The organism is Pseudomonas sp. TWP3-2, assembly GCF_049897765.1.
GTDB lineage: Bacteria > Pseudomonadota > Gammaproteobacteria > Pseudomonadales > Pseudomonadaceae > Aquipseudomonas.
Window position 1 is genome coordinate 1 of the sequence record NZ_JAFCWW010000005.1, and the last position, 54,933, is coordinate 54,933.

A 54,933-nucleotide genomic window follows, 5' to 3' on the forward strand; every position below is an offset into this window, starting at 1 on the left:
GACCATAGAGCATTGGAACCACCTGATCCCATCCCGAACTCAGCAGTGAAACGATGCATCGCCGATGGTAGTGTGGGGTTTCCCCATGTGAGAGTAGGTCATCGTCAAGATTAAATTCCGAAACCCCAATTGCGAAAGCAGTTGGGGTTTTGTTTTGCGCGCGGGAAAGTTTTTGCTGGTAATAGCGAACAAAATTGCACAGTTATTTTCGAAGCAGAACACTAGAATAGACCCCATCTTTTTCGGAGCCTGAGCCCTTATGTCAGATTCGGTTGACGCCCCTGGGCTGTCAGATTTACCGCTGGATGACTTGGTGGCCTGCCATGAGTGCGACTTGCTGATGCGCAAGCCCGAGCTTGCTCGCGGCGAGAAAGCCCTCTGCCCTCGCTGCGGCTATGAGCTATACGCCCATCGCCACAACGTGGTGCAACGCAGTCTGGCACTGGTCATCGCGGCACTGCTGCTGTACGTGCCGGCGAACTTTTTACCCATCATGCAACTCAATCTACTCGGACAATCGTCGCAAGACACCGTGTGGAGCGGCGTAGTCGGGCTGTTCAATACCGGCATGCAAGGTGTGTCAGTAATCGTGTTCTTGTGCAGCATGGCGATCCCGCTGCTCAAGCTTTTATGCCAATTGATGGTCCTGCTGACGATTCGTTTCAACGTCGGCCGCAGTTACGGTTTGCTGCTCTACCGCATTTATCACCACATGAAAGACTGGGGAATGCTTGAGGTTTACCTAATGGGCGTGCTGGTAGCGATCGTCAAACTGGCAGATATGGCAGCCATCACTGTCGGCCTCGGCCTGGCATGTTTTATCGGCTTGTTGTTGGTTCAGGTCTGGCTCGAAGTGGTGATGTCACCGCATCAGATCTGGCAGGCGTTATCAGGAGAGGATGCCCATGCGGGCGATTGATGCAGGCATTCTGATTTGTACCGAATGCCACGAATTGAACAAACAGGACGCCGGCACCGAAGAGCAGACCTGCACCCGCTGTGGTGCCTTGGTTCACGCCCGTCGCCCGAACAGTCTCGTTCGCACCTGGGCGCTGCTGATCACCGCCGCGATTCTGTACATCCCGGCCAACGTGCTGCCGATCATGACGGTCAGCTCGTTGGGGCAAGGTGATCCAAGCACCATCATGTCTGGCGTGATCCAGTTGGTGCAGCACGGCATGATCCCGATCGCCGCCGTGGTATTCATCGCCAGTATTGTGGTGCCGACCTTCAAACTGGTGGGGATTGCGCTGCTGCTGTTTTCGGTGCAGCGCCGTCAGCCATTGTCAGCACGCCAGCGCATCTGGATGTACCGTTTCATCGAGTTCATCGGCCGCTGGTCGATGCTCGATATTTTTGTGATCGCCATTCTGGTGGCGGTCGTCAACTTCGGCCGGCTTGCCAGCGTCGAAGCCAATCTTGGCGCCATCGCCTTCGCCAGTGTGGTGATTCTGACGATGCTCGCCGCAGTAACTTTTGATCCCCGGCTGATTTGGGATAACACGGAGTCGGATGCCGACCATGACTGATTTGCCTGTAGCGAAAACCCGACCGGCCTCGAACTGGTCGGCCATTTGGGTCCTGCCCCTGATTGCGCTGATCATCGGCGGCTGGCTCGGCTGGCGTGCCTATAACGAAACCGGCATCGAGATTCAGGTGCGGTTCGAAAGCGGTGAAGGCATCCAGGCCAACAAGACCGAAGTGGTCTACAAAGGCATGTCGGTCGGCAAGGTCAAAACGCTCAAGCTCGATGACGAAGGCAACTCCAAAGGAGTGATCGCCACGGTCGAGATGAACAAGGACGTCGAGCAATACCTGAAGACCAGCACGCGTTTCTGGCTGGTCAAACCGAGCGTGACTCTCGCGGGTATCACCGGTCTGGAAACCCTTGTCTCCGGTAACTATGTGGCGATCAGCCCCGGCGAAGGCGAGCCGAGCCGCAAGTTCAAGGCGCTGGCCGAAGAGCCACCGCTGTCTGATTCCAAGCCCGGCCTGCACCTGACCATCAAGGCTGATCGCCTGGGTTCGCTGAACCGTGGCAGCCCGGTGTTCTACAAGCAGATCAAAGTCGGCCAGGTGAAAAGCTATCTGCTGTCGGAAGACCAGAGCACTGTCGAACTCAAAGTCTTCATCGAGCCGACCTACGCCAAACTGGTGCGCAAACACACGCGTTTCTGGAACGCCAGCGGCATCAGCATCGACGCCAACCTGTCCGGCGTCAAAGTCCGTAGCGAATCGCTGGCCAGCATCGTCGCCGGCGGTATTGCTTTCGCCACGCCGGAGAATCGCAAGGACAGTCCGCCGACCGATCCGAGCCTGCCGTTCCGTCTCTACGAAGACTTCGACGCTGCCGCCGCCGGTATCCGCATCAAGGTCAAACTCAGCGACTTCGAAGGTCTGCAAGCTGGCCGCACACCGGTCATGTACAAAGGCATCCAGGTCGGCAATCTGAAAGCGCTGAAGGTCGATCCGGATCTGAACAGCGCAACTGCCGAGTTGACCCTTGATCCATTGGCTGAAGATTATCTGGTCGACGGCACGCAATTCTGGGTGGTCAAACCGTCGATTTCCCTGGCCGGTATCACCGGTCTCGAAGCTCTGGTGAAAGGCAACTACATCGCCGTGCGCCCGGGCGACAAAGGTGCTGCCCCGAAGCGTGAGTTCGAAGCCCGGCCGAAAGCGCCGCCGCTGGATCTGCGCTCGCCCGGTCTGCACCTGGTGCTGTTCACGGAAAATCTCGGCTCGCTGGAGGTTGGCAGCCCGATCCTCTACAAGCAGGTCAAGGTCGGTTCGGTGCAGAGCTACCAGTTCTCGCGGACCAAAAAGCAGCTGGTCATCGGCGTGCACATCGAGAAAGAATACGAAGGTCTGGTCAACGCCTCGACGCGGTTCTGGAATGCCAGCGGCATTACGCTGACCGGCGGCTTGACCGGCGGCATCCAGGTGAAAAGCGAATCCCTGCAAAGCCTGATGGCTGGTGGTATCGCCTTTGAGACGCCGGAAGCCAAGGCGCCATTGCAGAAGCGTATTCCTCGCTTCCGCCTGTTCGCCAATCATGACGAAGCCAATCAAAAGGGTGCCGTGGTCACGATCAAGGTCGATCGTGCTGACGGTCTGCGCAGTGGCACGCCGGTGCGCTTCAAAGGGCTCGACGTAGGCAAGATCGAAAGCGTAGATCTGACCGACGATCTGCAATCAGTGATCCTCACTGCACGCATCACCGAAGTGCCGGAGCGCATTGCCCGGGTCGGCAGTCAATTCTGGGTGGTCAAACCGGAGCTGGGTCTGATCAAGACTTCGAATCTGGAAACCCTGGTCACGGGGCAATATCTGGAAGTGCAGCCAGCCGCGAAGAACCTCGGGCCGCAGAAGAACTTCGTCGCACTGGCCAGTCCGCCGGAAGTCATCAAACAGGAAGCCGGTTTGAGTCTGGTATTGAGCGCCGCGCGTCGAGGTTCGCTGAAGCCGGGCGTGCCGGTTACTTACCGCGAAATCACTGTGGGCAAAGTCACTGGTTATGAACTCGGGCAAACTGCCGACCGCGTATTGGTGCACATTTTGATCGAGCCGAAATACGCGCCACTGGTGCGCGGCGGTACGCGGTTCTGGAACACCAGCGGTGTCGGTTTCGATATCGGCCTGTTCCAGGGCTTGACGGTCCGTACGGAGTCTCTGGAAACCGCGATTCAGGGCGGCATCGCCTTCGCCACGCCGGACGGCGAGCGCATGGGTAACCCGGCTCGCGCGGAGCAGACCTTCCCGTTGTTCGACAAGTTTGAAGATGAATGGCTGACCTGGGCGCCGAAGATCTCCCTCGGTAAGTAACCTCAAGGTTATTCGGCGTCTGGAAGGACGCCATCGCTGGCAAGCCAGCTCCCACAGTGATTGGCGGTGTACACAAACCCTGTGCTCGACACGAAACCTGTGGGAGCTGGCTTGCCAGCGATGAGGGCCTCAAACTCAGCACAAATCCCAAGCCATAAAAAAGGGCCGCGATCCCATCAGATCGCGGCCCTTTTTTTGCGCGTGTCAGTTAAACCGCATCCAGCTCCGGTTCATCCGCTGCAACATTCACAGTAGCCTTCACCGCATCATGCCGACGGATGTACTTCCAGTCCGACTCATCAATGTAGATCCCGGCCGGACCGCTGCCACCTTCAAGGTCAATCGCAACACTGGCGCAGACCTGCGGCTTCACGCTCGCCAGAATCGGCACGAAGCCCAGTTGCAGGCTGGTTTCCAGCAAGGCTGCCTGGTTTTTCTCGTCGATGTCCGCCGCCTCGTCGAGGTAGTACGGCAGGCGCACGCGGCCGGCGAGGTCGCGATCCATCAAGTGCAGCAACAAATACATGTTGGTCAGCGCCTTGATCGTCATGGTGGTGCCGTTGGACGCCGCGCCATCGATGTCGGTGTGGATAACCGGCTGGCCATTGACCTTGGTGATCTCGAACGCAAGCTCGAACAAGTCTTTGAGACCGAGCTGGTTGTGGTTAGCCGCAACCAGTCGTGCCAGATACTCCTTGGCCTCTTCGTTCTTGTTGTCCTGCTCCGCGCTCTGGCTCAGGTCGAACACCGACAGGGTCTCGCCTTCTTCGTACTGACCGGCACTGTGGATGATCTGGTCAATGTGCTTGAGCGCTTCCTTGTTCGGCGCCAGCACAATGCGGAAGCTTTGCAGGTTCGAGACCTGACGCTTGTTGATCTCGCGGTTGAACAGCGCCAGTTGATGCTCGAGGCTGTCGTAGTCGCTGCGGATGTTGCGCAGCGTGCGCGCGATATCGGTGACCGCTGCACGCCGCGCCTTGCCCAAGGTCAGGGCTTCGTCGGTGCGGTGCGCGTAAGCGTTGATCAGCAGCGACAGACGGCGCTCCATGTCATCTTCGCTGTCGAACTTGGCCACGCCTTTAAGGCGTACCTGCGCATACAGCGCTTCAATCTGGCCATCGGCGCGCAGCAGGCCTTGCCAGCTGTCCTGGTAGTCGTTGAGCAGCGGCAGCAGGTTGTCCATTGAGTCGTCAACCGGATCCATGAACGGCGTACCGAACGGCAGATCCGCCGGCAACAACTGACGACGACGCAGTGCATCGTCGAGGGTCCGTTGCTTGGCTTCCATGTCGGCGATCTGCCGGCCGACCAGTTGCAGCTTGGCCGACAGTTGCTGGACGCGCTCGGTGAACGCATCGCTGGAGCGCTTGAGTTCGTCCTGCGCGGCTTCCATCTGCGCCAGTTGCTCGAGTTTGTCGCCTTCTTCGGCGCTCAGCGTCTGCGCACGACGGAAGTCTTCCAGGGCTTTCTGCGCATCCAGCACCTGCTGATACAGCGCTTCGGTCTGGGTCTTGCTCGCGGCGCGGTCGGCAGCCACGGCTTGCTGGGTTTTCAGTTGCTTGAGCTCTTTGTCCAGACGCTCTTTCTGATCGCGCAACGCCGCACGGTCGGCCAGCGCTTGCAGAGCTGGCGGCTCGATATTCGACAGGTCGATCGACAGCCCCGGCACTTCGAAGCGCTCGCCTTTGAACGCGTCGAGAATCAGCTCCATGGATTTCACCCACTCGCCGTTCTCGTCGAGGGTGATGCCGTGTTCGCCCAGCGGCAGGCTGAACAGCGCGCTGTTGAACAGGCGCATCAGGCGCTCGACGTCCTGCTGCGAAAACTCTTCGCGCAGATGCGCGTAGCTGTTGTTGTCGGCGTGATCGAGTTGCTGCTTCACCGACTTCAGGCGTTTTTCCAGATCGCGCAGGCGCTCTTCCAGATCCTCGGCGCTGAACTGGCGGGACTGCGCGAGCGCACCGGCCAGTTCATCGTGAGCATCCTTGGCCGCCAACAGTTGCTGCTCCAGCACTTTGACGTCATCGACCAGCGCGAAGCGATTCTTCAGCACCGACAGTTCGCCGAGCCAGCGCTGGATGCCGGAGATTTCCCGCTCCAGACGCATCAGTTCCTGGGTACCGCCACGCTGATCGTTTTGCAGACTGTCCTGCTCGCCACGGTAGTGCTCGGCCTGAATCGTCAGCTCTTCCTTGCGCGCACCGGCGTAATCCGACCAGGTACCGAGCAGCGAGTCGAGCAGCGGTGACAGGCGATGCAGTTTGCCGCGCAGCAGGTCGCGCTGTTTTACGCCATTGGCCAAGGCTTCGACCAACGGGCCGGCAGCGACCAGCGAGTTGTAGTCCTGCTCCATACGTCGTACGTCGCGGAAGGCTTCTTCACACGCGGCGATGTAATCAACGCTACCGGAACGCAGGCTGTGCTCGAAGGCATCAAGGAACAATTGCTTGAGCTTGGCCGCAGTGATTTCGCGCATGTGCAGCAGGTTGATGAACAGTGCGCGGAAGGTCTTCAGGCTCTGCTCGCTGGTGGAGCGCAGCGGGATCAGGGTCAGGTCGAGCGGAATCGAAGTGTGGCCGCCAACCAGCAAACGGCGCAGTTCGTCAGGTTTGAGTTCATAGGCCTTCAGGCCTTCGCGCTCAAGGTTGTTGAACAGCTCTTTTTGGCGCAGGCAGGTGTCGTCTTTCTGATAGTGCGCCAGATCGAGCTTGCCGGCGTAAGCGAAGAACTGGTGGCCGAAACCGCCGCCCGGGCCACGACCGACTACACCGATCACGTGCGGGCCGTGCGGCAGATTCACTTCAACCAGGATGTAACTGGTATCCGAGGCAAAGTAGAAGCGCCGCGATTGTTCGAGGCTGTACTTGCCGAAACTCATGTCCGACATGCGCGCCAGAATCGGGAATTGCAAGGCGTTGATCGAGGCGGATTTACCGAGGTTGTTCGCGCCGTAAACCGACAGCGGTTCTTCCAGCGGGAACAGACCGAGGCTGTAACCGGCGGTGTTCAAAAGGGCGAAGCGGCGGATGCCGTAGCGTTCCTGGCTCATGCGTCGGTCTCCTGTTCTTCGGCAATGGCGCGGGCCAGTGCGTCTTCTTCGCTCTCTTCGGAAAATTCGCTCAAGTCGAGCGGATCGTCAGTTTCCAGCAATCGAGCATCAGCTTCATCGTCGATCAGCACCGGAACCGGCAGCGGCAGAACGCTGTGCACGCTGGCCGCCAGATCGCGGTCTTGTTGCACCGACAGACACACGTCGAGGAAACGGTGCATCGGCGGCAGGAAACGGTACACGCCGTTCTCTTCACCAGCGAAACCGAGCTGGGTCATGCGGCGCATGATTTTTTCTTCCAACTCTTCAACGGTCTGCACTTCGGCCTGAATGAACAGGTCGCGGTACTTTTCCAGCAGCGACGGCAGTTCCTCGCGGCCGAGGCTGCCGCCATCGAGCACGGCAATCGGGTCGCGGCCCTGATCGGCCAGATGCTCGACCACGATAAAGGTGAACAGCGCCAGACGCTGCGCAGTCTTGTTCACCGCAGCAGCGGCCAGATCCGGCACGAAGTAGTAGAAACCACGGGTGTCACAGACCAGTTCAAACCCCAGCGCCTTGAACAGCGTGCGGTACTGATCCTGGAAGTTCGACAGTTGCGCGTACAGCTCCGGGTCGCGGCGGCTGACGTGGTAGCCCTTGAACAGCTCGCGAAAAATCGGCGCGAGTTGGGACAGTTCGGATAGATCAAGATGCATTGGGGATGCTCGCAGAATCCTCGGCGGCGGTGTCGCGGGCCGAGAGCAGGGCGAAGGAGCGCAGGCTGACCTGGTGCTCATGAGTGTGGTAATCGCGGCGTTCCAGACGCTCGCGCTTGAAGCGTTTTTCCCGCGACAGGCGCGAGAACCAATAAAGCAATTCGTCGGTGGCGCCGTCCGGTTCCTGTTCCAGCAGCCAGACCATCAAATCCGGCATCGGCAAGGCGTCTTCGCAGCGCTCGAGCATCTCGCGCACGGTGCGCGGCGCGCGTGGCGCTTCACCTTTGTGAGTCTTGTGCGCCTTGGGGAAACGCGCCGGTTTCGGCTCGAAACGCGCAAGGGCGTAGACGTAGGCTTCGACCTGACTGGCGCTGCCGAGGAAGGTGCTTTGCGGTCGGGTGAACAGCGGCATCGCAGCTTGCGGCACGGCGTCGATGCCTTTACGGCGGATCGCCGCGAGTGCCAGTGCGGCGCCACGGGTCACGGCGTTGTGCCGGCGCGCTTCTTCACGCAACGGCAGCAGCAATTCGCGGGCGTGACGCAGGGTCAACTGGGCGCTGGTCTGCATTTCGAGGATGCGCGCGTGGGTGCGCAGCAGCATGTCGTCATCCACCAGATGGCCGAGGCGTTGCTGTTCGCTGAGCATTTTCAGCAGCACGTTTTCGACCTTGCGCACGCCTTGCTCGAAGGCGCCGTCGGCATTCACCAGATCGATCATCGGTTCGACGTATTCGTCCCAGGTCGCCAGCACTTCAGCGTAGCGCTGACGCAGCGGGATCTGCCGGTCGCTGGTCTTGGCCCGTTCAGCCACGGCCACCAGCGCCTGCTCGTCGTTGTCGAGTTTCTTCAATACGTCGCGCACGCGCATGTCGAGCAAGCGCAACTGGCGCGCCAGATCGTTGCCATCGCGGATGTCGAACGCGTCCTGAATGTAACCGGCCAGACGTTCGAGATGGCGCAGGTAGGCTTCAATCTCCAGGCACAGACCGAGACGGTGCTCGCGGCGCAGGTAGGCGAGAAAGTCGTGAATCTGCGCGTTCAGCTCGAAACGGTTCGGGCTTTTCGCCACGGGTACCAGAATGTCGAGACGAATCCACACGTCGAGCAGGCTGGTGATGTCCTGCGGCGTGCTGTCGAGTTGTTGGGCGGCCAGTTGCGTGCGCAGTTCGTTGAGGCTCAGTGTGCCTTGGTCGAAGTGCTCGCACAGTGGCTCCAGAAGTGCCCAGTGTTCAGCGAGGGCGCGCAAGACGCGCTTGGGTTCGATCATCGGAATGGCCGGCTGGTTGGCGATTAAAAGCCGCGATTGTACTGCATCACGAAGGATGCGATTCACTCTCGGGACGGGCTGTCGCTTTTCTTTGCGTCAAAGGTATCGATCAACCGCAAGCGATCTTCAGCGAAGGGCGGTAGAATCGGCGCACTTCAGTTATCCACAAGTGGCCGACCCTTGCTTATCGAGTCCCGCCGCCGCGCCTATTTGAACGCCATGCAGGTGGTCAACTGGCTGCCGCGCACCGAATTGCCCTTCGCCGCACCGTCGCGGCCCGAGCTGCTGGAAATCCTCGAACCTGAGGTTGTGGCGCCGCCGATTCCGGCTGCGCAGGCCGAAGCTCCGGTGCAGCCGGTCGCGCGCCCGGCGGAGCGGGCGAAGATCGAAGTGCCGCGTCCGACGCCGTCCACCGCTCGTCCGACGAAAGCGGTCGAGTCTGTGGACGACGCGCCCGTAGTCGCCAAACCGGCGCCGGTGCCGCCGCCACGTTTTGCCCTGCAGTTGCTGCGCGCCGGTAAATGTCTGCTGCTGGTGGAGTTACCCACAGGCGATTCGTTCCAGACCCGCGACCCTGCCTATCTGCTGCTCAAAGACATGCTGCGCGCCGCCGGTCTGCCGGATGCACCGCAGATTGTCGGTGAGCCGGTGCGCTGGCCATTACTGGTGCGCGGCAACATGGATCAAGGTCCGGAAGCGGCGCGGGATTTCGTGCAAGGCTTCCTTTCAGTACAAATGGAAACCGCACCTTGCGCCTGCCTGTGGTTGATCGGCCTGCCCGCAGTACGTTTTGCTGGCGAGGTAGACGCCGAGGCGTTCAACAATGAATTGCAGATCGAAGGTCTGGGTACGGCATGGGCCGTTCCGGGGCTGGAATTATTGATGGAAGAGCCACAGCGCAAAGCCGCCGTGTGGCAAGCCATGCGTCGGCTGATGGCGCGCTGGAAAGAATCGAATGAGTGACGCTGTAACGTTCCGCCCGATGACCGAAGCCGACCTCGACGCTGTGTTGAAGATCGAATTCGCGGCTTATAGCCATCCGTGGACGCGGGGGATCTTTCTCGACGGACTGGGCAAGTACCAGATCTGGCTGATGTTCGAAGGCGAGCAGCAGGTGGGGCACGGCGTGGTGCAGATCATTCTGGATGAGGCGCACCTGCTGAACATCACGGTCAAACCGGAAAATCAGGGGCGCGGGCTGGGGCTGACGTTGCTTGAACATCTGATGTCGCGCGCTTATGCGGCTGAGGCGCGTGAGTGTTTTCTGGAAGTGCGTGACAGTAATCGCTCGGCGTTTCGCTTGTATGAGCGTTATGGCTTCAACGAGATCGGCCGGCGTCGGGATTACTATCCGGCGGTGGGTGGGCGCGAAGATGCCGTGGTCATGGCCTGCACCCTCGTCGATTGACCTAAAAACATCGCGGGCAAGCCCGCGATGGCGTCCAATCAGGCGCTGGAGATCAGCGGTTGCCGTCCAACGGTTCGCGCCGCGCCAGCTCTGCTTCATCCAGGCCATTGCCGCCGCCGATGTCATCTTCATCGACCAGGCTCAAATCCCAGTCTGCCGGATTGTCTTCTCCGGATTCATGCGCGTCTCTGGCGCCATCCTCGCGAATCAGCGTTTCCGGACTCAGATCATCGTCGGTATTTTCGTGGTCAGAAGTGGATGCACCAGTGAGTCCCGCTTCGCGCACACGTTCGGCCGGCATCAACCGCTCGCGTTCACCTTCCGGTAACTCATCGCCGATCTTCGCGCTCGACTCATCGCCGTCGTCAAAATCCAGCTCCCGCACCGAGCCCATGCGGTCTTCGTTATCATCGATCGGTTCCGGTTGCACCGCATCGTACGGACGTCGTGAATCAGTCATGGCAATTCCTCATACTGTGGGCCTTACTAGGTGGACTCACCGGGCTCACGAGAAATTCCAACGAAATCACCGACAATCCTTGCGTGACCCCAAAGGGCGGTCGTCTGTCATACCTGCGCATCTTTCTTGAGGGCTCACAGCATGAACGAATTACAAGACCTGATTGATAACAACGAACGTTGGGCCGAGGCGATCAAGCAGGAAGATCCGGATTTTTTCTCCAAGCTGGCTCGCCAACAGACCCCTGAGTATCTGTGGATCGGCTGCTCCGATGCGCGGGTGCCGGCCAACGAAATCGTCGGCATGCTGCCGGGCGATCTGTTCGTGCACCGTAACGTGGCCAACGTAGTGCTGCACACCGACCTCAATTGCCTGTCGGTGATTCAGTACGCAGTCGACGTGCTCAAGGTCAAACACATCCTGGTCACCGGCCACTACGGCTGCGGCGGCGTGCGTGCATCGATGCAGGATCGTCAGCTCGGCCTGATCGACGGCTGGCTGCGGTCGATCCGCGATCTGTACTACGAGAAGCGCGAAGAGCTGGCCAAGCTGCCTACCGAAGAGGAGCAAGTTGATCGCCTGTGCGAACTCAACGTGATCCAGCAAGTGGCCAACGTTGGCCACACCAGCATTGTGCAGAACGCCTGGCATCGCGGACAGAGCCTGTCGATCCACGGCTGCATCTACGGGATCAAGGACGGGCGCTGGAAAAGCCTCAACGCGACGATCAGTGGTCCTGAGCAATTGCCGCCGCAGTATCGGTTGCGTCCGGTTGGCGCGCCGTAACCAGGCGGCTCAGCGAAAACCCTGTTTACGCCAGTCTTGCAAAAAACGCTGGCCCTCGGCGTTGGGTGTTTCATCAAAGCCATAGATCCAGCCGCGGCAACATGATGCGCCGCAACCGCAGGCGAACTGGCATCGCAGTTTGCCCTCGGTTGCCGCGTAGTCCATGGTCAGCGAGTCGCCTGGGTGAATGTCGATCAGCGCCCACAGCCACAATTCGCTAAGGTCGAGAAACACGTTTGGATAGCAGGAATGTCTGAACAGTCCAAAAAAGCGCGGATCGTAAATGTGGACGCCCGGCGCCATTTGTCGGGAGCGTTGGCAGGGGTAGGGCACCAGTTGTCCGGAAACCCTGCACATGCGGCTGATGCGCAAAAAATTCCGACACGCGACGACGTCCGTAGCGATACCTTGGCCATCGCGGACGATATTGAAATCCTTGGCCGATGGAAATCCCAGGCGAACGGGAAGCCTGGAGGATAGGTAGATCCCTTCCGAAGGCGGGGGTGGGTGACCTTGCAACGCGGCAGTGTTCATAACGATCCCTGTCCTGGGAGTGTTGCGACTTCCGTAGGCTGACGTCCTGTCAGTCCTGCAACACAGTTATTGGATCCAAGAATCCCCTATACGGAATCAACGGTCTACTGTCAGATCTGACAGGCGTGAAAGACGACTTCCCGCGTCAGCCTGAGCTGACACGGGAAGGCAGCGTCACGTATCAGATATGCGGGGCGGGAACTGCCGACTCCGGCAGTGGCGCCTTGAGTTGTTGCAGCTGGGCCTTGATGGGTGGCGTGGCGCACGTAGCCGCTGCCTGCACCGCCGTTGAATGACGAATCGAGGTGTAGAACAGCTCGCAGGTTTTGACCTTTTGCGTCACTTGCCAGGTCTGCGTGCAGCTGTTCAGCAGGGTTTTCGGATCGCTGCCCGGTTTACTGCCCATCCCCGCTTGCCAGCAGGCAGCGCTCAGATCCTGGCCCATCACTTTCAAACCGGCTGCGTCAGCCTTGGCCTGGGCATCGTCGCCGGTATAGCTCTCAGGATCAGCGACGTACCAGATGTAACTCGGGTGGTTCGAACCGAGCACCGGCACTTTCACCCCCGCGCTCGGGCTGATGGTCGCCAGACCGAGCACGCTCACGGTCGGCCCGTATTGTTGCTTGATCCAGTTGCGCACCGGCGCACCAAACGCAACCATCGGCAGCACCGTACCGCTGGCGTTCTGGCTGACCTGCTTGACCATCGTGGTCTGATAATCCTTGAAGTAGTCGTAGGTGCCTTCCAGATCCTTGCCCGCGTTGGCAGGCGCAGCAATCGGCGCGATGTCGATGATGGTCTGATAGGCCGGAGTCTGGTCGGCCGGGATGCCGTTGTCGGTCAGCAGATCGGCCCAGCGGTCGGTGGTATTCGAGCGCAGATAATCCTGTGCTTGAGTCAGCGAGTAATCCGGAGGGAAGTGCAACAGTTCGACACTCTTGCGGTTTTCCAGCGCCATGCCCAGCGGCAGGAACAGATACCAGTTGAAGGCCCATTTGCCATCGGCATTCAGTTTGCTGGCGCCGGTGTAGGCCAGATCCCCGGCATCCAGCAGTGCGGCCAACGGTTTTTCGTAGCCCTTGGGCACGCCGGTGATTTCGGCATAGAGCTGGTCGTTATCGGTTTTCACCAGCACTTTCGCGTCGGGGTAACCGTCGCGCTGCACGCTCTGACTCAAGTAATGCGTGACAGTCTGCTCCAGCGTCCAGTCACGGAAGCAGATCACGCTGCAATTGTTTGGATACGCGAAGAGGCGGGTAACGCGCTCGGTGCTGCCCAGTTTCAGGTCGACATCGGCGTGGGCGGCGGCGCTCAGTGTGAGCGCGGCCAAGGAGAGTCCTGCGAGTTTGAACATGCTCAGATCCTTTTCAGCGTGAGTCCCGGTTGCGGGGCGGGTACATACTGAAACCAGGGATGCGCAGCGGTCTAGTGGGCAGAGTCGAAAAGAATCGTCAGCCATGGCTGGCGCCTGTTGCTGAACAGGTGCCATTCCTTTGCTTACGGCATCACCGGCGGCGTATATGCCAACGTCGTGCCCAGCGCCCACAACAGCAGCAACACCAGCGGCGTGTGCACCAGCAACTGCACGAACGAGAAGCCGATCAGATCCCGCGCCTTCAACCCCAGCACGCCAAGCAGCGGCAGCATGTAGAACGGGTTGATCAGGTTCGGCAGGGCTTCGGCGGCGTTATAAATCTGCACCGCCCAGCCGAGGTGATAGTTGAGGTCGTTGGCAACCTGCATCACGTACGGCGCTTCGATGATCCACTTGCCGCCGCCGGACGGAATGAAAAAGCCGAGAATCGCCGAGTACACGCCCATCAGCAGCGCATAGGTGTCGTGCGAGGCGATGCTGACGAAGAAGGTCGAGATGTGATGCGCCAGCGTCTGCGCGTCAGTGCCTTTGACCGTGGTCATCAGCGCGGCAATCGAGCCGTACAGCGGGAACTGGATCAGAACGCCCGTGGTGGTCGGCACCGCGCGCGACACCGCATCGAGGAAGCTGCGCGGGCGCCAGTGCAGCAGTGCGCCGAGCATGATGAACAGGAAGTTGTAGGTGTTCAGCCCGGAAATCGCTGAAATCGCCGGTTTGGTCGAGAACTCATGAAACAGCCATCCCGCTGCCAGCAGCACCAGCAGAATGATCAGCAGCGGACTGTGTTCCAGCCACTCACCCGGACGCGTGCGCGGTTGCAGCGGCGGCAGGTTGAACGCCGGGTCGATGCCACAGGCCTTGGCATCGCGCGCCGAGTTCGGGCCGGGCGCGGTGGCGTAAGCGATGATGATCGACACGACCACCAGCGCCAGCAGCATCACCCCGGACTGCCAAAGGAAAATCGTCTGGGTGAATGGAATCACCCCGGTGATCGACAGAATCGATGGCGGCAGACTGGCCGGGTTGGCCTGCAACTGCGCGGCGGAGGACGACAAACCCAGCGCCCACACCGCGCCAAGCCCCAGATAGGCAGCGGCACCGGCTGCGCGATAATCCATTTTCAGATCGGTGCGGCGGGCAAGGGCGCGCACCAGCAAGCCGCCGAATACCAGCGACAAGCCCCAGTTCAACAGCGACGCGACCATCGAAATCAACGCGACCCAAGCCACGGCGGAGCGGCCGTTTTTCGGGATGCGCGCCAGGCGGTCGATGAGTTTCACGGCCGGTGGCGAGCTGGCGACCACGTAACCGCCGATCACCACGAAGGCCATTTGCATGGTGAACGGGATCAGGCTCCAGAAGCCGTCACCGAAGGCCATCGCGGCAGCGGTCGGTTTGGCGCCCATGGCCAAGGTGGCCAGCGCCACGATGATCACCGCCAGAGCGGCGAATACCCACGAATCGGGAAACCAGCGTTCGGCAAAACTTGAACAGCGCAAGGCAAAGCGCGCAGAGCGGCTATCTTCGATATCAACGGCCACGGGAGTACCTCGGATTTTTATGTTTATTGTGGTCTTGAGGGCGCAACAGGCCCGTCAGACAGGCGCCAACAGTAAATCAACCGAGGTTTTTTTGTGACTGCGTTTTGCCGATTCGTGACTATGGTCTAACGGGTTGTCCACCGGCGCATTTGCGTAGACCATGTGCGCCTTGGTTTTTTGCCTGTGCCAGAGTTCTTTGCCATGACTGCCCAACCCTCTGCCCGACCGGCGCCGTTCAGCCGTTCCGACTACAAGACCCTCGGCCTGGCGGCCCTTGGCGGTGCGCTGGAGATCTACGATTTCATCATTTTCGTGTTCTTCGCCCTGACCCTGAGCCAGCTGTTCTTCCCGCCGGAAATGCCCGAATGGCTGCGCTTGCTGCAAAGCTTCGGGATCTTTGTCACCGGTTATCTGGCCCGGCCGCTGGGCGGGATTCTGATGGCGCATTTCGCCGATCGCCTCGGGCGCAAGAAGGTCTTCAGCCTGAGCATCCTGATGATGGCGCTGCCGTGCCTGCTGATCGGGATCATGCCGACTTATGCCCAGATCGGTTACTTCGCCCCGCTGTTGCTGCTGGCCCTGCGGATTCTGCAAGGCGCGGCGGTGGGCGGTGAAGTGCCGAGCGCCTGGGTGTTCGTCGCCGAACATGCACCGACCGGGCATCGCGGTTATGCGCTGGGCTTTTTGCAGGCCGGGCTGACCTTCGGTTACTTGATCGGCGCGCTGACTGCGACCTTCCTCGCGCAGATGTTCACGCCTGCGGAGATCCTCGATTACGCCTGGCGCTATCCATTCCTGCTCGGCGGCGTGTTCGGCGTGATTGGCGTCTGGCTGCGTCGCTGGCTAAGCGAAACGCCGGTGTTCATCGCCATGGAGGCGCAGCGCGAGGTGCGGGTCGAACTGCCGCTGCGCACGGTGCTGCGCGAACATCGTCTGGCGATGTTGCCGGCCATGCTGCTGACCTGCGTGCTGACCTCGGCGGTGGTGGTGTTTGTTGTAATCACCCCGACCATGATGCAGAAATCCTTCGGCATGACTGCCAGCCACACCTTCGCGCTGAGCGCATTGGGCATCGTGTTCCTGAACATTGGCTGCGTGATCGCCGGGTGGCTGGTCGACCGCATCGGTGCCTGGCGCACGGTGATGCTTTATAGCCTGCTGCTGCCATTGGGCATCGGCGTGCTTTACAGCTGCCTGATCAGTGGCGGCGATTGGGTCGGTCTGGCTTATGCCTTGGCCGGTCTTTGCTGCGGGGTGGTCGGCGCGGTGCCTTCGGTGATGGTCGGTCTGTTCCCCGCACGTATTCGCGTGTCGGGCATTTCCTTCACCTACAACATTGCCTACGCGGCATGGGCGAGCGTCTCACCGCTACTGCTGATTGGTCTGATGCCGTGGAGCCCTTGGATCTGTGTGATGTTCTGCGCGGTGATGGGCGTGGTCGGTTTCGCCAGCGCAGCGTATTTCGGCGCGCGCATGCCGCGCACCGGCCAATGCCAAGTGGCCGGAACTGTCTGATCCGACGAAACCCAAGTATTTTTGTAGGACAAGCGCAAAAGCGCTCTTCAGAAAACCCCTGCAAGGCCGATGGCTAGGTTGCATACCCGCTTTCTACCTGGTCAATCGGTGCCTTCCCATGTTCAACAAACGCCTGAAGCAAGAGCTGGCGGCTCTTCGTGAAGAACTCTCCAGCCTTGTGCAAGTGAAGGAAAGCCTGGAAAGCGAGATGCTGGTGCTGACTCTCGAGCCTGACGGGCGGATTCAGTCGGCCAATCAGAATTTTCTCAGCGAGATGCTCTACAAGGGCCATGACTTGATCGGCCGCGGCATCGACGACATCGTGCCGGCGCATGTGAAGTCCGACGAATTCCACCATCGCTTCAAGGCTGCCCTGACCCGAGGCGAGCACTTTGCCGGTGCAGTGCGCCTGTCGCGCGGCAATGGCGAAGAAGCGTGGCTGCGTTCGATTGTGCAGCCAGTGCGTTCCTCGGATGGTCGGATCAAGCATTTCTCGATTTTCTCCAGCGACCTGACCCGCACCATCGAAGCTTCGCGCGAACATGAAAACCTGATCGGCGCGCTGGTGCGTTCGACCGCGGTGATCGAGTTCGACCTCAACGGTAACGTTCTGACCGCCAACGACCGCTTCCTGCAGGGCATGGGTTACAGTCTGGCGCAGATCAAGGGCAAGCATCACCGCCAGTTCTGCGAACCGCAGGAATTCAACAGCGCTGAATACCAGAATTTCTGGCGTCGTCTGAACAACGGTGAGTTTGTTGCCGGCCGCTTCAAACGGGTCGACAGCCATGGTCGTACGGTGTGGTTGGAGGCTTCCTACAACCCGGTGCTGGATGCCAACGAAAAGCTCTACAAAGTGGTCAAGTTCGCCACGGTCATCACCGATCAGGTCAATCAGGAACAAGCCGTCGCCGAAGCCGCCAATATCGCCTACAGCACCTCGCTGCAGACCGACAGCACCGCCCAGCGCGGGACCACCGTGGTGACCGAAGCAGTCAAAGTGATGCGCGACCTGTCGCGCCATATGCAGACTGCCGGCGACGGTATCGAAGCATTGAACGAGCAATCGCAGGTGATCGGTTCCATCGTCAAAACCATCAGCGGAATTGCCGAACAGACCAATCTGCTGGCGCTCAACGCCGCGATTGAAGCAGCGCGTGCCGGTGAGCAGGGCCGCGGTTTTGCGGTAGTGGCCGACGAAGTACGGCAACTGGCTTCGCGCACCAGCCAGGCCACTGAAGAGATCGTCAGCGTAGTGCGGCAGAATCAGGACATGGCGCGTAACGCCGTGGCCCTGATGACCGACGGCAAGCTCCAGGCCGAGCAAGGGTTGGCGCTGGCGGCAGAGGCGGGCACGGTGATCGTCGAGATTCAGGACGGCGCGCAGAAAGTGGTGAACGCGGTAGGGCAGTTCGCCAACCAATTGTCCAACTGACCTTCAGATCTCCGTAGGAGCTGTCGAGTGAAACGAGGCTGCGATCTTTTGATTTTGATTTAACCTCAGCTCCTACAGAGGTTTTCGCCAGCAGTTCTGGCGCTACAATCTGTTCCTTTTCCCCGGAGCAGATCCCCATGAGCGATTTCCACCGCCGCCCGGTTGCCCTGAACAAAGCCTACCGCTTGCTCAATCACGGCCCGACCGTACTCGTGAGCGCGGCCCACGACGGCCAGCGCAACATCATGGCCGCTGCCTGGGCGATGCCACTGGATTTCGAGCCGCCGAAAGTCGCTGTCGTGCTCGACAAATCCACCTGGACGCGCCAGTTGCTCGAAGCCTCCGGCACCTTCGTGCTGAACGTGCCGTGCGTGAGTCAGGCCGACATCGTGCAGACCGTTGGCTCGACCTCTGGTCTTGAGATCAATCGCGATCAGAATAAGGACAAATTTCAGGCCTATGGCTTGGAAACCTTCGCCGGCGATCTGGTAGAAGCGCCGCTGCTCGACGGTTGTGTCGCGTGGCTGGAATGCCGTTTGCTGCCGGAGCCGCGCAATCATGAACAGTACGACCTGTTCCTCGCCGAGGTGATTGCGGCGCACGCTGATGAGCGGGTTTTCAGCGAGGGACGTTGGCATTTCGAGGGGCATGATGAGTTGCGCACCTTGCACCATGTAGCGGGCGGGCACTTTCTGAAGATTGGTGATCCGGTGGACGGCAAGACGCTGAGTGAATGACTTTTGTTAATGTCTTGCAGTAATTAATTATTGTTATTCGATAATTTAATGGGTTAAGGTGGCCGTCACTTTCTTTCCTGTGAGGCTTTCCCATGACCAATAACGGACTCGCCTGCTTCAGTCGGCGTATGGCAACAGTGACGCTGCTGCTGATCGTCGTGATGCTGCTGCTCAATGCTGCGTTGTGGCTCTACCCGAGCTTGGCCGGGAAAGACGGTTGGGGACTGGGTTTTGCGCTGACAGAACGTCAGCTTTCGCAAATCGCGGATAGTGCAGCGCTGTTCCCGTGGTGGCAGAAACTCGGTGGCATCGTGCTGTCGAGTATTCCGCTGCTGGCGCTGGCATCCGGTTTGAATCATTTACGTCGGCTGTTTCAGAGCTACGCGCGGGGAGAATATTTCGCCCGTGAGACGGCGGTTCATCTGGGTAAAGTCGGGCGCGCTGTGGCGATCTGGGTGTTGCTGGATTTTCTCTGTGAGCCGTTGCTCAGCCTGTGGGTCACGCAAAATGCGCCGGTCGGTGAACGGCTGATCACCTTGAGCGTCACCGCGCCATCCTTCGTCGCGCTGTTCCTCGCGGCCTGTATTGCGGTGATTGCCCGGATACTCTCGCAGGCCAGCGAAGTGGACCGCGAAAACCGTACGTTTATTTGAGGTATTGATGCCAATCGTTATTCAACTGGACGTGATGCTGGCGAGGCGCAAGGTCAAATCCAAAGACCTTGCAGCCGCCATCGGCATCACCGAGGCCAACCTGTCGCTGTTGAAGCAGGGCAAGGTCAAAGGCCTGCGCCTGGCGACGCTAGACGCCATTTGCCAGTACCTCGACTGTCAGCCGGGGGATCTTCTGGTTCGTGTGGCGGAGGGGAATATGGAACCCTGATGCACAAGTGATTTCCCCGCGCATGCCTCACTATTGAGCGAACCGGAGGCTGGCACGCCAGCCTCCTTCTTTTACTTCAAACGGATCAAATCAACTTCATGGGTTTGATCAAGCTCTCCGCAGGAATTCCGAACAGCTCATGCAGCTTCCAGATCATTGGAAGCGTTAATGCACGTTTGCCATTCAAGACTTCATAAACGCGATTCGTACGGCCGATAGCCGGAGCGAGGTCTGCGGCCGAGAGGCCCGACTGCTCCATGCGAAACCTGATTGCATCAATCGGGTTCGGCAAATCGAGCGGAAACTGTTTGGTCTCATACGCTTCGATCAGAGTGATCATGATGTCGAAGTAATCACCCTCAGCAGTGCCAGGTTCTGGTTCGTTCTCGAAAAGTGCAGACACATCTTTGAGCGCTGCACGGTAGTCTTCTTCGCTATGAATTGGACGAATGTTCATGGGTTACTCCATTTCGACACTGTCAGCGTCGATGGCATCGTACTGCTTGTGCGTGCCAATAAATTTGATGTACACCGCACCGAAGCGATATGCCACGGCGACGATCAGGCGATATGAATTGCCCTTGATGTTGAATACGACTCTTCGGCTTTTCAGAATGCTCGCACCAGTAAAATGAGCCTTGATATCCGCAGGCGCCGCCCAGTTCGCTTTCCTTGCTTCGTCTACCCACGCCAGCAAAGACTGTTCTGATTCCGGATATCGCTCCCAAAAACTCTTTAGCTGACTGATGGCGATGATTCTCATGGGATGATCCTAGTCCCGCTGTGGGACTGCTGCAAGTCTATAGATGAATACTGGATGTGTGGTTACCGGCATCGATGAATGCTGTAGATGATCACTGCATCCAGAGAAGGAGTTGCCTTGGAAATAACAGTGCGAAGACTTTATCCCGGATCAAATTGCTCCGGCGTGGGAAAAGGCGACGTGAAACATCGGAAGCGTATTCATCGTCAATAAAAAAGGCCTACCTCGCGGTAAGCCTTTTCCATTTGCGTAGTGCCTCAATCCCCCAACGCAACCCCTTCACGCCGTGGATCCGCCCCACCTTCCAGCGAGACCTTCCCCTGCGCATCCTTGACCCGCACGATGGCCTGGGTGCCGCTGGTCATGTCGATCTCATTCACCGTGTGCCCTTTGTCCTTGAGCGCCTGAATCAGCGCCGGGCTGAACTGGCCTTGTTCAAGTTCAGTCGGGCCGTTGCGGCTGCCGAAGTTGGGCAGGTTGATGGCTTGTTGCGGGTCAAGGTTCCAGTCCAGCAGGCCGACGGTGGATTTGGCCACGTATTCGATGATCTGCGAGCCGCCGGGAGAGCCGACCGTGGCGACGAATTCACCGCTGTGGCGATCAAAGATCAGTGTCGGCGCCATCGACGAGCGCGGGCGCTTGCCGGGTTCGACGCGGTTGGCGACTTTCTGGCCGTTCTCTTCAGGGATGAACGAGAAGTCGGTCATCTGATTGTTCAGCAAGAAGCCCTGAACCATCAGGTGCGAGCCGAACGCAGCTTCGATGGTGGTGGTCATCGAGACTGCGCCGCCCAGGTCATCCACAGCTACAACTTGCGAGGTGGAAATGCGCAGCGGCGAGCGATCTGGCGTGTAGGCGACCTCTACGCCCGGCGGCGTTCCCGGTTTCGCCGTGCCCATGCTGCGATCGCCGATCAGGCTGGCGCGACTGGCCAGATAACCCGGATCGACCAGGCCTTTGACCGGCACTGGCACGAAGTCAGTATCGGCCACGTATTGCGCGCGGTCGGCGTAGGCCAGGCGTTCGGCTTCGGCGATCAGGTGCACGGCTTCGGGCGCAGGTTCGATGCCGGCCGGTTTATCGGTCTTCCCAGGTTTGAGCGGCGCCAGCGCCAGACGCGGGTCGCGGGTTTCCAGCGCCTGCAAGGTGCCGAGAATCTGCGCCACTGCGATACCACCGGACGACGGCGGCGGCATGCCGCAGACCTGCCAGCGTTTGTAGTCGGTGCACAGCGGCGCGCGCTCCTTGGCCTGATAGTGCTGAAGATCATTCAGCGACAGGCTGCCGGGGTTGGCATGGCGCTGAACCTTGGCGACGATTTCCTCGGCAATCGGGCCTTTGTACAGCGCGTCCGGCCCTTCCTTGGCGATGCGTTTGAGCACGGCAGCCAAGGCCGGATTCTTCAAGCGAGTGCCGACCGATTTGACGCTGCCATCGTTGTTGAGGAAGTAAGCGGCCATGTCCGACGAGCGCCGCACATTTGGGTCGGACACCAGCGACTGATACAGGCGCGGCGAAATCTCGAAGCCTTGCTCGGCGAGTTTGATCGCCGGCTCGAACAGCTTGGCCCACGGCAATCGGCCATGCTCTTTATGCGCCAGGTCCAGCGCGCGCATTGCACCTGGCGTACCGACCGAGCGGCCACCGATCTGCGCTTGCTGGAACGACATCGGTTTACCGTCTGCTTGCAGGAACAGCTTCTCGGTGGCGCCGGCCGGGGCGGTTTCGCGGCCGTCAAAAGTGCGCACCTGCTTGCCATCCCACAACACGATCATCGCGCCACCACCGATCCCGGAGGATTGCGGCTCGACCAGCGTCAGCACCGCCTGCATCGCAATGGCTGCATCAATCGCCGAACCACCCTGACGCAACATCTCGCGCCCAGCTTCGGCGGCCAGAGGATTGGCAGCGGCGGCCATGTGTTTGCTGGCCTGCTGTGTCTGCAGGTCGGAGCGATAACCAGAAGCAATTTCCGGGGCTAGCGGCAGGCTGGAGGAGGGCGGGGCGTTGCAGGCTGTGAGGGTGAGAGCGCTGACAATCAGGGTCAGGGCTGGCAGGCGAAAACGTTGCAGCGACAGGGCTGAAAACACGCGGGGCTCTCCGTCCGTGGGGTGAAAGATCTGACGGACTGTATCGATCGACCGTGTAGGACGCAAACCGCCCGAGGTGTGAGAGACGATACTTTTCTCCAGGCATAAAAAAACGGCCTACCTTTCGGTAAGCCGTTTTTAGTACTTGGTGGTACACAGACATTTGAACTTAGTACCTAAAGATCTGTATTTATTGATTATTTGTCTTTGCTTTTGTGCAAGGGATACATGTGGGGATACATGGCGCTTGCTGCTAGGTGGATTTTTGCCGTTTTCTCTTCGCCAAGGAAGGCGCTCAAAGTGACCATTAGATGAGATGGGTCGCTCCGACGAATGGCATCACACAAGCGGCTTTGGACTTCCCGGTCTTGGTCCTTTGTTCATCAGCGGCGCGGGGCTTGTTGCCGGCCGGTACCTGTTCGCGCGATAAGCCTTGGATGGTGCGCCCATCTCTACCCAAACTTCGTAGCCATCGACGTCGATCAGCACGCGCCCATCAGGGGCCTTCCGCCAAACGTAGTCTTTCCTCCAGGTTCCGTCAGCGATCTTCGATCTCACGGCGGCTTCTGTATATCCAGACTCGCTGGCGAACTTTCTGACGGTCAAATAGCGCATTTTTCGCGCTCCTCAGTTTGTTCGTTTACATTTTGGCTCGCGTTATATATAGCTGAGATAGCCATTTGCTTTAGCCGCCGCTAGGGCGGGGCTATCTGGCGTGGCGGGGAAATGTAGACGTCCGAGGCTAAAATAAATCCCTAGCAGGCCGCCATTTTAATCATATTTATCAAGGACTTGACTATGAAAAGCAAAGGCTTGCAGGCCACCCCTCAACAGATCAAGCTTGATCTCGGCGTGGAGGTGCAAGGTGATGTAAATGGGATTGAAATGGGCGTTCTTGAGAACGGAATCCCTTTTTTCACTCAGCGCGGGCTGGCACTGGTAACTGGAGCTTCACGAAGCGCTATCCAAGAGATTACTCAGGAGTGGGTTGAGCACTTCGATGATGTAGTCATGTCCAAGGATCGAATCTCGTTCATCAGGGAGTATTTGTTCGGCCGCGGCTACACTGATCGTTCGCTCTTTATCGAGACCGTCCGAGACGGCAGCCCGCATTACGCCTACCCAGACGTCGTCTGTATGGCAATTCTCGAGTATTACGCGTTCGAAACTAGATCGCCCAATAAGCAAGCTACGGATAACTACCGGAGTTTTGCGGCGCTGGGTCTTCGACGCTTCATCTACGAGTCGCTTAACTACAGCCCAGGTGATAAATGGCAATTCCACCACGAGCGAGTCTCAATCCTCAATAACGCCGCCCCACTTGGTTATTTCATAATTTTCAATGAGATAACGGGTCTTATTGTTGATTTGATCAACGCCGATCTCACCGTGAATCATAAAACGATTCCTGATATCAGCGTCGGCCTCATGTGGGCAAAGCATTGGAAAGAATTCAACTACTCCTCGATATTTGGGGAGAGAGTTTCATGCCAGCACCATTACCCCGCCAGATATCCTCAATCAAAAAGTAATCCGCAAGATGCCAGCGCCTACCCAAACGGCGCTCTCGCAGAATTTCGCCGCTGGTTCAGATACGATTACCTGGTCACGAAATTTCCCGAGTACATTCTGAAAAAAGCGCCGCAGCTCACTGGCGGCAAAGCCGAGGCGTTACAGATTGGCGCAATGTATGCCCCAAAAAGTCTGAAGTAACGTAGGCATTTGGCGTTGAGAGCCCGACAAAGCGCCGGGCTTTTCGTTTCTGTCCTACATCGCGATCTTCAGGCCTTCAATCGCCGACTGGGCTCAAATCGAACATCCATTTAGCGATTGCTGACTGTCGCCAGGCCACCGAGTTGGGGCCTATCCTGACCTGTTTTGGGAACGTGCCTTCCTTCATCCGGCGATAAACCGTGGCGCAACTGAGACCAGTGATGTGAAGCACTTCCTGGAGGCGCAGAAAACGATCGATGTTTTCTGTCATCTTCTGATACCTCTCAGCGTTGGCGGTGTCTGCCGTGGTCGACCAATCTTCGGCGCCTTGTTTTCCCCATCGCGGCACTCCCGCAGAAACTCCCGCACATCCTCCTTTAACCAGCAGTGCCTGGAGCCCATCTTGAAGCTCTTGGGCAGCCAGTCGACGCCACGGCGAATCCCCTCTCTGACCGATGCCTCAGTTCGGCCAAGCATCTTGCCCAGGCCTGCTACGAAAACCACTTCGCAGTCATCGTCCATATGCACTCCTGACTCGGGGTTGCTTACTGCGCCTCTTGTGCTTTCAGTCGGGCGAAACCTTGATTGATGTGCCCGGCGTTTTCGCCGATCGTCTCCAGCGTGCTCCGGATATTGTCGCCGACGTCGGCATGCCCCTGGCTTTCGACTAGCAGAGTCAGCTCCATTAGCGAGGCTTCCAAGGCAAGTTGGTTGTGATACATGCGCTCTAGGACATCTGGGAGAGAATATTCGGGGGTGGGCATCGCTTCGACTCCATTCGAGAAAAATGAAAGCGTAGCAGCGATGGTTCGATCGGGGGCATGAAACAAACTGCTCACTGCTCACTGCTCACTGCTCACTGCTCACTGCTCACTGCTCACTCGCCGACGAGCACTCCGAGTCACTGGAAATGCTCGATGCCCGGGGGGTTGTGTATAGCCATTGTTTAAGCGATGCCAAGGGGGTTGTGTATAGCCGGCGCAGGAATCAATTCTGGCCGACTCCACATCAGTGTGAGGTGGTAAAAATTCCACAGAGTGGCATTTCCACCACCCAGTTTTTGAAGCGTCGATCAACTGATGAATCGAACATTTACATGGTGGTGTTTCGCAGCCAGACCTGAGTCATTTAACCTTATTGAAGTCAGGCACCCAAATTGGTGTCTCTCCCCAAATTTTCCAGGTGACCCTTCCAGTCTCAACGCTTCGCGGGGAGGGGAGGATTTATCTTGAACGTTTTCTCAAGGAGCTTACATTTCTCGTAAGGACACACTCCACTCAGCTAGGATCGCCGACTTCCCATGCAATATAACGCCAGCAGCACCACTTTAATCTTGCTCACGCTTAGAGAGATCCGTCTTGAAAGTAATATTCACCCCGGCTTGATCGCCGACTGCGTAGGAATCACTCCGAGCGCGTGGGCAAAGATTGAAAGCGGCGACTTGCCTCTCACGTTGGAAATTTTAGGCGATGCATGCAGAGCGCTTTCTGTCCTGCCATCCTTTGTCTTTGGACTGGCGGAGCGCCTAGCTCAAATCTTCAAAAATCATGGCTGGTATTTTCAGCATCCCCGGCTGGGGAAGGAGGATGAATTGCTCCCATTGATCAAGAGCTACTTCGCCAGCCCCGGATATGAGTCGCTGCGAATCCGCATGCACGAAAAGGTCTCTGTTCTAGCTCTTCAATTCAATGCCTCTTGGCCGACGCCAACAGTCGTTAGTTACTGCTGCATTCAAGACTTCCGGGCTTGGATGGACAAAGGTGCGCCGTTCGGACAGATGCCTCAAACGGGTGTGGTACCCATACTCAATCTCGCTACTACAGCCAGCGCTGGAACACTGGTCAACCCGTAATCCACCAGAGTTAATCAGCAGTCTCATTCTGCCGACCAAGCAATGTTGGTGGGACCTAAGGTTGCCAGTTCTGAGTGGCAACTTTCTGTGGAAACCATGGTGGAAACATGACGCTTGGCAACCGACCTTTCTGGTAACTTTTCGTAGTAACCACGCTGGTTAGCGACAGCAGGGTTCGCATTGGCGGGTGCGAACTGGAGGTGCGAACCTCGAACGCGAACTTGATCGGCACGGGCACCAGAGTGCGTACTTATGGCGCGTACCAGCCTGCGTACTTTGTGGTTTTTCACGCGGCTCGGGTGCGCGATATCTGTGCGTGAAGCGCTACGTGAAACAGCGTGTTTTGCTGTAACAGGGGCTGTAACAGCCTGCCTTGTTACACGGCGTCGGTATGGGCGCCTGTTTCTTTTTTATGGCCCCCAAAAACTCGGAATACCCTGGCAACCTGAGTGGCAACAAGTCACGGGTCTCCGTGCCGACGATGACAGGGAAAGCGGAGGTGGTCACTGATGCTGGTCACCGCGCTTGGTCACCGCCGCGCCAAGCTGTGGATACCTCTTTTGCTCAAGTTCCTCGTGGCGTGCTGAGGGGCTGTGCGCTGTGATTTGAGGAATGTATTTCTTCACATGATGCTTGCGATATTTCACTCGGGCGCTTTACCCAGCAACTGCTCCATCCGCAGACTGTAAACAGCTCGCTCTTGAGCTGACTTAGGGGATCTGTATGACCGATAATTTTTTTGCTTTGAAGTGTGCGGTCGCGCTTGTGGTAGTGGTGTTTGTGGTGTGGAGGGTTCTGGTTTACCGCAAGAAGAAACGGGACGCGAGGGGCAACTATCCGCCGAGTGGCCCCGGAATCTGACCTGCGCCAGGATTAAAAGAGATCGCGATGAGTAGAGGATGTTGGTTGCTGGGCGGTTGCTCAGTTTTATCGGTGAAAGTGGATAGCGGTCGATCTGACCAACTCCAGCGCCCTAGCAAAACTCGCCGTAATCCCATCTCGCGACGGTTTACGCCATCCTTCGTACGGTGGCTGGTAACCGTTGGAGGTGGTTACCTTTAGTGGTTACCACGCGCGATGCAGGCCGACTAACGGTCAATCTAGTTGACCTTCTTGGCATCGCGGAACGACTAGACTCAATGATGATTTGGGTGCCGCTCGGGTAGCCAGTAGGGTTTTGGTCTCACGAAAAAGCCCGCGTCGGCGGGCTTAGAGGTCTGTGGTGGATTTCTCGAATTTTACGATGATCGACTTCATGATCTGGAAAGGCGCCATTCTGGTCGTCCTTTCCATGATTTACGGGTTCTGGCAGGGAATCACTGGTCGCTGAATGCCTGAGGGGCGAGCAGCGGCAGCACTTTGTTTGCCCGCTCAGCGCCATGAGACAGCAGGCCGCCACCTTGGCTAGGCGGCTTCAAAAGCATGTCTCTGAGTGCGTTGCTGTTCATTGCGGTATTAGCCCCCCGGCCGACCGCAAGAAGCCCCCCAAGCAGCGGGAGGGAAGCAAGCCCGGTTCCCGCAGCGCCAAGTCCGCCGAACATGAGACGCTGCATCGCACCGTGCGGGCTTTCCCGCGACCGCAGGAACTGCGCACTGATGTCAGCGAGATCCTGAAGCTCAGGATTCCTGATGTTTTTCATGTTGGCGAGCCGGGCGATTGATATGTCCCCCTCCGCGCCGTTCTGCGCCATTTTCTTCAGGTCTAGCATGGTTCCGTATTGCCGACGAACCTTGGCAAATTCGGCGGCATCTGCGGGAGCCATCGAGCGATTCAGCGCGCTCATCAGAGACTTTTTTAGGTCGCCCGCGTACCACGCCTCCGGGCTATTGCGCTTCTCGATACGATCAAGCGTCTTCTTGATGTTGTACGCAGCTTGACCGTCGATCGCGCCGTTGGGCGCCTTGGCCTTAATTTCGTCGATCTGCTTGAGGATAATGCTCGCCTGACCTGTTTCAAGTTCGTTGCCTGCGCGCCGCACGTGATCGGCGAGCTCCTGCGTGAACGTCGGGTCAACCTTTACCGTGTTGCTCTGTAATGTCGTATCAAACTTTGCGCCGAGATCATCCTGGGCCTGCCTTAAGGCCATGTTTACGTCGTCAGAGTCTTGGCCAATCGAGCGTGATATGGCGCGGTTGAGTTGGCTCTGTGTTTTCGACATGGTCGCAGTACGGCCGCTAAAAGGCAGGTATTCCAGTGATGCGGCGGCGGCGTTCAAAGGCTTGCTGTTAACAATTCTGTCCGCCGGTATATCAATCTTATAAGTGTCTTTTGCTTTATTGGCCAAGTCGACGACTGCCGGCTTAACCTCTCCTCCGCGCAGAGCTCGGCCTACTCCGCGCGCGGTTTGCCCGCCGAGAGCGACGGCGCCCGGGATGGTTGCGCCGATTATCGCACCTAGACCGGCATCTTCTGGGTTCACTAAACCCGCAGAAGCGCCGCCCGTGATAGCGCCACCAGCGACACGTGTACCGAGCCCGGAAAGCCCCTGCATGCCGCCTACCCGGAAGCCGCCAGAACCGATGGATTCGATCAGTGGGGCAATCCTCGTCGCACCTGGCAGCATTACCGCGCCCTTTGCCAATGCCCCGCCCATGCCGCCGGTTCCAGCAATTTCAGTGGCGAGTTTCCCGCCCTTGTACGCCATGGAGTTAGGATTCGCTCCGAGATCCTGAAGCGCCCAATCCATGTCCGCGCGGCGTTGTCGGTTGGATTCAAGCGATAGTCCTTTCCCAGCGATGGCGTCCTGCACAATATCGAAAGGTGCGACCAGTCCTGCACCAATGCTACCGGCGCCACGCAGCGCACCGGCCAGCAGGTTGCCGGAATCCCGCATCAAATCCTTACCTGCGTTTGGCGAAAGTCTTGGCAGATTACTGCCGAATCGTCCCGCCATATGTGGGACAGGTTGCACTGGCAGTTGCTGAGACGCCTGTCTTGGCACTGGTTGCTGCGGCTCGTCATCCCAGATAATGCCGGCCGGGTCGATCTGCGGCGCGTCGTCCCACTGAATCGAATTCGGATCAATCGCCATGCTCGAGTCTCCCGTTGAAATACTGGATCGGACTTCATTCATGCGACCAAATCCTCCATAGGTAGGAGAGGACGGCGTTCCGCCAAGGCGATCAGTACGGCGTTCGCTTGTACGCTTCCAGAGTTCGCTGCGAGACGCAGGCGCTCATATGCGGCGCTGATCTCTGCGCGGGTTGGCTTGGTTTGATGGCCTCGGGTCTTGTTGCTCATAACTCATTCTCCGATGCAAGGTTATAACCTAATATTAGCAGATTTTGCCTTGTCTGTATATTTGAACAGTGGTTTTGAAGGCCGGTCGTCCTGTCCTATCGGTCGAATCCTGAGTGTGCAAACGGAGCTGGCGAGCACCCCAGCTCCGGGGTTTTGCTCCTCCTATTCAGGTCTGGTTAACGAGTACCAGTATTGAGTTGCTCATCAGTTACCCGTCAGAAAGCGCTTTTGAACCCATGTTCCTGGCGTGCCCGAGACGACACACACCCAACCCTCGATCACGTATTTGGAGCCGGCGGTGCCTAACTCCGACGGCGCCGAGTTCTTCACGGAGTCTCCCTGCATCCAAGGTCCGCTGGTAGGCGCAGCGGTGAGCGCAGAGTAGAAGGCGGTTATGCGACCCTCTGCGATCTGATTGATCTGGTTGACGTGCTCACGCAGCACGCGCAGTAGCAATGGGTCAGTGATGCCAAGTGGAGTCGAAAGGTGATTGGTCGTGGATGGGATAGTCATATGTGTTTCCTAAAAAGTGCCTGCTTGCGGCGGGCTTTGACTGAGTAGGGCGGATTGCCCCGGTGGCATTGCTCGTTGTCGCGCGCACCTAGACGTGCGCTTCCATCGGTGTGTTCTCGTAGTCGGAGCGCAGATGAGCGCCCTCTGTGCAATAGCGCCCGGTAGGCGCGTAGCAAGCTCGACACACCATGATGTGGTTCAGGTATAGATCACGGGCGTGACGCCACTCAGGCGTAGCGGTGGCGGCGTTTGCGTGTGAGCCGGTGATGAGTTGAGCAGGGCGATCGATCCGAGTAGCCACCACCAGGCGCGGGCGAGGTCGAATATCCACTTTCCTCGAGTCAGTACCGGTAGCCGCTGGCGGCATGTGATCGAGCAGGCCGGAGAGGAGGCTCATGTCGCCACCTCGGCCTGATTGCTCCATTGCCCATATGTGTCTCTAAAAAAAAATCGGGGGAACGGGGGAACAGTGGGAACAGCCAATGTTTCCGGGGCTTCCAGAGGGGGATTCTGTTCCCCACGTTTTTTTGTGGGGAACAGTGATAACCAAATGTTCAGAAACGGGAAAACGCTTATATTCAAAAACATGTTTGTGTTCCCCCTGTTCCCCATACATTCAATAAGGGGGAACGGCTACAAGCCACGGTTTTACTGACTGTTCCCCCGTTCCCCCTGTTCCCCACGTTTGTAGGTTCCTGAGAACTCGGGAATTCGTACTTGGTGGATATGGTGGTCATGCGCCGCCCCCTTCGCTGTCCATTGCTTCGGGATCGATGACGTACAGGCGCGCCGACCCGCCGGCGGGGATGCGGTACTTTTTGGTTTTGCGGCTATCGCGATCGGTGTCGCGCTTGGCCAGGGCTCCACCAACTTCCAGCGCCTTGATCACGCGGGTTAGGCCGAATCCGTGGGCTGCCTCGACGAGTGCGGACTTGTTGAACAGGTAGAGCCGCTTGCCCGCTAACAGCTCCCAGTAGCCGGCGCGGTTGAACACCTTGGCATCCACCTCAGTGGCGTCGACATCGGAGAAGCGGCTGCTGCCGTGCTTGTCGATGAAATCGATGATGCCGGCCAGGATCTGGCGATCTTCTGCGTTACCGCCGCCGACACGGGCAAGCCATTCGCCATAGAGCAAACGGCAGTCGGCGAGGGCGGTCCCTTGTTCCCAAGGCAGCAAGCCGAAAGCGGTGGCCATCTCTCCCGCAAGTGCAATCACGGCGAACCGATCGGCCACGCGCCCGGCCTGGGCGTTGTCCTCGACGAACTGGGCGCGTATACCGTCAAAGTCACTGAGTAAGCCCGGCTTATCGTCTGCTGCGACAAGGTGCTCAACGAAGGCTGGCCCGAGGTGGCCGTGATGTGCAGTGACTGCCACAGTGAGCTGCCGGTGAAAGTCCGCGCCCTCAAGCCCGTGCAATTCATCAAAGGCGCGATGGGTGCGGGTGCCGGCGTTCACGTCGACCATGCGGAGTTCGGCGCCAGCATGAGCAGCGTTGCCGGATATGGCGGCGTGCTCGGACAGCGAGCGCTCGCCGCTGGAGAGGGTGAGAAGCCGCCAGCTCAGTTTCGCACGGCCTTCACGCTCTCGCGTCATGGTGCCTTTCCCCTGACCGTTGGCGAGGGAGTAGGCCATTTCCTGTACCCGCTTCGGGTCGGCGCGCTTGATCTCGTCCAAGGGCAGGATAGTGTCGTTACGACTGGATGCCTCGATCTCAAGGCCGCCTTTGGTCATGTCCCAACTGGCGGCGAACACGCCAGGGTCACCCCACACCGACGATCCGATCAGTTGGGCCAGAGATTTGCCGCTAGAGCTGTCGCCCACAAGGTGAACACCACCACCCAGCACGCCGACCAAACTCAACAACGGGCCGGCCAGCGAGCAGCCGATCGCCAGCGTGAGTACTGGGTTGCCCGCGCACTTGGCGGCGACGGCCGACTGCCACAGCGCCAGTTCGCCACGCTGACTAAAAAGTACTTGGGCTTTGTTGCTGGCTTGGTACCGCACGTTTGCGGCACCGATCGTTCGCCCGGGCAGAACGAATGCGCCCGACTCGTGCCAGCCCGGCCGGCTGGTGGTGGCGAATACTTCGGCGGGGTGCTGGTCGAGCAGGTATTCCATGAACGTGCCGCGCTTCTTCAAAGCGATGATGACACCCATACCGAACAACGCGCGCCGGGCATCCTCGCCGCTGCCGCCAAAAACCTCCATGGCGATGATCCACTCCTTGATACCGCCTTCCGTGACCAATCGCAGGAGTCGACCCTCGCTGCCGTCGTCACTGTTGGTTGTTCTGGCCACTACCGTGACAGGACTGGAGATCCACTCATCAGTGATCGGGTGATCGGCGGCGTTCTCCGCATCATCCTGATCTGCCGCGGGGCGCTTGAAGCTGTGCCAGTACACGCCCGGGCGAAGCTTGCGACCGTTCTCGTTGATCACCCAGTGCTCGTATACCGCCCAACAAGGTCGAACAGGTGAGATGATCGCGGCCTCTGGCCGAAGGTTGATCACGTTGGTATCAGGCTTGGCCATTGGCGAGCTTCCAGTTTGCGAGATCGTTGAAATCAGTGAGGTCAGCCGGCGCACCTTCTGGCCATTCGGGGAAAGCCACTTGAGCGCCCACTGCCGCCGCGGCTGCGTTCGCTGCAGTGCGTCCTGGGTTTCCGTCGGTGAGTCGGTCGTCGTCGCCAGCAATAACAAATGGCTGGTCCGGGTAGCGCGAACGAAGCCCCATCGCCGCCGGGAACAAGTTTCCCGCGTTCATGGCAGCGGCAACGGCATAGCCGCCGTGTTGGTGAAGGCTGGCGCCCGTCGCCCATCCTTCGCATATGCAGAGCAATGAGCCGGGCTCAATGACGCCTAGAGGCGAGTACGTGCCTTTCACGCGTCCACCGGGCAAGAAGCGTTTGGCGCCGTCTGGGGCGATTCGCTGCAGATTGACTAGGCAGCCATCGAGGTAGAGCGGCACGAGCAGATCTGCGCCGCGCTGCCGCAGACCGTGGGAGCGAACTCCTTTGGCTGTGAGGTATGGGTGATCAGGCGACGCGCGCCGAGCATTGCGCCACCAATGATTAGCCTTCTCGGCGGCTTGCTGCTGGCGCCTTTGGTGTTCGGCCTCGCGCTGGCGCCGAGCCTGATCAATTCGCTCGCGGATTTGTGCGGCCTCGCGAGCGTCTACCGGTTCGCGGCTACACCAGGTGCTTGCAGCTCCGGACTTCCAACTGCCAAAGGCGCCAGAGGCGATACCGTCCAGATACAGGACATACCAACCATTGAGAGCGCCGGGCTTGTCGTCTGGAACGCGGAACCGGTGAATACTGCCATCGGGCACAGGGAGCCAATCAAGCTGTCCATAAGTCGCCTGCAGCGCATCACGGAAAAGGATCGCTGCGTCATCCATGACTGGCGCTCCCTGCGAAAACTCGGCAAACCCGCCCATTGTTCACGGCGTGCCAGTGCGTGATGTCGTCGATTGACTCCACTAGGCAGGCAGTCACTTGTGCGCCGGCACTGCGCATCACTACGCGCCCGCACTCGGCGTCAGACTCCGTCAGGAACGGGCCAAGCAACGCCTTCAGCGCTTTCGGATGGGTCACATAGAACAGCTCTGTGGCTTTTTTCGGGCAAGCCGATCCCGCGGGCGCAGGCGCGCCATTTTGAATTTTCATGTGCTTAAGCCTTTATTGAATCAGCAACTCACGGGAGTCAGCGATGCAGTGCGCTGGCGAGAATCGGGCGGTGGCCCATCAGTTAACCGGAGCTGCGTTGCCAAGTGGCGGACGCGTGATTGTCCAAACAACAGCTGGTTGACCTGCGCCGCTTTGTCGGACCACCGCTCATGATCCGGGCCGTTGCCAATGCGATTAATCACAACCCAATCCGGTAGCTGTCTACGTGCCCGCATTTCGCTGAGCATGGTCCACCAGGTCAGATAGCGGGTGCGCTCCAACTCCATCAGATCAATGAGCCGCTGACATTCGTAGGTGCGGGGTTCTAGGTCGTCTGACGGCTGGATCTCGTCGACGCCAAACAGAGCCTGATTGACGTCGCTTCTCGCGATCAGCGCTTTCTGATAGTCGGTATCGCTACCAATGTCTTTGGCGCGAACCCAGTCCGGCAACTCGTTGGAAAGGCGCAACTGATTGAGAACACCCCACCACTGAGATGCGTGTTCTCGTTCGGCGTTGATCGCAGTTGAAAGTAGGCTGCTCATTGGGCACCCCCTTGCGCAGCGATCAATTCGTCGAGCAGTTCCGCCCACGCCATCGCAGTGTGCTGAGCGAAAACTGCAGTAACTCGTGCCACGACTATGTTGATCGAAGGTGAGGCGATCAGGGCAAAGGAAAGCGCGAGCAGCTTCAGAATTTCCTGAACGTCCCGCATGTCCTCAACGCTGATTTCGGCTGAGAGAGCTGGGGTTTTCATTTGGCACCGCCTTGGCGATTGCCGAACTGGATAGGAGCGGTGGAAGAGTCAACCAAGGCCTTGGCTGCGGCCATCAAAAGCCTAATTCCAAATACCTCGTCGACACCAAGGCCGCTATCCATGGTTTTCGTCAGCATTGCATCGCCCGCCGCGAGGAAGCAGCTCGCCTCGTGTAGCGCATCGGCGACAGGCATGCCGGCTGAGACGGAGAAAAATGATCGGTTGCCTACGGTATGAAACTCCGAGGAGTTCGTAAGCAGCGAAGGAACCTCCAGCTCTGTAGGAGTGTTCATTGCACACCCCCTTTGGCTTCTAGGGTGCGGGCGATGGCCATATTGGCGTTGTACCGGGCGAGTCGATTGGACAGGGAGGAGTTTGCGCGGAGAGCGCTCAGGGCTATGCAGCGATGAGCAAAAGCGCGGATTGCGGACGGAGTGATGGCGTGTTTCATGGGTGTAGCTCCTAACGTTGAGGAGCTGCCACTTTTCGCGGCCAAGCGAAGATGGGTGGCAGCTGTACGCGGGTTGGCCGACCGGGACGTTAGGAACCCGGCACACCCGAAGGTGTCCCACGCACAGCCGCCATAACACGATTGTGCGGACGCAAAAAAAGCGCCAGCAATCGGATGGTGGGCGCTTGTGCGCCTAACGATACTCGACCGGCCAAAGTCGGTCACGGGATTTACCGCGACCCTTGAACCATAGCGCTGACGCCCCATCCGAGCAAGCGAAGTTTGCGACCGAATATCGCTTGGCATGAGCATAGCCATCATACGGGCACCCCGGCAGGCGGATTGGTGCTCAGGTAGTAAAGAGCTATGCGGGGATGCTTGCGGCCTTGGTCGTCGGTCAAGTCGAGACGATGGGTGAGGATCTTGTGCCCGAGCGCGCGCAGCTCGTTGATGCGAGCACCAGGGCGAACGATGTTCAGCTCGCGAATAGCGGTAAACGTATCAATCGGGCCGGCTCTCAGGCGCTCCAAAAGTCGAGCACGTTGAGCGGTTCCGCTGGTATTCTCTACGTGAGTATTTTCGTGGCTGGCCTGTTGGTCGGCCATTTTTTTTGGGCTCATATCAGGCAATCTCCCCACGCAGGGCGATGCGCTGGCGAACCCAGGTCTGTACCTCGGCCAAGACAAAACCTACCGGCGAACCGCGTGACTTACTGTCGCTCAGAGGCACTGGGCGCGGGAAAGTCGGATCGTCTTTGAGGCGCTTGTACACGGTAGGGCGTGCGAGCCCGGTGATTGCTTCAAGATCCGGCATGCGGATTAGGGTGATCGATGGGTCGAACGTGTGGGGCGAGTGATCAGTAGCTGGAGATGGTTGCATGGCCGTGTGTTCCGCTATTGGTTTAGACGGAATACAAAGTAAAAGCGCTCGGGTAGGGGGAGAAGTCCGGGCAGCGCGCACACTGTACAGTTTGCGCGTAGTCCGTATCAGGCTGCGCGCATAAGGTGTCTTCTCATTTGGTTTTTTCGAACTCCGCGATCCACGTATAGAGCGTTCTTTCTTTTTCGATCCCTAGCCGTTTCGCATTGATGCGCACGTAATCTGCTCTGCTGTGGTAGCTGGCTTTATTGGCTTTCCAGTCCGATAGGGCAGCTTCTTTCTTTTCATTCATGCTTCTATGCCGGATGCTGGCTGCTTTTTTCGCCGCTAGAGATACCTTGGTCTTCGCTAGCTCATCTGCGCGGGCGGGAAGACTGTTATCGAAATTGCGGATTAAGTCTGCCTCACGGCGTCCCATATCCCGCACTGCTTCCGCGCGGCAAACAATCTCGACGATGTCGGGCATTGCTTTTGAAATCCCGGACAGCCGAATCATCGGCACGTCTTCGCGGAGGATTTCGGGTAGGTCGAGGTCTTCGTTGTATGACCGAACCGCATATCCGATCTCTTGAAGGGCGAGCACTGCTAGATATTCGAAAGGCTTCGCATCCGGCATTGATTCATCGTCAAGATCAAATTGTTCCAGAACTGCTTCCAAAGCCTCGAGCGGGCGAGTGTTCTCCTCGTTTGGGTAATAGAGTTCGGATGCACTCATGCGATAAGAGTAGTGCTCGATGAAGAGCCTAAGGCCAGCTTCGGTGCGATCTTCATAATCGAGATAGCCCAGAATATGGCCTCCATTTTCGACTTGTTGCTGAATCCAGCTGCTCTTTTCCCAGCGAAAATACTCCTCAGTCATCCATGTGATGGTGTGACCGGCCTCTTTCATTTGGGCTACTGTTCGGCCCCGAAGGAGGTACTTCGCTCTGCCATGAAACTCCTCAAGTCGATCGTGCACCATATACGGCACCTTATCGCTGAAAACGTCGAACTCCTTCGCCTTGCTCACAGGGCTGCCTCCTGCTGCGCTTTTTTCGGTTGCCGTCCGAATTCTCCTTGCACAACCACGCCGCCGGCCAGTCCGTCGAGGTAGTTCGCATACCATTGCATCATCTTCGTGCGCTGCGGCAGGTACTGCGCCTTGTTGTAAACGCCTGCGACGCCAGGCTTCTTGTGCGAAAGCTGGGCCTCGATATGGTTCTCGTCGAAACCGTTTTCGTTGAGCACCGTCGATGCAATATGCCGGAACCCGTGGCCAGTTTGCCGACCCTCGTATCCCATCCGACGCAGTGCCATCAGGAACACCGTGTCGCTCCGCGGTTTGGTGTGATCGCTGCGACCTGGGAAGAGAAGGGGATAGCTGCCGGTGTATTTGCGCAACTCCTCCAGCGCCTCGATCGCCTGAGACGAAAGCGGGACCAGATGCTCAAGGCCTTTCTTGCGACCTTTGCGCTCGACGGGAATAGTCCAAATTTTCTTGGCAAAGTCGAACTCAGACCACCGCGCCTCGCGTAGCTCGCTGGGGCGCACGGCGAAGAGACTCAGAAGGCGCAGGCCTAGGCGCACGTCGTGGGCATGAGGGTAAGCGGCTATGGCGCGGATCAGGCCAGGCAGTTCATCAGGGGAAACGTGAGCGTAGTTCTCGGCCTTGCCGGACTTGAGATATTTCTGAAGGCCTTCAAGCGGGTTATGAGTTGCGCGGCCGGTCACCCTGGCCAAGTCGTAGACATCTCTGCAGTACGAGCGAACTCGGCTCATCTGCTCAAGGATGCCCTGCTGCTCCATGCCTCGCAGAAACTCCATCCATTCGAGGGGGGTGATCTCTGCATAGGGGCGCTTACCGAACACGGGGAAAACATGACGCTCGAAGGCTCCCATGATCCGCTTCGACGTGCCTGCGTCCCAGTTGGTGAGTCTTGAGGTGTACCACTCTCTTGCAAGCGGCTCGAATGTTTCGGCGGCAGTGCTCCTTTCCGCTTTCTTGCGAGCCTGCTTTGTAACGATCGGATTCTTTCCATCAGCAGCGTCGGCGCGTAGCTCGGCAGCTTTCTGCCTGGCTACCGACCCGCTCACATCGGGATAACCGCCCAGTCCGAGCCAAGACCATTTGCCGTCTGGCTTCTTGTAGCGAAGTTGCCAGGACTTCTGGCCGTCAGTTTTCACGCGGAAATAAAGGCTGTTCCCATCGAGCTCGCGATATTCTTTGGTGTCAGGCTCTAGCCCGGCCAACGCGGTGTCGGAGAGGGGGCGGCGCTTGATCTCTGAACGCTTCATCTGACCTGTATCCCTTCGGTTCAATTATTTGTCGAGGATACACAGCGGGATACACGGAGGGAAGGTATAGGGGGATACAAGGAGGGACAGCCAGAAACAAGAAAGCCCGCACGAGGCGGGCTTCTTGTTTTGATTTATAGACATCCTGAGACATCTGTAAATCGGTACTTGGTGGCTACACAGGGACTTGAACCCCGGACCCCAGCATTATGAATGCTATGCTCTAACCAACTGAGCTATGTAGCCAAGTGGCGCGCATTATTCCCCTGAAATGGAAAAGCGTCAAGCGTAAATCTAAAATATTTCTTCTTATTTTCAACCGCTTAACCTCCAGCACCGAAAAACCACCGCGCGGAGGCTGTCAGCGCAGTTGGAATCTCCCGGTATTGGCGCTTAAAGCCTGGCTGCCCTGACTCAAAGAATCCGCCGCGAGGTTCACTGCTCGTGCGCCTTCGAGCAAACGTACCGCCGCCTGATCGACCTGCTGGATATTGCTGCTGACCTCATCGGCGGTGCTCGCCTGTTCTTCGACGGCGGTGGCGATCTGCGCCAGGGTGTCGGTGACGCTCTGCACGGCGCTGGCGATTTCTCCCAGACGTTCGCCCAGCCCGGTCACCGCGTCGGCATCAGTTTGTGCCTGGCCGCAGGCCGCTTCCATCAGACTCACCGCTTCGTTGACCGTGCTGCGCAGGCTGTCGACAGTGCCGGCGATCTGCGCGGTGGACGATTGCGTGCGTTGCGAGAGGCTGCGCACCTCGTCGGCCACTACCGCGAATCCGCGACCCTGTTCGCCGGCGCGGGCAGCCTCGATGGCCGCGTTGAGCGCCAGCAGATTGGTCTGTTCGGCGACGCCGCGAATGGTGTCGACCACCAGTTGAATCTGCTGACCTTGCTCGCTGACCCGACCCAACGCCGCCGCTGTTTCGTTCAGGCGCTGATTGAGCTGTTGAATGCTCGCCGTGGTGCGCTGGCTGTCGCGGCTGCTGTCGGCGGCGATACGCTGAGTGTGCTGGGCGCTGCCGGAAGCCTGTTCGCAACTCTGCGCCACACCCTGCGATGTGGCGGCCAATTGCGTGGCAGCAGCGGCGATTTGGCTGATCTGCAACTGCTGCGCTTCGACTTCGTTGAGCGCGCCGCTGGAGTGATCGTTGAGGCTGCGCACCGCGTTGCTCAGTTGCGAGGTCTCGTGATCGACCCCGAGCAAACTGGTGCGCAATTGCACCACGGCAACGTTGAGCGAAGTGCTGATCGCCGCCAGTTCATCGCGGCCCTGCACCGGCACTTGCAGACTCAGATTGCCGTCGCGCAGCGCTTCGGCGAGCAGCGTGATGCCGCTGGCGCTGCGGCGGATCGAGGCTTGCAGGCAGACGAACAGATACAGCGCCGCCAGCAGCAGACAACCGAAGACTGCGGCCGCGACGACGAACTGACGAATCGCCGAAGCGTGGTAATCATCCAGCCGTTGATCGAGCGAGGTCAGCGATTGCTGGCGCAGCGCTGCGAGGTTACCGAGCAAGCCATCAAGGCTGCGCTCGAAGTCTTCCGGCTTGAGATTGATGCTGCCACCGAACACGCCGTCATCCAGCACTTTCAGGCCCGCATCCAGTTGTTTGAGGCTGTCGTGATATTGCCCGGCCCAACCTTGCAGTGCTGGCGGGAGTCGCGCTTCGAGCAGGCCGGCGGTTTTCACCAGTTGCTCACGCGCATCGCCGATCCGGCTGCGCAGGTCGCGCAACTGCAAACGACTTTGCAGCGTGAATTGGCCGGACACTACCGAGGCCTGACCAACTGCGGCTAGGCGGCCGACCCGTTCAATCAAGTCCGGCGCATGCTGGGTAGAAATCTGCGTCAGCAAATAGGTTTCCAGCCACGGCGCGAGGATCAGCCGAGTGTCCATGGCGATCTGCTCGCGCAACGCTTGCAGCGCGCTGAGCGCATTGGTGAATCGGTCATAACCGTCCGGCCACCAACCGACGCCAGCCAGGCTTTTCGAATCCAGACCATTCAACGCGGTTTGCAGCGCCTGATAGCGGCTGAGGGTTGCGCCCTCGGCACCTTCGGCCTGCAACGCATTGCCCAGCTCCAGCGTGGCTTGTGCGACCGCCGGTTGCACCGCGTCGAACGCAGCCATCGCGGCGAGGGTAGCGGGCGTTGGTTGGCGGTTGGTTTCCGTGGCGCGCCAGCGGGCGGCGCGGTCGCGTTGCGCGGCGAGCAGGTTGTCCAGCGCATCCAGTGCAAGCAACTGACGCACACCGGCACGCTCGCCGGAAATCAGCTCGAGTTTGTTGCGATAGTCCTGACCGATCATCAGCAGGCTACCGGCCAACGGCAGGATAAACAGCAGAAACAACAGCTGGAATTTACGCGCGAAACCAAAACGCCCCAGTAACCGGATCCCCGGCGATAAAAAAGCCTGCATGCCTCATGACTCCTCTGGACACCACGCACCATCGGCGTGCGCCGCGCTGGTTGAGTGCGCGATCTGTGCCCTGCTAAAAGGCTTCGAAAGTCCACTCTCGCCCGCTCTGTAGGCCGGCTCTGTAGCGGAACTTCCCATTCTCGATCCCCTTTGTAAGGAGGCCGCGTTCAAGCGGATAAGCAACGCAAGATTCAGACCATGGCGTTGCGCTATCACCTTCGCGCCGATGAGTGAATCGTTCGTTAGCTGGCTAAGGGGATGGCGCCCCCGCACCGAAAAATGGCACATTGACGCACCTGCCTGCGTGCACCCACCCGTTGTCCGGAAATTCCCATGGCTATCAGCAACGTTCAGTCCGCCGCTGCGGCGGCGCCCGCTTCCTCACAAAGCAGTCCATTGGTGATGCGCATCATCGGCGCGGTGGCGCTGGCGCATTTGATCAACGACTTGATTCAATCGGTGTTGCCGTCGATCTATCCGATGCTCAAGGCCAGTTATGGCCTGACTTTCACCCAGATCGGCCTGATCACCCTGACCTTTCAATTGACTGCATCGTTGTTGCAGCCGTGGGTCGGTTACCACACTGATCGTCATCCAAAACCTTGGCTGTTGCCGGCGGGGACGGTGTGCACCTTGATCGGCATCTTGATGATGTCGGTGGTCGGCAGCTTTCCGCTGATCCTGTTGGCAGCGGGGTTGATCGGCATTGGTTCCTCGACTTTCCACCCGGAAGCTTCGCGAATTGCGCGACTGGCCTCGGGCGGGCGTTTTGGCCTGGCGCAATCAACCTTCCAGGTTGGCGGCAACGCGGGTTCGGCACTCGGCCCGTTGCTGGCGGCGGCGATCATCATTCCCTACGGTCAGGATCACGTGGCGTGGTTCGGTCTGTTCGCGGTGTTTGCGCTGTTCGTGCTGTACCGCATCAGTCGCTGGTATGCGCATCACCTCAACCTGTTCAAGCTCAAGGCCGGCCAGGCTGCCACCCACGGATTGTCGAAGGGCAGGGTAACCAGCGCGCTGGTGGTGCTCGGGCTGTTGGTGTTCTCCAAGTATTTCTACATGGCCAGCCTCACCAGCTACTTCACCTTCTACCTGATCGAGAAGTTCGACCTGTCGGTGGCGAGTTCGCAGCTGCACCTGTTCCTGTTCCTCGGTGCCGTGGCGGCGGGCACGTTCTTTGGTGGGCCGATTGGCGACAAGGTCGGGCGTAAAGCGGTGATCTGGTTCTCGATCCTCGGCGTGGCGCCGTTCACCTTGCTGATGCCGCATGTTGATCTGTTCTGGACCAGCGTGCTCAGCGTGGTCATTGGCTTCATCCTCGCCTCGGCGTTCTCGGCAATCGTGGTTTACGCGCAGGAGCTGGTGCCGGGCAATGTCGGAATGATTGCCGGCATTTTCTTCGGTCTGATGTTCGGTTTTGGCGGGATTGGCGCAGCGCTGCTCGGGCACCTGGCGGATGTGCACGGGATTGAGTACGTGTACTTCCTGTGTTCGTTCTTGCCGTTGTTTGGGGTATTGGCGATCTTTTTGCCGAAGACGAAGAAAGCCTGATGCGCTAAAACTCAGGCACAAAAAAGCCGCGTATCAAACGCGGCTTTTTCATGGGTGCAGCTTTTAGACGTTGAAACGGAAGTGCATCACGTCGCCGTCTTTGACGATGTAATCCTTGCCTTCCAGACGCCATTTACCGGCTTCTTTGGTGCCGGCTTCGCCCTTGTACTGGATGAAGTCGTCGTAGGCGATGACTTCGGCGCGGATGAAGCCTTTCTCGAAGTCGGTGTGGATCACGCCGGCAGCCTGAGGTGCGGTGGCACCGACTTTGACGGTCCAGGCGCGGACTTCTTCGACACCGGCGGTGAAGTAGGTCTGCAGGTGCAGCATTTCGTAGCCGGCGCGGATCACGCGGTTCAGGCCAGGCTCTTCCAGGCCCAGGGCCTCGAGGAACATGTCTTTCTCTTCGCCGTCATCCAGCTCGGCGATTTCCGCTTCGATCTTGTTGCAGACGGGGACAACGATCGCGCCTTCTTCTTCGGCGATGGCCTTGACCACGTCGAGCAGCGGGTTGTTCTCGAAGCCGTCTTCAGCCACGTTGGCGATGTACATGACCGGTTTGGTGGTCAGCAGGTGGAAGCCCTTGATCACCGCTTTTTCGTCGGTGCTCATGTTCTTCATCAGGCTGCGTGCAGGTTTGCCTTCGGTGAAATGCGCGATCAGTTGCTCGAGCAGCGCTTTCTGAACGACGGCGTCCTTGTCACCACCCTTGGCGTTGCGCGCGACTTTCTGCAGTTGCTTCTCGCAGCTGTCGAGGTCGGCGAAGATCAGTTCCAGGTCGATGATTTCGATGTCGCGTTTCGGGTCGACGCTGTTCGAAACGTGGATCACGTTCTCGTCTTCGAAGCAGCGCACGACGTGAGCAATTGCATCGGTTTCGCGGATGTTGGCGAGGAACTTGTTGCCCAGACCTTCACCTTTCGAGGCGCCGGCAACCAGGCCCGCGATGTCGACGAATTCCATGGTGGTCGGCAGGATGCGCTTCGGATTGACGATGGCAGCCAGGGCTTCCAGACGCGAATCCGGCATCGGCACGATACCGCTGTTCGGCTCGATGGTGCAGAAGGGGAAGTTCTCGGCCGCGATCCCGGATTTGGTCAGGGCGTTGAACAGGGTGGACTTGCCGACGTTAGGCAGGCCGACGATGCCGCAATTGAATCCCATGGTGTTTCCCCTTCGGGTAAAAGTCAGGCCTTCTGGCTGTGCAGGTTTTTCATCGCACGGTTCCATTCACCGGCGAGGATATCCGGCAGCACGCCGAGGGCAAAGTCGATGCTGGCATCGAGTTTTTCCTGTTCGGCGCGTGGCGCACGACCCAGGACGAAATTTGAAACCATACTGGCAACGCCCGGGTGGCCGATGCCAAGCCGCAGGCGGTAAAACGTATTCTGATTGCCCAGTTGCGCAATGATGTCGCGCAACCCGTTGTGACCGCCATGGCCGCCGCCCTGCTTGAGCTTGGCAACGCCCGGAGGCAGATCGAGTTCGTCGTGCGCCACGAGGATTTCTTCAGGCGTAATGCGGAAGAATCCGGCGAGTGCCGCCACGGCCTGGCCGCTGCGGTTCATGTACGTGGTGGGAATCAGCAGGCGAACATCCTGACCCTGATGCGAATAGCGTCCGGTCAGGCCGAAATATTTGCGATCGGCCACAAGGTTCACACCTTGCGCGTGGGCGATGCGCTCAACAAAAAGGGCCCCTGCGTTATGCCGGGTCTGTTCGTATTCAGCGCCTGGATTTCCCAGGCCAACGATCAGTTTGATGGCAGTCACGATAGGGGCCCTTCCTTTGGAGTTGTGGATAACATCGCCGTCAGCGAGTGCGGCGAAAGTGGACGAAAAACTTCATTTACTCAAGAGTAAACGCCGCGTTATCGCCCGCTTTCTCGCTACGTTTCGGTCCGCGATGTTTCCTCAAGCTCCGGCAATACAGAGTGATTTACTCTGCAGCGCCTTCTTCAGCTTCTGGAGCAACGCGTGGAGCGTGTACGTTTGCAACAGCTTTGTCGTCACCGTGAGCCAGTGCAACGAACTCAACGCCTTTAGGGGCTTTGAGGTCGGACAGGTGAACGATTGCGCCGATTTCCAGAGCCGACAGGTCGACTTCGATGAACTCAGGCAGATCTTTCGGCAGGCAGGTCACTTCGATTTCGTTCAGAACGTGCGAGATTTCGCCGCCTTTCTTGATCGGAGCTTCTTCACCAACAAAGTGAACCGGCACGATAGCGGTCAGTTTCTGACCAGCTACAACGCGTACGAAGTCAGCGTGCAGCACGTGGCCTTTAGCTGGGTGACGTTGCAGAGCTTTGATGATGACGTTCTGCTTGGTGCCGCCAACGTTCAGTTCGATAACGTGGCTGTAAGCAGCATCGTTCTCGAGCAGTTTGGCAACTTCTTTAGCCAGCATGCTGATGGATTCAGGGGCTTTGTCGCCACCGTAAACTACAGCTGGAACCAGGCTTGCGAGACGACGCAGGCGGCGGCTCGCACCTTTCCCCAGGTCGGAACGCACTTCAGCATTCAGAGTAAAATCGTTCATTGTGTATCTCCAAAATAGCCATGACCGGGTTGACGTTTGCGACCAGCGCCAAACACGGTATGGGCAAAAAAGCCCCGCCCCGGCAGGAATGCCGGGGCGGGGCGCTTTTCGTCAACGAGACATTTCGAGAAGGGCAGGGCCCTTAACGGAACATCGCGCTGATCGATTCTTCGTTGCTGATGCGGCGAACCGCTTCGGCAACTACCGGTGCGATATCCAGTTGACGGATACGCGCACAGGCTTGTGCTGCAGCGGACAGCGGGATGGTGTTAGTCACCACCAGCTCGTCCAGCACGGAATTTTCGATATTCTCGATGGCCCGACCCGACAGCACAGGGTGTGTGCAGTAGGCAAAGACCTTGGCTGCGCCATGCTCTTTCAAGGCCTTCGCCGCGTGGCACAGAGTGCCGGCGGTATCGACCATGTCATCAACCAGAATGCAGGTACGCCCTTCGACATCACCAATGATGTGCATCACTTCAGAGTGATTGGCTTTCTCACGGCGTTTGTCGATGATCCCGAGATCCACACCCAGGGACTTGGCAACGGCACGTGCACGCACGACGCCACCAATGTCCGGGGACACGATCATCAGGTTTTCGAAGCGCTGATCTTCAATGTCATCCACCAGAACCGGGGAGCCGTAGATGTTATCTACCGGAATATCGAAGAAACCCTGAATCTGGTCAGCATGCAGATCAACCGTGAGAACACGGTCGATGCCGACTACGGTAAGCATGTCAGCAACGACTTTCGCGCTGATAGCTACACGTGCGGAACGCGGACGGCGATCCTGACGGGCATAACCAAAATAAGGAATAACAGCAGTAATACGAGTAGCCGAGGAGCGGCGGAAGGCATCAGCCATCACTACCAGTTCCATCAGGTTATCGTTGGTCGGAGCGCAAGTCGGCTGAATAATGAAAACGTCTTTACCGCGAACGTTTTCATTGATCTCGGCAGTAATTTCGCCGTCGGAAAACTTGCCGACAGAGATGTCACCGAGAGGGATATGCAGCTGACGTACGACACGTCGAGCCAGATCGGGGTTAGCGTTCCCCGTAAAGACCATCATCTTGGACACGCGCAGTACCTAGAGGCTGAGGGTAACCTGGATGAGTATGGAAAATGGCAGGGGCGGCTGGATTCGAACCAACGCATGGCAGGATCAAAACCTGCTGCCTTACCGCTTGGCGACGCCCCTGTATCTGTTGCTTGCAAGTGCCGAGCACTTGGTTCCTTTAGAGCAGACTTTGCAGCTTGCGATGCAACATCGAAATGTTGCTTCCCTTTGCTACAAACCCTGTAAGGGTCTCTGTCAGAAGGGCCGAGACTTTATCAGCTTCAGCTTTGCTTGGGAAGCCCCCAAACACACAACTTCCAGTTCCGGTGAGTTTCGCTTCGGTAAAATTACCTAGCAAATTCAACGCGTTACGTACTTCTGGGTAACGCCTCGATACCACCGGCAAGCAGTCATTACGACTGTTTCCCTCGGGAACGGGGCGCACTTTAATGGGCGGCGTGTTACGTGTCAACAATGGATCTGAAAAAATTTCTGCCGTACTTACAGAGACTTGCGGAACGAGCACGACATACCACGGTTCTGCGGGCTCGACCGGGGTGAGTTTTTCGCCCACGCCTTCGGCAAATGCCGCGTGGCCACGCACGAACACCGGGACGTCTGCGCCGAGCGAAAGGCCCAGTGTCGCCAGCCGATCTTCATCCCAACCCAACTGCCACAAATGGTTGAGGCCGAGCAGCGTGGTCGCCGCGTTCGAACTGCCGCCACCAATGCCGCCGCCCATTGGCAGGATCTTGTCGATCCAGATATCAATCCCGAGTGAACAGCCGGATTGTTCCTGAAGTTTTTTCGCTGCACGCACGATCAGGTTGCTGTCGTGCGGCACGCCGGCAAATTCGGTGTGCAGCCGAATCACGCCGTCATCGCGCACGGCGAAGGTGATTTCATCGCCGTAATCGAGGAACTGAAAAATTGTCTGCAACTCGTGATAACCGTCTTCACGGCGTCCGAGAATATGCAGCATCAGGTTGAGTTTGGCTGGCGAGGGCAGCGTCAGGCGTGGAGCGGTCATGCGTTATTGCCCCAGTTTGCGCGGTTGCCAGTTCTTGATCACCAGCGTCACGTCCAGATCCGAGCCGTGCAGTTTGATCCGCTCGGGCAACCAGTAACCGTTCTGCTCGGCATAGCTGAGGTATTCAACCTGCCAGCCATCCTGATCCAGGTTGGCCAGACGGCTGTCAGCATCCAGGGTCAGACGGCTTTTGCTCTCGGGTGCTGGCAAGCCGCGCACCCACCAGGCCAGGTGCGACACCGGCAGTTTCCAGCCGAGCTGTTCTTCGAGCAGGACTTCCGGGGTCGGCGCTTCGTAGCGGCCCTGATTGGCCACTTCCAGCGATACCGCGCCCGGGCGCCCGGTCAAACGTGCCGCGCCACGACCCAGCGGGCCGGACAGGCGGATGTCGTAATAGTCCTGACGTTGCAGCCAGAACAGCGTGCCGCTGCCGGAATCTTTCGGTGCGCGAATGCCGATCTTGCCGTCGATCTGCCAGCCATCAAGGCTGCTCAGTTGCTGTTTGTGCACGTTCCACTGCGCCGGGTTGCCGTGGCCCTCGACCGATTCGCGTGCGCCGAAGCCTGCGCAACCGGCAAGCAGGGCGATGAAGCTGAAAACAATAACGTGGCGCAAAAACATGAGTTATAGAGTCTCGGATCCGGTCAGGCGCTTGATGGTGCTGCGCAGAATGGTGCTGTCGGGCTGGTCCTTGAGGAACTTGCCCCAGATTTGCTTGGCTTCGCGCTGCTTACCCTTGGTCCACAGCACTTCACCGAGGTGAGCGGCGACTTCGTGGTCAGGGAAACGCTCGAGTGCCTGGCGCAGGTATTTCTCGGCGTCTTCCAGATTGCCCAAGCGGTAATTCACCCAGCCAAGGCTGTCGAGCACCGCCGGGTCTTCCGGATTGATCTGGTGCGCCTGTTCGATCAGCGCCTTGGCTTCAGCGTAGCGCGTGGTGCGGTCGGACAGGGTGTAGCCCAAAGCGTTGAGCGCCATAGCGTTGTCCGGGTCACGCTTGATGATCAGGCGCAGATCTTTTTCCATCTGCGCCAGGTCATTGCGTTTTTCCGCCAGCATTGCGCGGGTGTAAAGCAGGTTCAGATCGTCCGGATATTGCAGCAACGCTTGTTGCAGGACTTTCCAGGCCTTGTCGCCTTGATTGTTGGCGGACAGGCTTTCGGCTTCGATCAGATACAACTGAATCGCGTAATCCGGCTGCTCGTCGCGTTCGGCAGCCAGTTTGCTTTGGGCTTCGGCGGCTTTGCCGTTGCTCATCAGAATGTCCGCCTGACGCAATTGCGCCGGCAGATAGTCGTTGCCGGGGCCGACCTGGGCATACTCGATCAGCGCGCCTTGCGGGTCGTTGCGCTCTTCGGCGATGCGACCCAGGTTCAAGTGAGCAGAATCGACGTGGCTTTCGCGGGCGATCAGATCTTCCAGATAACCCTTGGCCTCGTCCCAGGCCTTGCCTTCCAGGCACACCAGCGCCAGCGAATAACGCAGTTCGTCATCTTCCGGGTATTGCTGAACCAGCGTGGAGAACTCGACTTTGGCGTCGTCCATGCGGTCCTGTTCGACCAGCATCCGCGCGTAAGTCAGGCGCAGACGTTTGTCGTCCGGGTATTTTTTGATGCTTTTCTGCAACAGCGGCAGCGCTTCGTCGCCTCGGTTCAGACCTTGCAGCAGACGCGCGCGCAGCAGGATCGGGGCGATTTCGCCGTCTTCCGGCGGGTTGTCTTCAAGTAGAGACAGCGCACCTTTGGTGTCGCCGTTCTGTTGCAACAGCAAGGCTTTACCGAAAATCAGCTGATTATTGTTCGGGTGGCGCTGCAACAAACGGTCAAAACTTTTCATCAGACCGTCGCGGGTTTCCTGATCGGTGTCGGCAGCCGACAGCGCAAGGAAATCGAAATGCGTGTCGCCCTTGCCCTGCAGGACTTTCTCCATGTAGACCATCGAGTCGTCGTAACGCCCGGCGCGGGCCAGTTGCACGGCGGCGGCGCGTTGCGCTTCGAGGTCGTCCGGCGCATTTCTCGCCCAGATCAATGCGGTATCCAGCGCTGGCTGATCCGCGCCGAGGTACTCGGCAATGCGGAACGCGCGCTCGGAGACGCCCGGATCCTGGGTATTGATGGCCTGGGTCACGTAGTTATCCAGGGCAATGTCGAAACGATTGCGCTGGCCGGCCAGTTCAGCGCTCAACAGGCTAAAGACTGTTTCCTCGCTGAACGAGCTGTAAACCTTGGGCTTTTCAGGGGCTGGCGTAGTGTCTTCGGCCGGTGAGGCACTGTCCTGCGACACGGGAGCCAAGGCCTGGCAGCCGCTGAGGAAGACAAAAGCAAGGAGCAACGCGGAGGATCTATTCATATAGGAAGAGGACGACTAACCTGCGGTCGGATCATCATGACACAAGCCTTCGGCCAAACATAACCGAGACTCGATTGTGCCCTTTATAGGGGTAAGCAATTGGGACAATAGTCAGCGGTGGTTGTTCTGAATCTGGCGAAGTAGGACAATTGCCGGCTTCACGTCACCATCAGCGACCTTGAATGGCCTTCCTCGCACTCGGTATCAACCACAAGACTGCTTCTGTAGACGTCCGCGAGCGCGTGGCGTTTACCCCTGAGCAGCTGGTGGAGGCGTTGCAGCAACTCTGCCGACTCACCGACAGCCGCGAAGCTGCGATCCTTTCCACCTGCAATCGCAGCGAGCTTTATATAGAACAGGATCACCTGTCCTCGGACGTGGTGCTGCGCTGGCTCGCCGATTACCATCATTTAAGCCTCGAAGAGCTGCGCGCGAGTGCTTATGTGCATGAAGAGGATGCGGCAGTTCGTCACATGATGCGCGTCGCCTCCGGGCTCGACTCGTTGGTGCTCGGCGAACCGCAGATTCTCGGCCAGATGAAATCCGCCTACGCCGTGGCGCGTGAGGCCGGCACCATCGGCCCGTTGCTCGGGCGCCTGTTTCAAGCGACGTTCAACGCCGCCAAGCAAGTGCGCACCGACACCGCCATCGGCGAAAACCCGGTATCGGTGGCGTTTGCCGCGGTCAGCCTGGCCAAGCAGATTTTCAGCGACCTGCAACGCAGTCAGGCCTTGTTGATCGGCGCCGGCGAGACCATCACTCTGGTCGCCCGCCATCTGCATGAGCTGGGGGTCAAACGCATCGTCGTCGCCAACCGCACGCTGGAGCGCGCCAGCCTGCTCGCCGAACAGTTCGGCGCGCACGCCGTGTTGCTCTCGGACATCCCGGCCGAGCTGGTGCGCAGCGACATCGTCATCAGCTCCACCGCCAGCCAGTTGCCGATTCTCGGCAAGGGCGCGGTGGAAAGCGCGCTGAAGCTGCGCAAGCACAAGCCGATTTTCATGGTCGACATCGCCGTGCCTCGGGATATCGAGCCGGAAGTCGGCGAACTCGACGACGTTTACCTCTATAGCGTCGACGATCTGCACGAAGTGGTCGCCGAAAACCTCAAGAGTCGTCAGGGTGCTGCCCAGGCCGCCGAAGAGATGGTCGCCACCGGCGCCGATGATTTCATGGTGCGCCTGCGCGAGCTGGCGGCGGTCGATGTGCTCAAGGCTTATCGTCAGCAAAGCGAACGCCTGCGCGACGAAGAACTGCAAAAAGCCCTGCGCCTGCTGGCCAATGGCGGCAACGCCGAAGACGTGCTGGTGCAACTGGCGCGTGGCTTGACCAATAAACTCCTGCACGCGCCTAGCGTGCAGTTGAAAAAGCTTTCTGCCGAAGGCCGCCTCGATGCGCTGGCCATGGCCCAGGAACTCTTTGCCCTCGAGGGCTCACCGGATAGCTTTTCGGATAAAAAACCGCAATGAAAGCGTCACTGCTCAATAAGCTGGACATCCTCCAGGACCGTTTCGAGGAACTGACCGCGCTGCTTGGCGACGGCGAAGTCATTTCCGATCAGACCAGATTCCGCGCCTATTCCAAGGAATACGCCGAACTCGAGCCGGTTGTACAAGCCTATAAACAGCTGCTCAGGGTCCAGGCTGATCTTGAAGGCGCCCAGGCGCTGCTCAAGGACGGCGACGCGGACATGCGTGAAATGGCCGTGGAAGAAGTCCGCGAGACCAAAGAGCAACTGATCGAAATCGAAGCCAGTCTGCAACGCATGCTGCTGCCCAAGGACCCCAACGACGGGCGCAACGTGTTCCTCGAAATCCGCGCCGGCACCGGTGGCGACGAGGCGGCGATCTTCTCCGGCGATTTGTTCCGCATGTACTCGCGTTACGCCGAGCGACGTGGCTGGCGCGTCGAGATCCTGTCGGCAAACGAAGGCGAACACGGCGGCTATAAAGAAGTCATCGCCCGCGTTGAAGGCGACAACGTTTACGGCAAGCTGAAGTTCGAATCCGGCGCGCACCGCGTACAGCGTGTACCCGCCACCGAATCCCAAGGCCGTATCCACACCTCCGCGTGCACCGTGGCGGTGTTGCCCGAGCCGGACGAGCGGGAAACCATCGAGATCAACCCGGCAGATTTGCGCGTCGACACTTACCGCTCCTCCGGGTCTGGTGGTCAGCACGTCAACACCACCGACTCGGCGATCCGCATCACGCACTTGCCGACCGGCACCGTCGTCGAGTGCCAGGAAGAACGTTCCCAGCACAAGAACCGTGCACGGGCGATGGCGTGGCTGTCGGCCAAGCTCAACGATCAACAGACCGCAGCCGCGGCCAACGCCATCGCCAGCGAGCGTAAGTTGCTGGTGGGTTCCGGCGACCGTTCCGAGCGCATCCGCACCTACAATTTTGCTCAGGGCCGGGTCACTGACCACCGCGTCAATCTGACCCTGTACTCCCTCGACGAAATCCTTGCCGGTGGCATAGATGCAGTGATCGAGCCGTTGCTCGCCGAATACCAGGCCGATCAACTCGCAGCGATAGGTGAGTAAATGACCATCATCGCCAGCCTGTTGCGCGCCGCCGAACTGCCGGATTCGCCGACCGCGCGTTTGGACGCCGAATTGCTCCTCGCGGCGGCGCTGGGCAAGTCACGCAGTTTTCTGCACACCTGGCCCGAGCGCATCGTGCCGTCCGAGGCCGCGCTGATCTTTGCTCAGTACCTGCAACGCCGTCGCGCTGGCGAGCCGGTGGCCTACATTCTCGGTCAGCAGGGTTTCTGGAAGCTGGATCTGGAAGTCGCGCCGCACACCTTGATCCCGCGTCCGGACACCGAATTACTAGTGGAAGCTGCGCTGGAATTGCTCCCGGCAACCCCGGCCAAAGTGCTCGATCTGGGCACCGGCAGCGGCGCGATTGCTCTGGCTTTGGCCAGCGAGCGTCCGGCCTGGCAAGTGAATGCGGTGGATCGCGTGCTTGAAGCCGTGGCCCTCGCCGAACGTAATCGTCAGCGTCTGCACTTGAACAACGTCAAAGTGTTGAGCAGTCACTGGTTCAGCGCCGTCGAAGGCCAGCGTTTTCAACTGATCATCAGCAACCCGCCGTACATTCGTTCCAGCGATCCGCATCTGGTCGAAGGCGATGTGCGTTTCGAACCCGAAAGTGCGCTGGTCGCCGGTATCGACGGGCTCGACGATTTGCGTCTGATCGTCGCCCAGGCGCCGGCACATCTTGAGGTTGGCGGCTGGCTGATGCTCGAGCACGGCTATGATCAAGCCGAGGCCGTGCGCGATTTGTTGCAGGCCCACGGTTTCGCAGATATCCACAGCCGCACCGATCTGGGCGGCCATCAACGGATCAGCCTGGGGCGCCTGCCGTGCTGAGTGATCAGGAATTATTGCGCTATAGCCGGCAGATTCTGCTGCAACACGTCGACATCGACGGCCAGTTGCAGCTCAAGGCCAGCCGAGTATTGATCGTCGGCCTCGGCGGTCTCGGCGCGCCAGTCGCGCTGTATCTAGCAGCGGCGGGTGTCGGTGAATTGCATCTGGCGGATTTCGACACGGTCGATCTGACCAACCTGCAACGCCAGATCATCCACGACACCGACAGCGTCGGCATGAGCAAAGTCGACTCGGCGCTTAAACGGCTGAGCGCGATCAATCCTGAGATTTCGCTGGTCCCACATCGTCGTGCGCTGGACGAGGATTCCCTCGCCGCGGCTGTGGCTGCTGTGGATCTGGTGCTCGACTGTTCGGACAATTTCTCAACGCGCGAAGCGGTCAATGCGGCTTGTGTCGCTGCGGTGAAACCTTTGGTCAGCGGCGCGGCCATCCGCCTTGAGGGCCAGTTGTCGGTGTTCGATCCGCGTCGCCCCGAGAGCCCGTGCTACCACTGTTTGTACGGGCATGGCAGCGAAGCCGAACTGACCTGCAGCGAAGCCGGCGTGGTCGGACCGCTGGTTGGTCTGGTCGGCAGCCTTCAGGCGCTGGAAGCGTTGAAGATGCTGGTCGGTTTCGGTGAGCCATTGGTCGGTCGCTTGTTGCTGATCGATGCGCTGGGTTCGCGTTTCCGCGAGCTGCGGGTCAAGCGTGATCCTGGCTGCGCGGTGTGTGGTTCGCGCCATGCATGAAGCGCCTATCGGCGTGTTCGACTCCGGCGTCGGCGGCTTGTCGGTATTGGCCGAAATCCAGCGTTTGCTGCCCAACGAATCGCTGCTGTACGTCGCCGATTGCGGGCACATTCCTTACGGCGAGAAAACCCCGGAGTTCATCCGCCAGCGTTGCAGCGTGATGGCCGGGTTTTTCCGCGAGCAGGGCGCCAAGGCGTTGGTGCTGGCCTGCAACACCGCGACTGTCGCAGGCGTTGCCGACTTGCGGCGTGATTATCCGCAATGGCCGATTGTCGGCATGGAGCCAGCGGTCAAACCGGCGGCGGCTGCCACGCGCAGCGGTGTGGTCGGCGTGCTCGCCACCACCGGCACGTTGCAGAGCGCCAAATTTGCAGCGCTACTTGATCGCTTTGCTACCGACGTGCGGGTAATCACCCAGCCGTGCCCGGGGCTGGTCGAACTGATCGAAAGCGGCGATCTGCACAGCGCCGAGTTGCGCCAGCTGCTGCACGGTTACGTCGCACCGCTGCTGGCTGCCGGTTGCGACACGATCATTCTCGGCTGCACGCACTATCCGTTTCTCAAGCCGATGCTCAGAAGCATGATCGCCGATGACATCAGTCTGATCGACACCGGCGCCGCTGTAGCGCGGCAACTTCAGCGTCTTCTGGCTGAACGAAATCTGCTGGCTGAAGGACCGAACCGATCGGTCAGATTCTGGACCAGTGCCGATCCTCAGTACTTGAGAAATGTCCTGCCGTTGCTGGGCCAAACCGCAAACGAAGTGCAACGCTTCGATTTGTAAAAAAAATGTGAAAAACTGAAAATTCATCTGAACTTCTAAACAGGCGCGGGCTTCTATAGCGCAGTTATCCAGAAAACCAAACGATCGTTCCGGAAAAGGAAGTTTTGAAGTGAAGCGACTATTTTGCTTGGCCGCGATTGCGGCCGCATTATTGGGGCATAGCTATACCGCACAAGCTGCAGGCGTTGAATTCGGAGTTGGCGCGACCAGCGATTCGACCATGACCTATCGCCTGGGCATGCAATTCGATTGGGACAAGAGCTGGCTGCAGAGCGACGTCGGCCGTGTGACCGGTTACTGGAGCGGCGCTTACACTTATTGGGAAGGTGACAAGACTTCCAGCAACAACAGCCTGTCGTTCTCCCCGGTGTTTGTTTACGAGTTCGCCGGTGAGTCGGTCAAACCGTACGTCGAGGCGGGTATCGGCGCGGCGTTCTTTTCCAACACCAAATACGAGAGCAACAACATCGGCGGCTCTTTCCAGTTTGAAGATCGCCTGGGCTTTGGTCTGCGATTCGCTGGCGGGCATGAAGTCGGGATTCGTGCGACGCACTATTCCAACGCCGGTCTGAGCAGTGACAACGATGGCGTGGAAAGTTACGCGCTGCATTACACAATGCCGTTGTAAGCCAGATCAAAAGATCGCAGCCTGCGGCAGCTCCTACATGGGATTGATGTACAACCTGTAGGAGCTGCCGAAGGCTCGGGCCGCGATCGGACGATCTTTTGCTTTTAATCAGCGGTAAGCGGTGGCGATACCCTGGCGCTCTTCGATACATTCCGGGGCGCCCATCTCGAACTCGCGGCAGATCAACGGGCGCTTCTCATAAATCGTGCACATCATCGTGTCGCGATCCAGCGCCGCGCACCAGCCGTCGTCCAGCCGCAACATCACCTCACCCCCCCAGTCGTCGGTGTCGATAAAACGCTCGGGCACGCCGGTGTCGGTGATCAACATCACTTCAAGCTGACAGCAGCAGGCTGCGCAAGTCGAGCAGGTGACTGCCGGTTCGGTGATTTGCCGGTGGGGAATGGTTTTCATGGCGGGCAGTGTAAGGCAGTCGTCGATAACTGTGTGAAAGGCCTGACAGGCGTTCAGCGTGCTGCGTCGTCATTCAGGCGCCGAGCCAGGCTGTGCAACAACGGAAACAGCAACGCCCAGAGCAGGCCGATGCCAATCAGCGTCGGCGCTTCGCCGTAGGGGAAATGCACCCCCGCCAAGCGCCCGCCAGCGTAATACGACAAAGCGCCACCCAGCGCACCAAGCAAACTCGCCAGCCACCATGGCCGCGCGCTCCATTGCAGACAATGGCGCAGCGTTGTCGCCAGCAAGGCCCAGAGCAACATCAGCCACAAC

The 54,933-nt window shown here is 58.8% G+C and carries 55 protein-coding genes, 2 tRNA genes, 1 rRNA gene and 2 pseudogenes (1 of these 60 only partly in view); 22 read left to right on the forward strand and 38 right to left on the reverse strand.

Annotation, left to right across the window (positions count from 1 at the left end):
• The 4 genes from rrf to ACP7EE_RS09425 form a co-directional block, all read left to right on the forward strand.
• Positions 1-110 (forward strand): 5S ribosomal RNA (gene rrf, locus ACP7EE_RS09410); the annotation flags it as partial.
• A 149-nt stretch (positions 111-259) separates the two neighbouring features.
• Positions 260-919 (forward strand): paraquat-inducible protein A, encoded by a 660-nt coding sequence (locus tag ACP7EE_RS09415; protein ID WP_420650823.1) that lies wholly within the window; start codon positions 260-262, stop codon positions 917-919.
• Positions 906-1,529: a paraquat-inducible protein A gene (locus tag ACP7EE_RS09420; protein ID WP_420650822.1), complete on the forward strand. Its 624-nt coding sequence runs from the start codon at positions 906-908 to the stop codon at positions 1,527-1,529. Before ACP7EE_RS09415 ends, ACP7EE_RS09420 begins: the two co-directional genes overlap by 14 nt.
• On the forward strand, positions 1,522-3,825 hold the full coding sequence (locus ACP7EE_RS09425) for an intermembrane transport protein PqiB (protein ID WP_426205717.1): 2,304 nt from the start codon (positions 1,522-1,524) through the stop codon (positions 3,823-3,825). Before ACP7EE_RS09420 ends, ACP7EE_RS09425 begins: the two co-directional genes overlap by 8 nt.
• Before the next feature lie 208 nt (positions 3,826-4,033).
• Here the strand turns inward: ACP7EE_RS09425 and mksF are convergent, their stop codons facing one another.
• The 3 genes from mksF to mksB are packed head-to-tail and all read right to left on the reverse strand — an operon-like array spanning position 4,034 to position 8,839.
• Entirely contained in the window at positions 4,034-6,874 is a 2,841-nt protein-coding gene (mksF, locus tag ACP7EE_RS09430; RefSeq protein WP_426234328.1) for an Mks condensin complex protein MksF, read from the reverse strand.
• A complete protein-coding gene (mksE, locus tag ACP7EE_RS09435; protein WP_426234329.1) occupies positions 6,871-7,572 on the reverse strand; it encodes an Mks condensin complex protein MksE in 702 nt (233 codons plus the stop codon). The genes mksF and mksE overlap by 4 nt, the downstream gene beginning before the upstream one ends.
• The gene (mksB, locus tag ACP7EE_RS09440; protein ID WP_426234330.1) at positions 7,562-8,839 is read right to left on the reverse strand and encodes an Mks condensin complex protein MksB; all 1,278 of its coding nucleotides are present in this window, start codon (positions 8,837-8,839) and stop codon (positions 7,562-7,564) included. Before mksB ends, mksE begins: the two co-directional genes overlap by 11 nt.
• Before the next feature lie 219 nt (positions 8,840-9,058).
• Here mksB and ACP7EE_RS09445 point away from each other — a divergent pair, with 219 nt between their 5' ends.
• Positions 9,059-9,802 (forward strand): energy transducer TonB, encoded by a 744-nt coding sequence (locus tag ACP7EE_RS09445; protein WP_426205811.1) that lies wholly within the window; start codon positions 9,059-9,061, stop codon positions 9,800-9,802.
• On the forward strand, positions 9,795-10,247 hold the full coding sequence (rimI, locus tag ACP7EE_RS09450; protein WP_426234331.1) for a ribosomal protein S18-alanine N-acetyltransferase: 453 nt from the start codon (positions 9,795-9,797) through the stop codon (positions 10,245-10,247). The genes ACP7EE_RS09445 and rimI overlap by 8 nt, the downstream gene beginning before the upstream one ends.
• A gap of 52 nt (positions 10,248-10,299) precedes the next feature.
• On the opposite strand, the gene ACP7EE_RS09455 is transcribed toward rimI, so the two are convergent.
• Positions 10,300-10,707, reverse strand: a complete 408-nt coding sequence (locus ACP7EE_RS09455) for a serine kinase/phosphatase (RefSeq protein ID WP_426234332.1) — start codon at positions 10,705-10,707, stop codon at positions 10,300-10,302.
• Between the two features lie 141 nt (positions 10,708-10,848).
• On the opposite strand from ACP7EE_RS09455, the gene can reads away from it, so the two are divergent.
• Positions 10,849-11,493: a carbonate dehydratase gene (gene can / locus ACP7EE_RS09460; protein ID WP_420650816.1), complete on the forward strand. Its 645-nt coding sequence runs from the start codon at positions 10,849-10,851 to the stop codon at positions 11,491-11,493.
• Positions 11,494-11,502: 9 nt separating this feature from the next.
• Here the strand turns inward: can and ACP7EE_RS09465 are convergent, their stop codons facing one another.
• From ACP7EE_RS09465 to ACP7EE_RS09475, 3 genes are all read right to left on the reverse strand, one after another.
• Positions 11,503-12,027, reverse strand: coding sequence for a lysine methyltransferase (locus ACP7EE_RS09465; RefSeq protein ID WP_426234333.1), 525 nt, complete (start codon positions 12,025-12,027; stop codon positions 11,503-11,505).
• A 181-nt stretch (positions 12,028-12,208) separates the two neighbouring features.
• Positions 12,209-13,381 carry a hypothetical protein gene (locus tag ACP7EE_RS09470; RefSeq protein WP_426234334.1) on the reverse strand — a complete coding sequence of 391 codons (1,173 nt, stop codon included), beginning with the start codon at positions 13,379-13,381 and terminating at the stop codon, positions 12,209-12,211.
• A gap of 143 nt (positions 13,382-13,524) precedes the next feature.
• Complete coding sequence (locus ACP7EE_RS09475; RefSeq protein WP_420650813.1) at positions 13,525-14,943, reverse strand: short-chain fatty acid transporter; 1,419 nt, start codon at positions 14,941-14,943, stop codon at positions 13,525-13,527.
• Positions 14,944-15,144: 201 nt separating this feature from the next.
• On the opposite strand from ACP7EE_RS09475, the gene ACP7EE_RS09480 reads away from it, so the two are divergent.
• The 6 genes and pseudogenes from ACP7EE_RS09480 (at position 15,145) to ACP7EE_RS09505 (ending at position 19,512) form a co-directional block, all read left to right on the forward strand.
• Entirely contained in the window at positions 15,145-16,458 is a 1,314-nt protein-coding gene (locus tag ACP7EE_RS09480; RefSeq protein WP_426205723.1) for an MFS transporter, read from the forward strand.
• A gap of 208 nt (positions 16,459-16,666) precedes the next feature.
• Positions 16,667-17,305: pseudogene (locus tag ACP7EE_RS09485) on the forward strand (PAS domain-containing protein); the annotation flags it as partial.
• 156 nt (positions 17,306-17,461) lie between these two features.
• A pseudogene (locus ACP7EE_RS09490) lies at positions 17,462-17,893 on the forward strand (methyl-accepting chemotaxis protein); the annotation flags it as partial.
• A gap of 137 nt (positions 17,894-18,030) precedes the next feature.
• On the forward strand, positions 18,031-18,630 hold the full coding sequence (locus ACP7EE_RS09495) for a flavin reductase family protein (RefSeq protein ID WP_426234335.1): 600 nt from the start codon (positions 18,031-18,033) through the stop codon (positions 18,628-18,630).
• Between the two features lie 92 nt (positions 18,631-18,722).
• Positions 18,723-19,283 (forward strand): DUF2975 domain-containing protein, encoded by a 561-nt coding sequence (locus tag ACP7EE_RS09500; protein WP_426234336.1) that lies wholly within the window; start codon positions 18,723-18,725, stop codon positions 19,281-19,283.
• A gap of 7 nt (positions 19,284-19,290) precedes the next feature.
• Entirely contained in the window at positions 19,291-19,512 is a 222-nt protein-coding gene (locus ACP7EE_RS09505) for a helix-turn-helix domain-containing protein (RefSeq protein WP_426205726.1), read from the forward strand.
• Positions 19,513-19,597: 85 nt separating this feature from the next.
• Here ACP7EE_RS09505 and ACP7EE_RS09510 read toward each other — a convergent pair whose 3' ends face one another.
• The 4 genes from ACP7EE_RS09510 to ACP7EE_RS09525 all read right to left on the reverse strand — a co-directional run bounded on the left by ACP7EE_RS09510 (position 19,598) and on the right by ACP7EE_RS09525 (position 22,980).
• Complete coding sequence (locus ACP7EE_RS09510) at positions 19,598-19,969, reverse strand: helix-turn-helix domain-containing protein (protein WP_426234337.1); 372 nt, start codon at positions 19,967-19,969, stop codon at positions 19,598-19,600.
• 3 nt (positions 19,970-19,972) lie between these two features.
• Positions 19,973-20,275 carry a type II toxin-antitoxin system HigB family toxin gene (locus ACP7EE_RS09515; RefSeq protein WP_426205728.1) on the reverse strand — a complete coding sequence of 101 codons (303 nt, stop codon included), beginning with the start codon at positions 20,273-20,275 and terminating at the stop codon, positions 19,973-19,975.
• A 257-nt stretch (positions 20,276-20,532) separates the two neighbouring features.
• Positions 20,533-22,365, reverse strand: a complete 1,833-nt coding sequence (gene ggt / locus ACP7EE_RS09520; protein ID WP_426234338.1) for a gamma-glutamyltransferase — start codon at positions 22,363-22,365, stop codon at positions 20,533-20,535.
• A gap of 339 nt (positions 22,366-22,704) precedes the next feature.
• Positions 22,705-22,980, reverse strand: coding sequence for an excisionase (locus ACP7EE_RS09525; RefSeq protein WP_426234339.1), 276 nt, complete (start codon positions 22,978-22,980; stop codon positions 22,705-22,707).
• Between the two features lie 183 nt (positions 22,981-23,163).
• Between ACP7EE_RS09525 and ACP7EE_RS09530 the strand changes: the two genes are divergently transcribed.
• A complete protein-coding gene (locus ACP7EE_RS09530; protein WP_426234340.1) occupies positions 23,164-24,078 on the forward strand; it encodes a hypothetical protein in 915 nt (304 codons plus the stop codon).
• Between the two features lie 76 nt (positions 24,079-24,154).
• Here ACP7EE_RS09530 and ACP7EE_RS09535 read toward each other — a convergent pair whose 3' ends face one another.
• Together ACP7EE_RS09535 and ACP7EE_RS09540 are read right to left on the reverse strand one after the other, a co-directional pair.
• Complete coding sequence (locus ACP7EE_RS09535) at positions 24,155-24,349, reverse strand: helix-turn-helix transcriptional regulator (protein ID WP_426234341.1); 195 nt, start codon at positions 24,347-24,349, stop codon at positions 24,155-24,157.
• Between the two features lie 274 nt (positions 24,350-24,623).
• Positions 24,624-24,842: a hypothetical protein gene (locus ACP7EE_RS09540; protein ID WP_426234342.1), complete on the reverse strand. Its 219-nt coding sequence runs from the start codon at positions 24,840-24,842 to the stop codon at positions 24,624-24,626.
• Positions 24,843-25,378: 536 nt separating this feature from the next.
• On the opposite strand from ACP7EE_RS09540, the gene ACP7EE_RS09545 reads away from it, so the two are divergent.
• On the forward strand, positions 25,379-25,930 hold the full coding sequence (locus ACP7EE_RS09545; protein ID WP_426234343.1) for a helix-turn-helix domain-containing protein: 552 nt from the start codon (positions 25,379-25,381) through the stop codon (positions 25,928-25,930).
• Between the two features lie 1,316 nt (positions 25,931-27,246).
• Here the strand turns inward: ACP7EE_RS09545 and ACP7EE_RS09550 are convergent.
• From ACP7EE_RS09550 to ACP7EE_RS09620, 15 genes are all read right to left on the reverse strand, one after another.
• Entirely contained in the window at positions 27,247-28,962 is a 1,716-nt protein-coding gene (locus ACP7EE_RS09550) for a hypothetical protein (RefSeq protein WP_426234344.1), read from the reverse strand.
• A gap of 413 nt (positions 28,963-29,375) precedes the next feature.
• The gene (locus ACP7EE_RS09555) at positions 29,376-29,684 is read right to left on the reverse strand and encodes a hypothetical protein (RefSeq protein WP_426234345.1); all 309 of its coding nucleotides are present in this window, start codon (positions 29,682-29,684) and stop codon (positions 29,376-29,378) included.
• An 88-nt stretch (positions 29,685-29,772) separates the two neighbouring features.
• Positions 29,773-30,081, reverse strand: a complete 309-nt coding sequence (locus ACP7EE_RS09560; RefSeq protein ID WP_426234346.1) for a hypothetical protein — start codon at positions 30,079-30,081, stop codon at positions 29,773-29,775.
• Positions 30,082-30,417: 336 nt separating this feature from the next.
• A complete protein-coding gene (locus ACP7EE_RS09565; protein WP_426234347.1) occupies positions 30,418-32,217 on the reverse strand; it encodes a DUF927 domain-containing protein in 1,800 nt (599 codons plus the stop codon).
• Positions 32,204-33,085 carry a toprim domain-containing protein gene (locus ACP7EE_RS09570; protein WP_426234348.1) on the reverse strand — a complete coding sequence of 294 codons (882 nt, stop codon included), beginning with the start codon at positions 33,083-33,085 and terminating at the stop codon, positions 32,204-32,206. Before ACP7EE_RS09570 ends, ACP7EE_RS09565 begins: the two co-directional genes overlap by 14 nt.
• Positions 33,078-33,353, reverse strand: a complete 276-nt coding sequence (locus ACP7EE_RS09575) for a hypothetical protein (RefSeq protein ID WP_426234349.1) — start codon at positions 33,351-33,353, stop codon at positions 33,078-33,080. The genes ACP7EE_RS09570 and ACP7EE_RS09575 overlap by 8 nt, the downstream gene beginning before the upstream one ends.
• Positions 33,354-33,373: 20 nt before the next feature.
• Positions 33,374-33,898 (reverse strand): hypothetical protein, encoded by a 525-nt coding sequence (locus ACP7EE_RS09580; protein WP_426234350.1) that lies wholly within the window; start codon positions 33,896-33,898, stop codon positions 33,374-33,376.
• Positions 33,895-34,110: a hypothetical protein gene (locus tag ACP7EE_RS09585; protein WP_426234351.1), complete on the reverse strand. Its 216-nt coding sequence runs from the start codon at positions 34,108-34,110 to the stop codon at positions 33,895-33,897. Before ACP7EE_RS09585 ends, ACP7EE_RS09580 begins: the two co-directional genes overlap by 4 nt.
• Entirely contained in the window at positions 34,107-34,403 is a 297-nt protein-coding gene (locus ACP7EE_RS09590) for a hypothetical protein (protein ID WP_426234352.1), read from the reverse strand. Before ACP7EE_RS09590 ends, ACP7EE_RS09585 begins: the two co-directional genes overlap by 4 nt.
• A gap of 475 nt (positions 34,404-34,878) precedes the next feature.
• Positions 34,879-35,181, reverse strand: coding sequence for a helix-turn-helix domain-containing protein (locus ACP7EE_RS09595; RefSeq protein ID WP_426234353.1), 303 nt, complete (start codon positions 35,179-35,181; stop codon positions 34,879-34,881).
• Position 35,182: 1 nt separating this feature from the next.
• Positions 35,183-35,440, reverse strand: a complete 258-nt coding sequence (locus tag ACP7EE_RS09600; RefSeq protein ID WP_426234354.1) for a helix-turn-helix transcriptional regulator — start codon at positions 35,438-35,440, stop codon at positions 35,183-35,185.
• A 133-nt stretch (positions 35,441-35,573) separates the two neighbouring features.
• Positions 35,574-36,449 (reverse strand): hypothetical protein, encoded by an 876-nt coding sequence (locus tag ACP7EE_RS09605; RefSeq protein WP_426234355.1) that lies wholly within the window; start codon positions 36,447-36,449, stop codon positions 35,574-35,576.
• Positions 36,446-37,714, reverse strand: a complete 1,269-nt coding sequence (locus tag ACP7EE_RS09610) for a tyrosine-type recombinase/integrase (protein ID WP_426234356.1) — start codon at positions 37,712-37,714, stop codon at positions 36,446-36,448. The genes ACP7EE_RS09605 and ACP7EE_RS09610 overlap by 4 nt, the downstream gene beginning before the upstream one ends.
• A 169-nt stretch (positions 37,715-37,883) precedes the next feature.
• A tRNA-Met gene (locus tag ACP7EE_RS09615) sits at positions 37,884-37,960 on the reverse strand.
• 115 nt (positions 37,961-38,075) lie between these two features.
• Positions 38,076-40,133 (reverse strand): methyl-accepting chemotaxis protein, encoded by a 2,058-nt coding sequence (locus ACP7EE_RS09620; RefSeq protein ID WP_426234357.1) that lies wholly within the window; start codon positions 40,131-40,133, stop codon positions 38,076-38,078.
• Between the two features lie 333 nt (positions 40,134-40,466).
• On the opposite strand from ACP7EE_RS09620, the gene ACP7EE_RS09625 reads away from it, so the two are divergent.
• Positions 40,467-41,684, forward strand: a complete 1,218-nt coding sequence (locus tag ACP7EE_RS09625; protein ID WP_426205731.1) for an MFS transporter — start codon at positions 40,467-40,469, stop codon at positions 41,682-41,684.
• 63 nt (positions 41,685-41,747) lie between these two features.
• Here ACP7EE_RS09625 and ychF read toward each other — a convergent pair whose 3' ends face one another.
• The 8 genes from ychF to ACP7EE_RS09665 all read right to left on the reverse strand — a co-directional run bounded on the left by ychF (position 41,748) and on the right by ACP7EE_RS09665 (position 48,664).
• On the reverse strand, positions 41,748-42,848 hold the full coding sequence (gene ychF / locus ACP7EE_RS09630) for a redox-regulated ATPase YchF (protein ID WP_420650805.1): 1,101 nt from the start codon (positions 42,846-42,848) through the stop codon (positions 41,748-41,750).
• A 23-nt stretch (positions 42,849-42,871) separates the two neighbouring features.
• The gene (gene pth / locus ACP7EE_RS09635; RefSeq protein ID WP_420650804.1) at positions 42,872-43,456 is read right to left on the reverse strand and encodes an aminoacyl-tRNA hydrolase; all 585 of its coding nucleotides are present in this window, start codon (positions 43,454-43,456) and stop codon (positions 42,872-42,874) included.
• Between the two features lie 166 nt (positions 43,457-43,622).
• Positions 43,623-44,222 (reverse strand): 50S ribosomal protein L25/general stress protein Ctc, encoded by a 600-nt coding sequence (locus ACP7EE_RS09640; protein ID WP_426205732.1) that lies wholly within the window; start codon positions 44,220-44,222, stop codon positions 43,623-43,625.
• A gap of 142 nt (positions 44,223-44,364) precedes the next feature.
• Positions 44,365-45,306 carry a ribose-phosphate pyrophosphokinase gene (locus ACP7EE_RS09645; RefSeq protein ID WP_003171603.1) on the reverse strand — a complete coding sequence of 314 codons (942 nt, stop codon included), beginning with the start codon at positions 45,304-45,306 and terminating at the stop codon, positions 44,365-44,367.
• Between the two features lie 45 nt (positions 45,307-45,351).
• Positions 45,352-45,426 (reverse strand) — tRNA-Gln (locus ACP7EE_RS09650).
• Between the two features lie 37 nt (positions 45,427-45,463).
• On the reverse strand, positions 45,464-46,315 hold the full coding sequence (ispE, locus tag ACP7EE_RS09655; protein WP_426205733.1) for a 4-(cytidine 5'-diphospho)-2-C-methyl-D-erythritol kinase: 852 nt from the start codon (positions 46,313-46,315) through the stop codon (positions 45,464-45,466).
• Positions 46,316-46,318: 3 nt separating this feature from the next.
• The gene (lolB, locus tag ACP7EE_RS09660) at positions 46,319-46,936 is read right to left on the reverse strand and encodes a lipoprotein insertase outer membrane protein LolB (RefSeq protein WP_420650801.1); all 618 of its coding nucleotides are present in this window, start codon (positions 46,934-46,936) and stop codon (positions 46,319-46,321) included.
• A gap of 3 nt (positions 46,937-46,939) precedes the next feature.
• Complete coding sequence (locus tag ACP7EE_RS09665) at positions 46,940-48,664, reverse strand: tetratricopeptide repeat protein (protein WP_420650800.1); 1,725 nt, start codon at positions 48,662-48,664, stop codon at positions 46,940-46,942.
• Positions 48,665-48,846: 182 nt separating this feature from the next.
• Between ACP7EE_RS09665 and hemA the strand changes: the two genes are divergently transcribed.
• The 6 genes from hemA to ACP7EE_RS09695 all read left to right on the forward strand — a co-directional run bounded on the left by hemA (position 48,847) and on the right by ACP7EE_RS09695 (position 54,204).
• Positions 48,847-50,133, forward strand: coding sequence for a glutamyl-tRNA reductase (gene hemA, locus ACP7EE_RS09670; RefSeq protein ID WP_420650799.1), 1,287 nt, complete (start codon positions 48,847-48,849; stop codon positions 50,131-50,133).
• Positions 50,130-51,212 (forward strand): peptide chain release factor 1, encoded by a 1,083-nt coding sequence (gene prfA / locus ACP7EE_RS09675; RefSeq protein WP_426234358.1) that lies wholly within the window; start codon positions 50,130-50,132, stop codon positions 51,210-51,212. Before hemA ends, prfA begins: the two co-directional genes overlap by 4 nt.
• Positions 51,213-52,043, forward strand: coding sequence for a peptide chain release factor N(5)-glutamine methyltransferase (prmC, locus tag ACP7EE_RS09680; protein WP_426234359.1), 831 nt, complete (start codon positions 51,213-51,215; stop codon positions 52,041-52,043).
• On the forward strand, positions 52,037-52,792 hold the full coding sequence (locus ACP7EE_RS09685) for a molybdopterin-synthase adenylyltransferase MoeB (protein WP_426234360.1): 756 nt from the start codon (positions 52,037-52,039) through the stop codon (positions 52,790-52,792). Before prmC ends, ACP7EE_RS09685 begins: the two co-directional genes overlap by 7 nt.
• The gene (gene murI / locus ACP7EE_RS09690; RefSeq protein ID WP_426234361.1) at positions 52,785-53,576 is read left to right on the forward strand and encodes a glutamate racemase; all 792 of its coding nucleotides are present in this window, start codon (positions 52,785-52,787) and stop codon (positions 53,574-53,576) included. The genes ACP7EE_RS09685 and murI overlap by 8 nt, the downstream gene beginning before the upstream one ends.
• A gap of 109 nt (positions 53,577-53,685) precedes the next feature.
• A complete protein-coding gene (locus ACP7EE_RS09695; protein WP_426234362.1) occupies positions 53,686-54,204 on the forward strand; it encodes an acyloxyacyl hydrolase in 519 nt (172 codons plus the stop codon).
• A gap of 108 nt (positions 54,205-54,312) precedes the next feature.
• On the opposite strand, the gene ACP7EE_RS09700 is transcribed toward ACP7EE_RS09695, so the two are convergent.
• On the reverse strand, positions 54,313-54,618 hold the full coding sequence (locus tag ACP7EE_RS09700) for a YkgJ family cysteine cluster protein (RefSeq protein WP_426234363.1): 306 nt from the start codon (positions 54,616-54,618) through the stop codon (positions 54,313-54,315).
• A gap of 53 nt (positions 54,619-54,671) precedes the next feature.
• Positions 54,672-54,933: the 3' portion of a DUF2878 domain-containing protein gene (locus tag ACP7EE_RS09705; RefSeq protein WP_426234364.1), read on the reverse strand. 242 nt of this gene lie beyond the right edge of the window; the window shows 262 of its 504 coding nt (coding positions 243-504); its start codon lies beyond the right edge, outside the window; it ends in the stop codon at positions 54,672-54,674.

What these genes read in the sequence shown, in the direction of transcription:
- ACP7EE_RS09585 (WP_426234351.1), bottom strand. Translation starts at nt 34,110, where the DNA reads ATGAAAACCCCAGCTCTCTCAGCCGAAATCAGCGTTGAGGACATGCGG.
- ACP7EE_RS09600 (WP_426234354.1), bottom strand. Translation starts at nt 35,440, where the DNA reads ATGCAACCATCTCCAGCTACTGATCACTCGCCCCACACGTTCGACCCA.
- ACP7EE_RS09560 (WP_426234346.1), bottom strand. Translation starts at nt 30,081, where the DNA reads ATGAGCCTCCTCTCCGGCCTGCTCGATCACATGCCGCCAGCGGCTACC.
- ACP7EE_RS09455 (WP_426234332.1), bottom strand. Translation starts at nt 10,707, where the DNA reads ATGACTGATTCACGACGTCCGTACGATGCGGTGCAACCGGAACCGATC.
- ACP7EE_RS09700 (WP_426234363.1), bottom strand. Translation starts at nt 54,618, where the DNA reads ATGAAAACCATTCCCCACCGGCAAATCACCGAACCGGCAGTCACCTGC.
- mksF (WP_426234328.1), bottom strand. Translation starts at nt 6,874, where the DNA reads ATGAGCCAGGAACGCTACGGCATCCGCCGCTTCGCCCTTTTGAACACC.
- ACP7EE_RS09625 (WP_426205731.1), top strand. Translation starts at nt 40,467, where the DNA reads ATGGCTATCAGCAACGTTCAGTCCGCCGCTGCGGCGGCGCCCGCTTCC.
- mksB (WP_426234330.1), bottom strand. Translation starts at nt 8,839, where the DNA reads ATGATCGAACCCAAGCGCGTCTTGCGCGCCCTCGCTGAACACTGGGCA.
- ACP7EE_RS09500 (WP_426234336.1), top strand. Translation starts at nt 18,723, where the DNA reads ATGACCAATAACGGACTCGCCTGCTTCAGTCGGCGTATGGCAACAGTG.
- mksE (WP_426234329.1), bottom strand. Translation starts at nt 7,572, where the DNA reads ATGCATCTTGATCTATCCGAACTGTCCCAACTCGCGCCGATTTTTCGC.
- ACP7EE_RS09590 (WP_426234352.1), bottom strand. Translation starts at nt 34,403, where the DNA reads ATGAACACTCCTACAGAGCTGGAGGTTCCTTCGCTGCTTACGAACTCC.
- hemA (WP_420650799.1), top strand. Translation starts at nt 48,847, where the DNA reads ATGGCCTTCCTCGCACTCGGTATCAACCACAAGACTGCTTCTGTAGAC.
- ACP7EE_RS09495 (WP_426234335.1), top strand. Translation starts at nt 18,031, where the DNA reads ATGAGCGATTTCCACCGCCGCCCGGTTGCCCTGAACAAAGCCTACCGC.
- ACP7EE_RS09470 (WP_426234334.1), bottom strand. Translation starts at nt 13,381, where the DNA reads ATGTTCAAACTCGCAGGACTCTCCTTGGCCGCGCTCACACTGAGCGCC.
- ACP7EE_RS09565 (WP_426234347.1), bottom strand. Translation starts at nt 32,217, where the DNA reads ATGGCCAAGCCTGATACCAACGTGATCAACCTTCGGCCAGAGGCCGCG.
- prmC (WP_426234359.1), top strand. Translation starts at nt 51,213, where the DNA reads ATGACCATCATCGCCAGCCTGTTGCGCGCCGCCGAACTGCCGGATTCG.
- ACP7EE_RS09535 (WP_426234341.1), bottom strand. Translation starts at nt 24,349, where the DNA reads ATGACAGAAAACATCGATCGTTTTCTGCGCCTCCAGGAAGTGCTTCAC.
- ACP7EE_RS09595 (WP_426234353.1), bottom strand. Translation starts at nt 35,181, where the DNA reads ATGAGCCCAAAAAAAATGGCCGACCAACAGGCCAGCCACGAAAATACT.
- ACP7EE_RS09640 (WP_426205732.1), bottom strand. Translation starts at nt 44,222, where the DNA reads ATGAACGATTTTACTCTGAATGCTGAAGTGCGTTCCGACCTGGGGAAA.
- murI (WP_426234361.1), top strand. Translation starts at nt 52,785, where the DNA reads ATGCATGAAGCGCCTATCGGCGTGTTCGACTCCGGCGTCGGCGGCTTG.
- ACP7EE_RS09550 (WP_426234344.1), bottom strand. Translation starts at nt 28,962, where the DNA reads ATGGCGATTGATCCGAATTCGATTCAGTGGGACGACGCGCCGCAGATC.
- ychF (WP_420650805.1), bottom strand. Translation starts at nt 42,848, where the DNA reads ATGGGATTCAATTGCGGCATCGTCGGCCTGCCTAACGTCGGCAAGTCC.
- ACP7EE_RS09570 (WP_426234348.1), bottom strand. Translation starts at nt 33,085, where the DNA reads ATGGATGACGCAGCGATCCTTTTCCGTGATGCGCTGCAGGCGACTTAT.
- ACP7EE_RS09555 (WP_426234345.1), bottom strand. Translation starts at nt 29,684, where the DNA reads ATGACTATCCCATCCACGACCAATCACCTTTCGACTCCACTTGGCATC.
- ACP7EE_RS09420 (WP_420650822.1), top strand. Translation starts at nt 906, where the DNA reads ATGCGGGCGATTGATGCAGGCATTCTGATTTGTACCGAATGCCACGAA.
- ACP7EE_RS09480 (WP_426205723.1), top strand. Translation starts at nt 15,145, where the DNA reads ATGACTGCCCAACCCTCTGCCCGACCGGCGCCGTTCAGCCGTTCCGAC.
- ACP7EE_RS09425 (WP_426205717.1), top strand. Translation starts at nt 1,522, where the DNA reads ATGACTGATTTGCCTGTAGCGAAAACCCGACCGGCCTCGAACTGGTCG.
- ACP7EE_RS09515 (WP_426205728.1), bottom strand. Translation starts at nt 20,275, where the DNA reads ATGAGAATCATCGCCATCAGTCAGCTAAAGAGTTTTTGGGAGCGATAT.
- rimI (WP_426234331.1), top strand. Translation starts at nt 9,795, where the DNA reads ATGAGTGACGCTGTAACGTTCCGCCCGATGACCGAAGCCGACCTCGAC.
- ACP7EE_RS09665 (WP_420650800.1), bottom strand. Translation starts at nt 48,664, where the DNA reads ATGAATAGATCCTCCGCGTTGCTCCTTGCTTTTGTCTTCCTCAGCGGC.
- ACP7EE_RS09505 (WP_426205726.1), top strand. Translation starts at nt 19,291, where the DNA reads ATGCCAATCGTTATTCAACTGGACGTGATGCTGGCGAGGCGCAAGGTC.
- ACP7EE_RS09620 (WP_426234357.1), bottom strand. Translation starts at nt 40,133, where the DNA reads ATGCAGGCTTTTTTATCGCCGGGGATCCGGTTACTGGGGCGTTTTGGT.
- prfA (WP_426234358.1), top strand. Translation starts at nt 50,130, where the DNA reads ATGAAAGCGTCACTGCTCAATAAGCTGGACATCCTCCAGGACCGTTTC.
- ispE (WP_426205733.1), bottom strand. Translation starts at nt 46,315, where the DNA reads ATGACCGCTCCACGCCTGACGCTGCCCTCGCCAGCCAAACTCAACCTG.
- can (WP_420650816.1), top strand. Translation starts at nt 10,849, where the DNA reads ATGAACGAATTACAAGACCTGATTGATAACAACGAACGTTGGGCCGAG.
- ACP7EE_RS09530 (WP_426234340.1), top strand. Translation starts at nt 23,164, where the DNA reads ATGAAAAGCAAAGGCTTGCAGGCCACCCCTCAACAGATCAAGCTTGAT.
- ACP7EE_RS09545 (WP_426234343.1), top strand. Translation starts at nt 25,379, where the DNA reads ATGCAATATAACGCCAGCAGCACCACTTTAATCTTGCTCACGCTTAGA.
- ACP7EE_RS09580 (WP_426234350.1), bottom strand. Translation starts at nt 33,898, where the DNA reads ATGAGCAGCCTACTTTCAACTGCGATCAACGCCGAACGAGAACACGCA.
- ACP7EE_RS09525 (WP_426234339.1), bottom strand. Translation starts at nt 22,980, where the DNA reads ATGCGCTATTTGACCGTCAGAAAGTTCGCCAGCGAGTCTGGATATACA.
- ACP7EE_RS09540 (WP_426234342.1), bottom strand. Translation starts at nt 24,842, where the DNA reads ATGCCCACCCCCGAATATTCTCTCCCAGATGTCCTAGAGCGCATGTAT.
- ACP7EE_RS09575 (WP_426234349.1), bottom strand. Translation starts at nt 33,353, where the DNA reads ATGAAAATTCAAAATGGCGCGCCTGCGCCCGCGGGATCGGCTTGCCCG.
- ACP7EE_RS09610 (WP_426234356.1), bottom strand. Translation starts at nt 37,714, where the DNA reads ATGAAGCGTTCAGAGATCAAGCGCCGCCCCCTCTCCGACACCGCGTTG.
- ACP7EE_RS09465 (WP_426234333.1), bottom strand. Translation starts at nt 12,027, where the DNA reads ATGAACACTGCCGCGTTGCAAGGTCACCCACCCCCGCCTTCGGAAGGG.
- ACP7EE_RS09510 (WP_426234337.1), bottom strand. Translation starts at nt 19,969, where the DNA reads ATGAACATTCGTCCAATTCATAGCGAAGAAGACTACCGTGCAGCGCTC.
- lolB (WP_420650801.1), bottom strand. Translation starts at nt 46,936, where the DNA reads ATGTTTTTGCGCCACGTTATTGTTTTCAGCTTCATCGCCCTGCTTGCC.
- ACP7EE_RS09415 (WP_420650823.1), top strand. Translation starts at nt 260, where the DNA reads ATGTCAGATTCGGTTGACGCCCCTGGGCTGTCAGATTTACCGCTGGAT.
- ACP7EE_RS09445 (WP_426205811.1), top strand. Translation starts at nt 9,059, where the DNA reads ATGCAGGTGGTCAACTGGCTGCCGCGCACCGAATTGCCCTTCGCCGCA.